Source organism: Halobellus limi (assembly GCF_004799685.1).
Lineage (GTDB): Archaea > Halobacteriota > Halobacteria > Halobacteriales > Haloferacaceae > Haloquadratum > Haloquadratum limi.
The window spans coordinates 1-57,266 of record NZ_CP031313.1; the positions used below are offsets into that span (position 1 = coordinate 1).

The following is a 57,266-nucleotide window of genomic DNA, read 5'->3' on the forward strand; positions in this document are numbered from 1 at the left end:
ATGACGTCACCTGACAATACGACCCAGATGAGTTCCCACCGGCACCGCTCTCGAACCGGGACCGACCCGGCTTCGAACCGACCGATGTCGCTCTCGGAGATCAAAGAATCGTACGCCGAGTACGCTGACTGGATCCACCGGTTCGACTGGCTGGCCCGCCTCGTCACTGGCCGCTATCGCCGCGCACAGTTCGGTGATGTTGACGGGAAAATCTTGGACGTTGCTTGTGGGACGGGAACGAACTTCGGATATCTTCCAGAGACGAGTGAACTCGTGGGCATCGATATTAGTCCGGAAATGTTAGCACGCGCTGAAGACCGCCTTGCAGAGCTAGCCATCGATGGCACGCTGTTACAGATGGATGCTCAGGACCTCGATTTTGCCGATGACAGTTTCGACGCTGTGATTTCGTCACTGTCGACGTGTACGTTCCCCGATCCCGTCGCCGCGCTCCGTGAGATGAACCGGGTGTGTAAGCCCGGAGGGACGATCCGCCTGGTCGAACACGGGCGAAGTGGACGTGGGACCGATCGCAAGCTATCAGAAGTGGCGGACCGACGCTCACTACAGCCAGACCGGCTGTCGCTGGATCAACAGCCCCGTGATATCGTTGCTGAAGCGGGGCTTACAGTCCACAATACTACTACTGGACTTCTTGGGATGATCACACTTTCGAGATCACCCCAGGCGGCGGTGATGAATAATGGCTGTGTTGCCTCCAAAACGGTAGAGTGGCTCGTCGCTGGTGGGCACCTGACCGTTCTTGGAGCACTGATCAGGTTCCGCGGATGGACGTTCCTACTTGCGGGCTACGACGAGACGTCGCGTGTCCCTGACGACGTGGCTCAGCAGGTGGCTGGCAACACGGTTCTCCGCGTCGGAATCGCCGTTTTCGCGTCGGTCTCTTCACCACTGTGACGAACCCACCGCGTTTCTCGGCTCCATACTAGGCAGTGTGATTCTGGTGGCCGTGTTGCGCTTGCTCTACCGACTCAACACGTGGGCACCGCACTCAACATAGCGCAAAACGGTGAGTTGCCCTCCGACACAGTGATTCTCGAAATCGTTTTTCATACTGGAGTAATGTAGTTCAACTGATGACTGATCTTCTGGTTCACGATGCGACCGTTGTGACGGTGAATCGAGAGAACCAGATCCTGCGGAACGGGTCCATTCGAGTGACGGACGGACGCATTACGTCAGTTGAGCCAACCGAATCCGGAGATCGAACCGCGACGGCGGATCGCGTAATCGACGCCAGCGGGGAAAGTCGTGATTCCGGGCCTCATCGACGCCCATCGACATACCGATTTTACGCTCGTTCAGGGACTATTCAGCGAACTGGACGGGAGTGAGTTGCTCAAAGAGGCTCTCGCGTTGTACCACACTGCTGAATCGGTACTGGGAGATTCCTTCTTTGAAGCCGCGTGGGACCTCGCCTGTCTGCGCCAGCTCACGCACGGCGTACGACAGTGAATGCGATGGACTTCACGCCGGAACTCGGTGCGGAAGCGATCGGCGAAGCCGGATTACGCGGTGTGATCGGACCGGAACTTGCGGATCTACTCAATCCTGTATCGGCGGACGAACAACTCCAAGCCGCTCGTCGATTCGTAGACTCGTATCACGGCAACTACGATGGCCGCGTCACGGCGAGTATCGCACCGGGCGGTGAGTCGGGTGTTCACGAGCCCTTTGGGAGGGGGTCGCAGTACTACGCGCCGAGTATCCCGAGTTGCGGCTCCACACGCATCTCTATGATTCTGCGGCGGCAGACACGATGGCGGCTGGAAGCGTGCCGACGATCCGCTTGACCTACTCGAACAGTACGGACTGCTTGATGAGCGAACGTTGCTCACGCATTTGCTCCACGTGATCGGGACGACGCGCGGCGCATCGCAGAGAGTGGCGCGCACGTGCTTCACTGCCCGACAGTGTACAGCTATTTCCAAGCCGGAGACCAGGCCTGGTTCCCCTGCCTGCTCTCCAAGAGTTCGGTGCGAACGTCGTGATCGGGTTAGACGATCCGTTCTGGTTCGACTCCTGGGATCTCATCCAGGAGGCCAAACACGCACGCTCCTGTCGAACTTCGAGTACGGCGCCCAGCAGTGGTCCTCGTATGAACTACTGCAAATGCTGACGATCGATGCTGCACGCGCGCTTGGTTTAGATGATCAAGTAGGAAGTCTCGAACCGGGGAAACAGGCTGACTTCGTCGTGATCGATGTCGACACGCCACGCCATCAACCGTACAGTAACCTCCCATCGGTGCTGATGAACTCAGTGACTGCGGGCGACATCGAGACAGTCGTCGTCGACGGCGACGTCCTGATGAGAAACAAGTCGGTCGAGTCACTGGATGTCGAGCGTGTACACGCAGCGGCGATGCGGGAACGGGAACGCCTCCAAGCGCAGACCGGTTGGAAAACGTCTCTCGCGGCAGTACACCCCCGACATATCGATACTCCGACGCATCTCTGCACGGCCCGTACTCCGAGCCGTGATCAGTACGGTCACGGCGTTGTTCACCGATATTCTGATCGTTGGAGCTGTACGTGTCTCTTCACCCTCGGCCCGACGAGTGATCAGATGTCTGATGAGCCGATTCGGAAAACCGGACAACTAGCTCTTCAGTCGTCACGGCATACACGGTCATTTCCTTTCCTTTTTCCGAGTACCACGTTCCAACCGGGGCGACGAGATCACGTCACGAAGCCGATCCAAATGATACGTGACGTTCTGGATCGACTGCCCGATGGCGGTTGCGATGTCGGACGCCGTCCCCGGTTCTCGCTTGAGCGTTGTCAGGATTTCTTGGGCTGTATCCGATGACAGGACTTGGAGGATATTAGAGTGGTTCTCTTCGCCGACAACGACGTCGGTCTGTTTCTTTGGGGCGTATTCGACTGACGGCTGGTGAGGAGGGCACTGGACATTGATTTTGGAGAGTCAGTTTTGTTTGTTCGGTTCACTCCGAACAAACGGATCAAACAATTTAACACTTATGGAGTCTTTGTAGTAGATATGACTCAAGAGGGGACTCATCACACCGGAACACGAGGGATATTGTATGAATGAAGGCGACCGTGACCTCGCACGGGAACGCGTTATCGAATCGCTGGAACAATCAGCCGAAGTGTATGGATTAAGCCGCAGCGCTGGACGAATCTACGGCGTCCTGTATTTTGCCACCGAACCCCTCTCGATCCCGGAACTCGTCGAAGAAACCGGCTATGCCAAATCAACTGTGAGTAACGTAACGCGGACACTCACACGCATCGGGTTGATCCATCGTCGCTCCTCTGAAGGCGGCGGACGACGAGTACACTTCACGGCAGAACGCGAAATCTGGTTTATCCTCCAGGACGTGTTCCAGCAATACATTCAACGCGAGATCCAGACGACCCTGCGAACGATCCGGCGAGCTGAGGATCAACTCTCGGACTCAGATACCAGCGAAGCCGAACGGATCCGTGATCTTCGAGCGACCTACGAAGACCTCGAAGAGATCACCCGACTCGCCACGAACCTCTCTACCGCAGAGCTTCGTGAGGCTCTCGAAGCCTACGAGGACTAAACCCTGGTCTGGTCACCAATACACGGTGTAGGTACAGCGATCGTCTCCGTTCCGTCGACAGGTAGATCCGGTTTCTTCGATGAATACGAACGAATCCATCGACGCGTAGTGTTTCGCAACGCCTCTGATCAGGCCACGATCGAACGGACACGGGTACGGGTTGTAACACGTGACTGTCCCGGCCCGGTCGTCGGTTTGCTCGAATCGATACCACCCAGCTCTCCACCCCGGTGGTTCCGTTGATACGCCTCGTCGATCGATTGGAGCCCCGCAGGTACTGTGTCAAATTCATCCGGCCACTCGGCGACATCCGGAATTTGTTCACCGAGTCGGTCTAGCACGTGTGGTTGGAGCTCTTCAGCAATCGCCTCAAAAGCATTCAACCACGCCTGTTGTGGATACCATTCGTCAGGCTCTGGATCAGTAATCCCCTCGTCCGCTAACGCGTTTAACGCCCGTTCTTGATAGGCCGCAGAAAATTTCCCCATCCCTTCGTTGACAATCGTAAGCACCGTCTGCCCGTTGATTTCAACATCCTGATCGAACGCCTCGTAAGAAACCATTATTCCGTGGTTCCGAGCCGTTCAACATAAATCCACGAGTCACGTGTCGGGACAGCCGCCGCTCCACTCAGTCCCTGCGTCCTCAAACGATGGTCGCGTAATGGTGGTCGGTGTGTTGTAGTCAGTAAACCGGAACGTGATCGTGGCAACGCCGGTTGCTCCGTCACCCGAACGTGGATTTCGCGTTGGACTTTCTGGATCAGGTGCGTCTCGGTGTCCGCCCAGACGCACTCATCGGTACTGAACTGGCGGAATACTACACGCCCGACTCCAGAGAGGAACTGATCGACGGTGATAGATACGAGCGATCTTTAGAGGTAACTTCACCAAAGAATCCCGTGAACTGGTCACTGCTGACGGTGATATTGTCGAGACGCTGTTGAGTACCGCAGTTCCGACGACGCGGGTGTCGCGTACGATCGACTCTTCCGGACGTGTCTGTGGCGGATCGAACCGTGGGACGAAACCGGAATCCGCGTCGAACGTGATCGAATCGACCGATGGCTCGACACGTCGACTGTCGTGATCGAGTGTCCCGACCGGGAACTACGACTCCCACATTTGTACGGCCCCGAACCGATCCTCGACGTGTTCGACCGTCGTGCCAGCGGCACCGAACGTATGGAAAGAATGTAGTACCATCCATCCGGCAGGGTATGAGTCAACGAGAACGATTCTCAGTGTGGTTCATATCAGGCCCAGTACTTCCAGAACGATATTGATGAGCCTGTCTAATCGACCCCGCTGTTCATCATCCTCGTCTGACGACGTAGTCTCGGTATCATCTGTCAAATCCTAATACACTCTTGAGTCCCACAAATAGCTTGGTAGTCCCGGATGACGGTCCTGTATGGTCGTCCCCACGTTGCTCGGAATTACAGACGCGACCCTCGGTGCGGGTTTAGGCGTCGCGTGGCTGGTCGTGCTCGGAATCGCTACGTATCGCTACGTGCGCGGCAGTCAATCTCGGGAACAATTCCAGGCAGTCGTGTCCGTGGGTGCTTTCTGGCTCGCGTACAGTCTGCTGCAGATTTCAACTGCAGTCTCGGGGGTACCCGAGATACTCGTCGTGGGGCTCGCAGCCGGATTTTTCCTAACCGGGATCGTTGCTGGGATCCGATGGTGGGACAGCCGCAGTACCGACACTGAGGAGCAAACGACCCCCTGAGGCTTTCACGGCGATTCTTCCAGTTTGGGTTCTCCAAATCAATCAATACAGGCCGTGTATCGATCTATAAGGCTGGTGAAAGAAACAGAGCCCAAAAAATTAGAATGTCCACAAACCTACTTCATCAAGTGTCCTCAAATCGCTCTCCTCCTCAGTGGACAAACCCAACATACGTCGCAACTGTCGTCGGAGTCATTGCGACTGGCGCTCTCGTGTTCTACAGCTCACTAACTCAGTCTGGCCCGACAGTCGATGAAGTCATCTTCGTAATCTTGGCCATCACTATCCCCGTTACCATCGCTTACGAAGTCGCTCGTCGCTTCGGATAATAGATACCCACGCTTGATTTAACTGGCCCTGCGTACCGCGGATTCTCCGTACTGAAACGATGGACTATCGGTCGTGGCTACATCTAATGACGGATGCGTTTCCCCACCAGTTTCGGATGAATTGAACGTCAGACTACGGCCAGTCGAGGTCGATACCGACCAGATCGGCGCTGAGTGTCCAGAGCCGCTGTCGGTTTTCCGGATCGGTCGCTTCCGTTGAGGGGGGCGTGATTCCTTCTCCGGTGACGTACGTACCGGTTCGTTCACCGCATTCTGGGGCCGTGACGAGGTGACAGAGTCGCCGTGCGCCTTCCTGTTGTGTGGTGCCGATACCGGGGATGATGGCTACCGCTCGGATCATCGCTCGTGTCCAGAGCGGGGCGTCGCGGAACAGGTTCGTAGACGGGACGAATCCGGGATGGAAACAGTTCGCCGTAATCTCGGTGTCTTCGAGTCGGTCGGCCAGTTCGAGTGTGAACGCAACGGTGGCGAGTTTCGAACGGGCATACGCTTGGAGTGAATCGTACTCGGTGGTGAACTGGAGATCGTCGAAATCGAACGTGGCGCGACGGTGAATGTCTGAAGCGGTGACGACGACCCTGGCCGGTGCCGAGGCTCGAAGTCGGTCAAGCAGGTCGTGAGTCAGCAGATACGGCGCGAGGTGATTGACGGCGAACGTGAGTTCGACGCGGTCTTCAGTTTCTGTTCGGTGGCGAGACGAGAGTCCAGCGTTGTGTACGAGGGCGTCGATCCGGTCATATGTATCGAGGAGTTCCGTCGCAAGGGAACGAACGGTTGCCTGCGTGGCGAGATCCGCCTGGTGAAATCGGATATCGCCGTCGAGCGGAGTCGCGTCAGCGACGAGTGTGTCACCGCGCGTCCGGTCGCGCCCGATGACGGCAACGGTCGCCCCCTGTGCAGCAAGGTCCGTTGCAGCGATGCGACCGATGCCACTCGTCCCACCAGTCAGCACCACGACGCGCTGTGTGTCCACACTGACTGTCACGTATCGTTGCAGGATTCAAACGGCAGATCGGTGTGAGTTTCGGTACTGAGTACGATCGGTTCAGGTCGGTGTACCACCGTAAGCGGTAATTACTTTTGCCAGGGTTCAACACGTCAGATTATGACATCTTCACAACAGTATGGACTGTCCGAGATCGACCTCTCCGGAAGCCAGTATACTGTCGAGCAGACTGGACGCGATAAGAACTTTCGCCCCGAGTACGAAGCGAGGGACGTTGCGGGTGACACGCTTTTTCGCACCACGTACCAGATGTACGAGGAAAGAGACGAGTTCCCGTTCGTCGACGCCGACGGAACTGAGATCTGTCGCGTGAAGGCTATTGACACGTGGGACATCGCCGGCGACTATCTCCTCACGGACAGCCAAACCGAGAAGGACCTCGTAATCTTCGATAACGACCTCTCGCTGTTGCAAGACACGTGGCGGATCCGCGACGCCGAGGATGAGTCGCTGCTGGCCGAGGTCAACTCCCGCGGTGCACTCGTCACTCTCGCGCGGAAACTCCTGCCGGTCGGTCAAGGCATCGCTCACAAGTACGAGATAACCGATTCAGAGGGCGGTTCGGTCGGTTCTATCGAGGGTGAGTTCGCTCTATTCGACTTCGACCAGTACGAGATCACGCTCACCGATACGAGTTCAGTCCCGACAGAACCGATCGTGATCGCCGCGATCGTTATCGATGCGATTCAGGGAAATTGACTTCCAAGCACGACTTCCGGATCACGAAACGACACCCTGGACGTAGATATGCGCGTACGCGCTGGCCCACACGATCGAGAGCAGTTCACCGATGCTTGATGAGATCACGTCCAAAGCGGGCGGCACCAGCGCCAGCCCCGTCCCAAGCTCGGGAAGAACTGTTGGCAAATAAAGGCTGAGTGCACTGCCAACTACGATTACGAGGATGAGCAGGAACTTTCCGCGGTAGTTCGTCGTGATGCGCCAGCTCACCCACAGTGATTCGATCGGGCCGTACTTCCCGATGACGCACGCTTCGGGTGCGAACCAGAACTTGAACAGAAGCAGGAGAAACGGGACGGCGAATACGATTCCACCGACCGCTGCAGCGACAGGAAAACCAACCATTTCTACGGGATTGCCCGGAATAACGCCGACCAGAACGAAGAGCGGAAGCGACAGGAAGAACGGGATCGTCATCACGGAGAACACCACGAGAAGGACGACGCCGACTAACGCTGGTGTCCGAGCGATGCTTCGACGCAGTCCCTCGCGTATCGTGACGGGGTCGCCAGTGAGTTCGCCGGCGACGATCGTTCCTACGTAGGCCCGAATCGAGATGATGAACGCGAACGCCGTCACAGCCTCGACCACGCCGACCGCAGGCGTCGGGAGCACGGTGACGGCATCCGTTTCGAGGAGTCGGTTGATGAGGATGATCACGCCGGCGAAGACGACGATTGACGGATAGGATCGAAACAGGCGCACGGACCAGACGAGTGCGTCGAGGACGGTCCGGTTGATGGTTGTCGTCTCGATGTTCCGGCATTCGAGACAACCGCAGCCATCGATGTCGTCTCGGGCTTTAATCGTCGGTGCCACGTCACACGTGGTTTGGTCGGCGGCAGTAGAAGCCCTTCGGACCGGTGCGTCGGTGTGTTCCCTCATTCCCCAGTGACGAAGTGTGAGATGGATTCTCCGGCGGCAAGCAGGATCGATGGCGGCCCGAGTAGCGAGGCGAAGGATTTGAACGCGCGCTTGAGGCTCGGCCGATCGTCCTCGGTGCCGAGGAAAAGCAGCGTCGGGTCTTCCGAGACGACGAAGACGTTCATCTCACGGCCCTTCTCCGAATAGCACGTGTCAGTGACCTCGATCACACCGGCCGATTCGAGATTCGACAGGTGATAGTGCACGTTCTGTACACTCTGGTCGAGTTGCTCGGCGATCCGTGCCGGCGTCGCCGGTGTCTCGTTGAGGAGCCGGAAGATCTCGTAGGCGGTCTCCGACGACAACGCTTCGATCACGTCTCGCGTCGCGTCGTCGTCGAGGCTCAGGACGGCGGGGTTGTCGCTTCGTTCGACGGCCGCGTCCGTCTGTGTCGGGAGGAGTCGTGGCATTGGTGTGTTGAATGGTGAGGGGAGTCGTCGGGATCTGTTCTGATCAGTGGCTTTCGAAACCGTCGTACGTAGTTGTTGGTGAGTGGTCATACTGATTCCGTGGTGATGGGTGAGATAGCGATTAATCGCAGGTAGTACGCCGTGTACACCGTATAGAAGTACGCGAAGCCAACCGCCGACAGCACGATTCCGATCGGAAGTAGGACAGCTATCGGAAGACCGAGGTCGATCGGTAATACGTCAGCTGGAGCAGCGTCTGTCAGTGTCAATTGGAGCAGGTACTCGGGGATGAGGAAGGCGTTCAACAGGACAAGCCAGGCCAGCGAGAATCCGACCACACTTTTGAGATTTGAGCGGACGAGTCCAACACTTCTGCGGAACGCATCCGTAACGCTTTGGTCTTCGATGACGATCGCCGCATCGTAAAACTGTACGAACAGTATGACGGCGAGGATGGCCACCAGCCAGAGGAGTAGGGAGACGACACCCGCGGTGAAAGCGGCCATCTCGTGTATCGCTGCGAGTGCCATTGACCCGATCCCGAGGACGAATCCGACGAGTCCGACCCCGATAGCGGTTCCGAAGACGAGAACCACGAACAATACAGTACCAAGGAGAAGTCGGAGGTAATGTGTCCGCGCGGCAGTGACAAAGTGAGAGACCGACGCGTCTGTCCCTTCGACCGCGGCACGGGCAGTTCCGAGGAAGCCACCGAGTACGAACGGGAAAAAGACCAGCCACGCAAGCGATGCGCCTGCCGAAACCAACGGTGGGTCAATCAGGTGCTCAACGTACTGAAGTTGGCTTCCACCCCCGACGAAGAGACCGGCGACGAGCAGGATCGGATTCGCTCGGAGGGCAGTGTATCCGTCTTTGAATGCGGAGACGAGGACCATCGTGTCTACGACTTACCGGTGCCACATATTAGATCGAATGGAGTATCAAAACCAGATTTAAGCAATATTAGGGCCTGTCTTGGCTGTTCTCTCCGAGGGGAGTGCTGTTATGCTCAGTCTTTAAGTACCGCTGTGAGTGCTCGGAGTTGTCCCCACCCGTTCGAACGGAGTGCCGCGGGCAACCGTCGGCGTGCGCCCTCGAGCGCGCGCTATGGTGCAATCGAGTGAGTGAAGACTTGCAAACGCTACTATAGAACAATTATCCGAGCCCGAATGCAACGACGACAATGTATCCCCAAATATTGTTGAGTTGATGCACGAACCAGGCACCACTCAGACTATCGAACCGCAGCCGGAGTGCCGTTGGCACAATCGCCCACGCACACATCGTGATTACGCCGGCGATGCCGAGCAATGAAACGTGAATGAGGCCGAACGTCATAATTGCCACTCCTCCAGCTACAACCGGATGAATACCTCGACCAAGCAAAGTCCCCAGTACGACACCACGAAACAAGACCTCTTCAGCAAGCGGCGAAACAAGTACCGCGCCGAACACGACTGCTCCGATCACAACCGGGTCAGATAGAGTATATTCGTAGCCACTCATCGTGAGTCCCGCCGCCTGTGTTGCTGCGGATGCACCGAGATACAACGCCGTTCCAATCGGGAACCCTAACAGTGCCCACGCCGCTTCATCCTTGCTCGGACGGTCAAACCGGAACGCAACTGCCCGCGCCGCCGGGCTGAATAAGACGTATACTCCGCTAATGACCAACAGGGATGAGAAGCCGTAGCTGACGTTTTTTCCAACAACGCCATATTCTGTGCCAGGAGCAACCGCTTGGTAGCCCAGCCCGAAGGCAATAGCTAATGGTACAGGGAGCACAGCAGCAATGAGACCGATAAGTACGTGGTTATCAAGAGCCGCTGCGTTACGTTGGAGCTGTCCCCCTGGAATTGTTCCAGGCATCATAGTTTGTTCACATTAGAGCGATGGAACCCATTTTAATCGTGGTTAATTAGCTGCACTTTCAGCCACATCGTCGGCTACCTTTCGGGAGATAACACTCTACGTTGAGCAGGGAGTTGGCGAACTCAATGTAGACGACGCTTGTACCGTTCCCGATTGAAGACGGACTTATTAATTGTCTGTATGGTTCTCGTCCCGCGACAGCTCAAGATCTGACTACACAGGACGGACGGACCCAGGTTTACCGTGCTAAACCTGCTTTATTGTACACTGCCTGAAATATATTTTCTGGCGGGTTGTGGCCATTCATATGGCTTCGACAGACACGGAGGACGGGCGACCAACGATAACTCAGTTCACCGACCCAATGTGCACGTGGTGCTGGGGCTCAGAACCCATCATTCGGCGTCTCCGAACCGCACTCGGCAACCAGGTAGAGTTCAGGTATATTATGGGCGGCCTGGTGGAGGACTTCGACGAATTCTACGATACAGCCAACGATATCGCAGCGCCCAGTGATGTTGCCCCACATTGGGAAGAAGCATCTCAATATCACGGGATGCCCGTCGATACGCAGATCTTCGAAACCGATCCAGCACAATCAACGTACCCCGCAAGCAAGGCATTCACCGCCGCACGCCAGCAGGATACCGAACTGGCACATCGGTATTTACGCCGCCTCCGTGAGGCCTACACCACACAAGTCCGTAATGTCAACCGTCGAGAAGAGCAGGTAAAAATCGCCGAGTCGGTCGGCCTCGACGTCGATGACTTCACTACGGCCCTGGATAATGGAACTGCTCAAGCAGCATTCGAGAAGGACCTTGCTCGAACCCGCCAAGCAGACGTTCGAGCGTTTCCGACGTATCACATCGACGGGCCAGCCGGTGAAACGAAGGTGTCGGGATTCCAGTCCTTCGAGGAGTTGGTGACCGCACTGAAGACTGTTGATCCTACCTTAGAACAGTCATCTCCCCCACCGATAACGCAATTTATCGCCGCATACGAGCCTGTTGCGACGCGGGAAGTCGCCGAAGTGTATGAACTCGACGAAGGAAAAGCGCGACAGGCACTGGAATCGTTCGTCGATGACGGATCTGTCCGCCGTGAAGCCCGTGGAAACGGCTTCTTCTGGTACTCGAAGAACGGAGGGGAGAGCTGATGGGGCTGCTCCACAACGGCGAGTGGGAATCCGATGCCACCCGCGACCAGTATGATCACGATACCTTCGACAACCGAATTGAGAATTCCCGAAATGCCACGTTCCCAGCGGAGGCAGGCCGTTACCATCTCTACATCTCGCGTGCCTGTCCGTGGGCGCACCGAGCAGCACTCACCCTGCGTCTCCTCGGGCTCGAAGACACCATCTCCGTTGGCGTCGTTGATCCCGTCCGCCGCGACCAGGGATGGGAGTTCTCTCCCGAGAAGGCAAACTGTACGACCGATTCGGTTCACGGCCACAAAACCCTCTACGAGGTCTTTCAAGAGGCTGATCCGGACTATACAGGCCGTGTGACGGTCCCTATTCTCTACGACCGAGAAGCTGAGACCATCGTCCACGAGGAATCAGCGGAAATCGCTCGGATGCTCGCCACCGAGTTTGACCACTACACGTCGGAACCGCTGGATCTCTACCCGTCGTCAATGCAGGACGATATCGACGAAGCCATCGAAGACATCCACTCCTCGATCAACACGGGCGTCTATCGTGCTGGATTCGCTGACTCACAGGAATCGTACGAGACGGCCGTGCAGGAACTCTTCGACGGTATGGAACGCTGGGACGAGATCCTGTCCACCCGTCGCTACGTCGTCGGTGATCAACTGACTCTCGCAGATGTGTTTCTCTTTCCAACGTTGTATCGGTTCGATGCCGTCTATCACACGCATTTCAAGTGTAACATCCGTCGCCTGATCGACTTCGATCACCTCTGGGACTACGCCCGAGACATCTACCAGACGGGAGGAGTCCCCGAAACCTGCAATATGGATCACGTCAAGGCCCACTACTACCGGAGCCACGATGACATCAATCCGACCGGTTTCGTGCCTGTTGGACCCGAACTCGATTGGACAGAGCCTCATAATCGGAACGAACTGCCCAGTGACGACGATAGTGTCAGAAAATAACTATGGCTAACACACTCAATTCAGATCTCGAAGGTATCACGGTCGCAGAGACCCGACTGAGTCAAATCAACGGTGAAAAGGGCGAACTCCTCATTCGGGGCCTTCCCATCGACGAACTCGCCAGTAATGCGAGCTACGAGGAGACGGTCTTTCTCCTGCTGAACGGACGGCTTCCGACATCCGAGGAAACTGACGAGTTCCGGGGTAAACTCGCATCCCACCGCCAGATCTGCGATGAGGTCCAGGCCGTTCTCCAGCGAGCAGCCCGAGAGGGGAAACCGGCAATGGATGCCCTCCGTATGGGCGTTGCAGCTGCAAACCTCGGAGTTGAAGAGCAAGACCTTAGAAAGGACATCCATCGGGTGATTGCTGTTTTTCCCACTATTGTGGCAACCTACTGGCGGTACCAGCAGGGGAAAGAACCGGTCGCACCCCGCGACGATTTGGGACACGCAACGAACTTTCTCTATATGTTGACGGGCGAGAGACCGTCCGAAGCCAGGGCCGCTGGTCTCGAAACCTATCTGAATACTGTCGTCGAGCACGGGCTGAACGCGTCCACATTTACCGCTCGCGTTGTCGTCTCGACAGAGTCGGATCTCATCTCCGCGGCGACGGCTGCTGTCGGAGCGCTCAAAGGGCCTCTCCACGGGGGTGCACCCGGTCCCGTGTTGGAGATGCTTCAAGAAGTGTATGAAACAGGGGATGCAGAAAAATATGTCCGCGAAACGTTGGACGCCGGCGAGCGGCTGATGGGATTCGGTCACCGCGTGTACCGCGCACGTGACCCGCGGGCTGCTGTCTTAGAATCGGCCGCTGAAAGCTTTCACACCGAAAAAGGAGACGGTGAATTCTTCGAGGCTGCTCAGGAGTTCGAGGATGTCGCTACCGACCTATTGGCAGAATATGTGCCGGACCGTCGGCTGGAAACGAACGTGGAATTCTACACTGCAATTCTGCTTGACGGTGTCGGTATTCCCAAAGACCTCTTTACGGCTACGTTCGCTATTTCCCGGGTTAGTGGCTGGATGGCTCACGCACTAGAACAACTCGACGATAATCGGTTGATCCGCCCCAGTTCTCACTACGTCGGTGAGACAAAACGGTCGTGGACGCCGGTTGAAGACCGATAGTAGGAAAATATGATAACTATTGAAATATGACTCAGATGGACAAAGACACGGCTGAGACATCGTTTGATGAAGAGGATGCGTCAGCCGAGATGGAAAGCGAAGTGCTTGAATTCTCCCGTGACGGGATCTGGTCTGGCTTCGTCACCTGCGCCCCCGTTGCCCTCGGAGTTGGTGCCTATGGCCTCGTATTTGGTGTTCTCGCGCGCGAAGCCGGCCTGAGCGTCATAACGGCCGTCACAATGAGTGCTACCGTGTTGGCAGGGGCAGCACAACTCATCGCTGTTGGGCTCTGGGACTGGCCGATTCCTGTCGTCGCTGTCGTCGGCACGACTCTGGTGGTAAACCTCCGGTATCTCCTGATGGGTGCCTCATTGCGTCCGTGGTTTACTCGGCTGTCGTCTCGACAAGCGTATACGAGCCTCTTCTTTATGGCCGACGAGAACTGGGCCCTCACGATCAAGGATCTCCGTGCCGGCAACGAACGCGGAGCGTTTCTTTTGGGGAGTGGGCTGGCGATCTGGGTGTTCTGGGTCGTCGCTACTGCTATCGGGGCAGTCGCTGGAGGTCGCATCGGTAACCCAGAGACCTATGGGTTGGATTTTGTCCTAACGGCCATCTTTCTCTCCCTCCTCGTTGGGTTCTGGGAAGGACGAACCTCCTTAGCTCCGTGGATCGCAGCTGCCGTCGTCGCAGTCGTCGTTGAAGCTGTCCTTCCCGGCCGTTGGTATATCCTGGCTGGGGGGCTTGCCGCAAGTTTAGCGGAGGTGACGCGCAATGTTCGATGAGGTGTCACTGACTGCGTTGGCAGTCGTGTGTGGGATGAGCCTCGTCACGTACTCGACCAAGGCCGGTGGGTTCTGGGCACTAGACCGAATCGAGCCTTCCGACTCAGTTCGAGAGGCGCTTGACGCCCTTCCAGGAGGAATCATCATCGCGATCCTTACCGTTCGGTTACTGAATGGTGGACCTATTGAGTGGGCTGCTGGAATCGTCGTCGTCCTCGTCGCTCACCGAACTGAGAACGTCTTGCTAGCAATGGCAGCTGGCATTGTCACGCTGCTAGTCATTCGCGGAACAGGTTCAGGGATCGTGTAGCGCCTCCAATCACGGAAACGTCACCTTGGCTGTGTGCCCCTCTATTTCTGGGGTGGTATAATACAGGAAACCAGGTATAGTATAATATTCCTGAAATATACTTACCAAAGGTCTGTACTCCTTCCTGCAACAATGCCAGCGTCGTATTGGAATTTCAACCGGGTGTCGCAGTCGTGGACGCCGAGTGAATAAGAGTCAAAGTATGCTTTCGATGTTTCACAAAAATACGGTCCTCTTTCTGGCGTATGGGCTCCTTGGTGCGGCCCCCTTTGTTGGGGCAGTTGCGGGATTATCCTTCTTTCCGCCGGTACTGTTCGCCGCATTCCGAATTGACGTCGGAGCTGTGTTACTCCTCCTGTTGGTAGCGGTTAGAGGCGACTATTGGCATCCGAAAACGACTGAAGATATTGCTGGAGTGCTCGTGACCGGAATTCTCACGCTGGGAGGAAATATCGCACTAGTATTCGCTGGTCAACAGTATATCACGAGTGCTACTGGATCGGTGATTTACAGTCTTGCACCTTTGCTCACCGCCGTATTCGCGTATATTTTATTGCCATCCGAACGACTCAGTCTTCTGGGTGGTGTTGGAATCGTTCTTGGGTTCGTCGGTGCAGGTATCGTTACGAATCCGGATCCGTCCAATTTAACGACCGTGACGAACCGCGGAGTCGGGCTAGTGTTCTTGAGTGTACTGTCTTTCGGATTAGGAAACGTGATTACACGACGCATAGATCCCGATCTGCCAAGTCTCACACTCACGACTTGGGGGTTAGTAGTCGCAGCCGTGTTCGTCCACAGTGTGAGCGTCCTGCGTGGTGAATCCGTTAGTCAGTCCGAATGGACGATACAAGCGGTGCTCTCGTTGATTGGAGTTGGGGTTATTGGGACTGCTGTACTGTACCGAGTCCATTTCGAGCTGCTTACTGAGATTGGAGCAACGAGAACGAACCTCGCATATTACGCCCATCCAGTTTCGACCGCCGTTGCAGGATATCTAATCCTCGACGAGCGGATCACGGTCTTCACAATTACTGGGTTAGTTGTGATCTTTGCAGGATTCGTGCTCATTGAGTGGGAAAGAATACAGTCTGTAATTCCACGGTCTTTTCACCGATATTTGTGACCTTCTGGGTAGCACGTAACAGCTGAGCAAGCATAGGAAATTCAACAATCCATTTTATATAATATTTTATATATTTATTGGATCCGGTCAAGGCCCTACAAACTCTATTATTCCCATATCTATGTCCAGGTTCGGTTTAGGAAACCTGGTATAGTATAATTTGCCTGAAATATAATTGTCGTAAGGCCATATCTCCTCGTGCAACGATGTCACCAAACGACATTCGATCTACGACGAGTGGAAGCGCACAGACCTACAGAAAGCTGCTTAGCCGCAGTTCATCGAGAGGTGACGCCTGATGGTGTTCGATTCGGCGCTGTCTGAGACGGCATTCCTGCTCAGTCGAGTGCTCTTTGCACTCGTCATCGGCTACCTCGCGCTGGGAAACCTGCTTGACCTCGAGTCGGCGGTGGGGTACGCCAAGAGTAAGGGTACGCCGCTGGCCTCGGTCACCGTTCCACTGGGAAGCCTCGGGCTGATCGCCGGCGCGCTCGCAGTACTCATAGGTGTCTACCCCGTCCTCGGTTCACTGGCAGTGGTCGTCTTCCTCGTTCCGATTACGGCCATTATGCACGACTTTTGGACTTTGGAAGGTCAGGATCGACAGAACGAACAGATCCATTTCCTGAAAAACATCGGCCTGATCGGGGCTGCACTAGGCTATCTAGCGCTGGCCTCTGTCACCTGGCCGCTGGCAGTCGGCATCGGGCTCTGATAACCGATGGGAGCAACCGAGACGTCGCCGAGTACTGAGCGATCAGTAGGTGTTCCCTGGCGTTCGCCAGTCTTGGTCGCCATCCTCGCGGCGACACTGATGGCGCCTATGGACGTGCCGCTAATCAGCGCGGTGCTTCCCGAAATCCAGTCGGTATTTGGAGTCACCGAGTCTCGCGCTGGCCTGTTCATCACACTATATGCGCTCCCAGGGATACTGCTCGCTCCGGTTATTGGCGCACTCGCCGACCGCCTCGGTCGGCGGTACGTCCTTTCAGTAGCCCTTGCCATCTTTGGGATCGCCGGTACTGCCATTGCGTTCACAGACGATTTCGCAGTGGCGCTCGGTCTGCGCGTTTTTCAAGGGTTCGCCGCCGGGAGTATCCTCGCAGCACTTGCGATGACCGCGGTCGGCGATCGATACTCTGGCCAGCAACACGACTCCGTCATGGGTGTTACGTCAGCTATGCTGTCGCTTGGGACCGCGGCCTACCCGGTGATCGGAGGGTATCTCGCAGCCCGCGCCTGGAATGCACCGTTCCTTATGTATGCGTTCACGCTGCCGGTTGCGGGACTGGTTCTGTTGGCGTTCGACGATATCGAGAGGGCACCTGATAGCAAGGGTAGTGGCTACATCCGTGAGGCACTCAACCTCATCCCAACCCGCCGAGCCATCACGCTGTACGGCATTATGTTCGTCTCCTTTACCCTCCTCTTCGGTGGATTATACACCGCTCTGCCGTTCTACCTCGCTGATGCGTTCGGCTTTACACCCAGTACAGTAGGACTCGTTACCAGCACTGTCTTACTAGCTACAGCTGTTGTCTCAACGCAGAACGGAACGCTGGCTGCAAGAGCTTCGACGACGATACTGCTCACCATCGGGTTTGCCCTGTACGCACTCGGCTTTCTCGGCGTCGCCCTCGCAAGTACTCCCCTGCTGCTAATCGCCGGACTGCTCGTATTCGGTGTTGGCAGTGGTCTCGTCACCCCCACGCTCTTCGCTAGGATTAGTGTCTTAGCTCCAGATGAGGTTCGTGGCGGCGTGATGAGTCTCCAGACAACGACGATCGGAATCAGTCAAGCTGTTGGTCCAGCAGTGTTCACGCTTCTTGGCGGCGCAATCGGCTACCAGGGCACGCTCCTTTCTGGAAGTGTTGGAGCAGCTCTGGCAGCTGTGCTACTGAGTATCCTCACATCCAGGTCTTGACAGTCAATATTTATACTGGACTGTGAGGATGCAACGCCTATGGCCAGTGAACAGTCTGACAGAACTCAGGTCGCAACCGACGCTGAATCAGCGTTTATGACCCTGAGCCACGATCTTCGATTAGAAATTCTGCTCGCACTCTGGGATGCACCAGGGTTTTCATTATCCTTCTCCGAGCTTCGGAAGGCAGTAGGGGAACGCGATTCAGGCAGCTTTACGTACCATCTCTCGGAGCTACAGGATCAATTCGTCGCGAAAACCGACGATGGCTACGAATTGCAGTACCCCGGGCACCGCGTTCTCGATGCAATTCAGAGTGGTGTCTTTCACGATCAGGTCACAGTCGGACCGGTCGGGTTAGACGATGATTGCCGAGAGTGCGGGGAGCAACTGACCTTCGAATACGATACCGATTACATCGCCCGGATTCGCTGTTCTGACTGTGGGAATCGGGCGCTAGAGTGGCCGTTCGATCCCGGTGGTATTGCCGAGCGCGATAGCGACGCCATCGTTGCGGCCTTTGACCGGCGGACGAAACTCATCTGGTCGTGCGCCCTCGATGGTATCTGCCCGTTCTGTGCTGGCCAAATCAACCGCGAGTTGACTAGCCGCGTCCACGAGCAGGGAGCCTGCATCGGTGTTATCGAACAACTCGACCGGTACGACGAGTACTTCGCCCGCGATCATCCTGCGGTCGTGGCAGTTGACTGCGAGCGATGTAGTTTCTACAGCTTCATTCCAGTCGGCGTCGTCTTACTGACGCGTCCGGCAGTCACTGGCAAACTTTATGACGTCGATATCGATTCTCGAGAGACGCCGCTGTGGGATCTCGGGTTTGTCGTTGACTCCGATTCAGTCACTGTCCTGCAAACAGACCCTATGTGTGTCGAGGTTTCTATTCCGGATGCGACGGAGTCGTTAGCAGTTACTATCGATGAGTCGTTCACCGTCACCGTCGAGGATTGACGATATATAATATTAATTACTGGAATGTATTCCACCGAGCGCTTAACAGGGTTTAGTGTGTGTGATTTGGCAAGGTATGGACGTGAACGGCACCAAACATATAGTCGCACTATGTGGAAGTCAGCGGGACGGAAGTCGTACTCGTCACGCACTCGAACAAGCTCTGGGAGCAGCCGAGACAAAGGGCGCCACGACCGATCTCGTGGACCTCAGCACATTAGACCTGCCAGTCTTCGATCCAGATCAGAGTGATACCGGGGATGCGAAAAAACTCCGCCAACTCGTGAGAAGTGCTGACGGCGTGTTACTGGGGTCTCCAGTGTACCACGGGTCGTACTCGTCAGTCCTGAAGACTGCAATCGATTACTGTGGGTTCGACGAGTTTGAGGAAACGACGGTCGGCCTCCTGGTCGTCGCCGGCGGAGGGTTCCCGACACCCGCGCTGGAGCATCTTCGATCGGTTGCCCGCTCACTCAACGCCTGGGTACTCCCCCACCAGGTCGCAATCCCAAATGCCCACAGCACCTTCGAGGCCGGAGAGTTAACCGACGAAGCGCTGGTTCAGCGAGTTGAGGCGCTTGGAACTGAGATCGTCGATTACGCAGGCGTCGAATCGTACCCCGAGAGCACTACTGCCTGTGCTGTCCCCACGGCCGATTAACTATGTCCGCTGAAACTGAATCCCGACAGAACGAGATCGAGAAACAGAACGCATCCGCCTGTCCAGTCATCCAAGCCATCGAACAGATCGGAACTCCCTGGCGGATGAACATCATCTACGCCCTCAGAGAGGGGGAGAAACGGTTCAACGAACTCAAGCGAGCGACCGGAGCACGCTCGAAGACCCTCTCCGACGCGCTCGACGAACTGGTGGACAACGACATCGTCGCTCGACGTATGGAGGAAGACGCCCCGGTCGCGGTCTACTACGGTCTCACAGCAAAAGGAGAGGATCTCCTTGACGTGTTAGCAGACCTGGATGAATGGGCCCAAGATTGGGGCGAAGAAGTCCCCGAAGGACCGAATCACCGTATCCACGAGGCCTGAAACAGATTATCAGAATGATACAAGAGCAACTATTTGGAGTTCATCACTACCTCAGCAGGGGCGGTCCGGACATATCGCTATCGGGAAGAGGAACGTTCCAATCGATTCGACCGATAGCACGACTTCACTTTGTTAAAACCGCTGTCAGAAACCGGGTTCTGACGCAGAACAGCCCCGAATCCTTGGTGGAGCGCTGTTACTCTCTATGACGATCATAACTGGCCGGCCGCTTGGTAACGACGGTAAACCGGCTGACGGCCCCGCATTAGAATTGGAGGCTGACGGCCCCGCGACACGATTACTTCGAGAGTCCCCGTATCCATTAGCGTCGAGTCCCGCTGCGGAACTTTGGTCCGTAATTACGCGATATCCCGAGCGAGATGGATCTTCAGATCCCGCGATGATCGTCTGGGCCAGTCCCGACAGCATGGAACTGCCGCCGCATGTTCACCTCTACGATTCTGAGTACTTCCGCACACTGCGCGGGGAAGTAACGCTAGTCGTAGACGATGAGCGCCACCATCTCAGTCCGGGTGAGGACATCACTATAGATCCCGGTCAACGACACTACTTCCGAAATAACACCGACGACTACGTCGCATTTTACACAGAAACACCTTGGATCCGTACAATCGAGGTGCAGTTCACTTTCTTCGGAATGGACCACGATGGCGTTTTTTCACGTGATGATTCGTATTCTGAGCCAGATCTCTTCCAGGGACTTCTGATGTCCGAATATCTCCACGAGAGAACACGAATTGCTTCGATTCCGTTCTCAGTTCAGCGATTTCTCTGGGGGACCTTTGGTCGCTTCGCCAAAATGACCGGACGAGAAGCAGTCGATACGGCATATCTTAGCGACGAATTCTGGAACGAGACCGTCGAACAACCAGCGTTCTAACATCCATAAAATGACTCCCCGAAGTACCAAATATGTCAAATAAGTTCAAATCACGCGGTATTACGATGGAGATAGGTGATTCATTCCAATGAAATTCCAACTTACCGAAGAGCAACAGCGACTCCGAGATGAAGTCCGCCAGTACGCACAGGACGAAATCAGACCGCAGGCGATTGAACTGGACCAAGCTGAGGAACATCCGACCGAGATCCTCAATGAGCTAAGTGACCGTGGATACACTGGGATCACCATCCCAGAAACGTACGGTGGAATGGGTGAAGGGATGGTTGAACTCGCGCTGATAATCGAGGAACTCGCTGCGGCACTAATGCCCGTCGCAGGTGCAGTGGCCTTACATCTCGGCGTGGCAGAGGCCATCCAGCGGTTTGGAACCGACGAACAACGTGATACGTACCTGCCGTCGATGGCTTCCTACGACACTGTCGGTGTCCTCGGAATGAGTGAGCAGAACGCCGGGAGTAACAAATTGGAAATGGAGACGACCGCCAAGCGGGAAGGCGACGAGTGGGTTCTGAACGGACACAAGCAGTGGCTCACCAACTTTCAAGGCGGCGATTACGTCCTCACGTATGCGAAGACCGGCCCAGAGAGTGAACGTCCACACAATATCACCGCGTTCCTCGTGTCCACCGATAGGTTCGACGTGGAGAAAGTCTGGGATACGCTTGGCTCTCAGACGGTAAAATCACCGAGAGGGGTCCTCAGGGATGTTCGCGTTCCGGATCGACAAAGGGTCGGAGAGGTGGGAGAGGCATACGTCCAGCGCGCGAAGCTCCAGACGGGAGTGAACGTGCCCGCTCGTGGCGTCGGCCTCGCACGCGCCGCACTCGATGACACCGTCGCGTACACCAGTCAACGAGAGCAGTTCGACCACCCCATCGGTGACTTCCAGGGCGTCAAGTGGAAAGTTGGCGAGATGGCTCAGCGGGTAGATACCGCACGACTGCTGACGTTGCGCGCAGCAGATCGTGCTGACCGGGGGTATGACACGACCCGAGAGTTCAGCATGGCGAAGGTGTCTGCGACACAGGCAGCCGTAGACAACGCCAACGAAGCCATGCAACTTCACGGCGGCATCGGCTACACAACGGAAACACACGTGGAACGGTATCTCCGAGACGCTCGCCTGCTGACGATTGCTGGCGGACCCAACGAAGGACACAAAGACACAGTCGCTGAGTCTGTGTACGCCGATCATCCAAGGTGGGACTCGAATTATGACCGAGACATTTGAATTCGCAACTGAGGCAGTTCATCGAGGTGAAACAGATGGTGAACAACAGTATCTCACGGGAGACGTAGTTTCACCGATTCACTTGGCTACACACCACGAAATGGAGGCACCTGGAGAGACAAAAAACGGATACAAGTATGCTCGATTCGGGAACCCGACCCGGGACGCACTGGAATCGCGGCTCGCTCGCCTCACAAGTGGATCAGAAGCTATCGCATTCAACTCCGGGACAGCAGCAATAACGACGGCCGCCCTCACGCTCTGTGATCCGGGTGATCACCTCGTAGCGTTCGATGGTGTGTATGGCGGCACGAGGCTGCTTCTTGAAGACTTATTCAGGGACGTATTAGGCGTCGAAGTGGAATACGTGGACGCTAGAAGCACTGAGACCGTCGAAGAACACGTCAGAGCAGATACCGCCCTCTTCTGGATGGAATCTCCGACGAATCCGCTGTTGAAGCTGTGTGATATCTCCGAACTGGCCGACGTGGCTGATGCGCATAACATCCCACTCTGTGTGGACAACACGTTTGCGACACCGTATTTGCAGCAACCACTAGACTTGGGTGCCGACGTCGTCATTCATAGCACAACAAAGTACCTGAACGGTCACAGTGACTCGACAGGTGGTGCTGTCGCCACGAACGATCCGGCGATAGCAGACAGGGTTTCGACGCTGCAAGAATACGTCTTCGGGAACGCATTATCGCCGTTCGACGCGTATCTCGTGCTACGAGGGACGAAGACGCTTCCACTCAGGATGGAGCAACACGAAACGAACGCTCAGGCAATCGCGGAGTTCCTCGTTGACCACCCCAAAGTCCAGGGGGTCCACTATCCGGGACTCGAATCGCATCCCCAACACGAGCTCGCCAGACAACAAATGGACGGATTCGGGGGAATCGTCTCGTTCGAATTAGACGCTTCGGAAGCTGAAACCAGAGCCTTCATCGAGGAATTAGAGGTATTCACTGTCGCTGTGAGTCTCGGCGGGGTGGAATCCCTCGTTGACCATCCGTGGACGATGTCTGCATCATTTATTTCACCGGAAGAACGGCGTGCTGCGGGGATTTCCGACTCGTTAGTTCGAATGCCGATAGGTATTGAGGATAGTCAGGATCTGATTCAAGATATCGAGCAAGCGCTTTCCCTGTTATAGCCTTGGATATCGTCTGCGTACAGACAAGATGGTTTCACCATCTCGAATATCGAACCGCCAGGCCAGGTGCGAAGGGGTTCGCTACCCAGTCGTAGACGGGCGCGTAGAGTCCGTATCGAATCCGGTTCCACCAGTTCGACGACTGCTCCTCGTCCGTTCGCTTATTTTCCTCTTCCCCGGAGGTTTCATACTGGATTATAATGTTGACTCCATTCGCACGCTTTTGGCTTGCGTTCCGATGTTGGCCATACAACGCGGAGATGTGTAGCCACAACGATGGCAGTACTGCCAGCGATAGTGGAGACCCCGATAAGGAGAGAAACAGTGGCGGTCTGTGGTCCCTATGGCAGCACGACGAATTCGGGTCATAAACCTGCCCACGTCACTGGGAGCAAGGACGAGGGTGAGTTCTCCCGTTGGTTCAGGTGCGATGTGTAACGCAAACACTGATTCGACGACAACCGACGCGGCCGATACCTGCTGCAGTAGCAACGCACAGAAGACGAACGGCGATCGAGTCAAGACCCACTGGCTCGATGGCCCCGACCTGCTGGACCAGCCACTTCCCGACGACCTGCAATCGGCGCTCGGACGACTCTTCGGTCGGGATTCCGTCGAGACGCTTGCCGAGTGGGCACGCGAGATTCGACAGCGTACGGGTGGTGGTTCGATCGATGTCGACCAGCTCTGTCATACCGACGACGAGACCGCCCACTGGGGCGACGTGGACGGCGAGCGCTTCCACTTCCAGTGTTTCTACGATGCGGTCATCCTGGCCGCGCTGGAAGATCGGGCGGTCGACATCCACACTGTCAGCCCACGGGGTGCGGTCGTCGAAGCCCGCGCCGTCGGGAGCGAGAAACTGTCGGTCACGCCGGAGACCGCCGTGTTCTCGCTGGGTATCGCGTCCGACGCTCATAAACAGTCCAGTGGGGACCCGACGCTGCAGGACAATTACGCTACCGTCTGTCCGTACGTCAAGGCCTTCCCAGACCGCGACGCATACAAGGCCTGGGCCGACGAAGTCCCTGCCGCGACTGTGGCTACGCCACTCGCCGGTGCAACGGCGTTCGCACGAGCACTGACTGACGAGCGGACACGAGACCAATAACAGAACCACGGACCGACGACGACGGCGCTCCACCAACGGCGACTGACGGTGCCGGCACGGACGAGTCACTACTCGCCGGCCACTCCCGCCACACCATCGCCGACGTTCGAGAGACCTACCGCGAACAGGCGGCGATGCTGGGTCGTATGGAGTGGCTCAACAGGCTGGTGACGCGACGCTATCGGCAGCCACACTTCCAGCAGGCCCGCGGGCGCGTCCTCGATGTGGCCTGTGGCACGGCGACCAACGCTCGGTACGTTCCAGACGCCACGGAGTACGTCGGCATCGACGTCAGCGTCGATATGCTCGAACAGGCTGCGGCGAACGTCGATTGGCTGACTCGCGGCGAAACCCTCCGGGAGATGGACGCACAGAATCTCGACTTCGAGGACGACAGTTTCGACACCGTCATCTCCTCGCTGTCGACGTGTACGTTCCCCGATCCCGTTGCGGCACTCTCGGAGATGGGGCGGGTCTGTGCCCCCGACGGCCAGATTCTGCTGTTAGAACACGGCCGCAGTAGCGTCGGTTCCATTGCCCGCTTTCAGGACTGGCGAGCCGACGCCCACTTCGAGAAGCACAGCTGTCGCTGGAACCAGGAACCCCTCGATGTCGTTGTCGAGTCGCCGCTGACAGTCGTCGAGTCATCCTCGGCCCTGCTGGGCATCATCACTGCCATCGAGGCGCGTCCAGAGTGAGCCGAGAGGGACTGCAGGCGATCACCTGATGCGCTTGACGACGACAGGAGCCGTCGGCGACTGCGCGTGGCCCGATACCTCGGCTGATACTGCCCAGTATACTGGGCACAAGGTTGTAGTCACTCGTCACTCGATGGAGACGTATGCGTGAAGCGAAAGTCAGCATCACGGACGGAGATCTCAGTGAGATGGGTATCGAGAAACTCTTCTCGCTGAGTCAGGAGGCAGGCCTCCGCAACTTCGAGGAACTGGCCTGTCGTGGGAGGGGAGCGGTCATCCAGGTCGAACTGGAGACGCGGTGTGACGAGACTGCGCTCGACGAGCTCGAGTACGTCAACAAGTGGAACCACGTGGCCGAACGCGATGACTCGCACGTCTACGTCATCTCCTTTACCGCGCCGGACCTGCCGGAGAGTCTCGAAGAGACGGCCGGGGATCTCGTGGGGACCTGTGACCCCGACGTAGACGAACGTGGAGCGACGATGTCCCTTGTCGGCCCGCATAAGGCGGTTTCTGGGCAACTCAACGAGTACGAAGATGCCGGAATCTCGCCGACCCTCCAGCGCATCGGGGGCTACGACGGTCCCGACTACCCGTTGGACGACCTGACCGCGCGCCAGCGCGAGGTTATCCAGACGGCCTGGGAGATGGGCTACTACGAAGTCCCCAAGGCGGTCTCTGCCAAGGAGATTGCGACCGAGCTGGAGCTCGATTCTTCAACGGTCAACGAACACCTCCAGCGTGCCGAGCGGAATCTGCTAGGACAGCTGCTTTGAGTTTCCAATGTCGCTTTTCGCTGAGTGGGTCGCCACCGCGGAGCGAGAGTGCTCCTCATAGTAGGTCTTAATCGTCTGTGATCGCCCAGTACGGACGCTTGTGGCATCAAACGCTTTTCGGCCCACTGTACAGAATTTTTAACCAACACTTCCCTGGAAGAATCGCAGTGTTGGTTAGAATCAAGTCAGAACAGACGAGAACCACGCTCTGTAAACAAACCCAAGGCCTCGCCCGCGAATACACGAATAATGACAGCCACAAATCCCACACCAACCATCCGCCGAGCCTCGGAGATCACCTACGACACCGTCGAGTTGGCCGAAGGTCTCCAGAAAGGCGTCTTGCTGGGTGATGAGGATGGGACGCCGAATTTCAATATGCGACGGTTCATCCTCGAGCCAGGGGCACGCGTCCCCCGACACACCAACGAGGTCGAACACGAACAGTTCGTCATCGAGGGCGAATACCAGATCGGAATCGACGAGGAGATCCACACCGTTTCGGCAGGTGATTCACTTCTGATCCCAGCGGGTGTCGAACACTGGTATCGAAACGACAGCGACGACCGCGGGTCGTTTCTCTGTGTCGTGCCGAAGGGAGCCGATCAGATCACCATCCGTGAGTAAGTCCCAGCACTGACTGTCCGAGTGAAAGTATCAGCTCGTACTCTCAGTCGAAGTCGCGGTCGAGGATGACTCAGATACGACGGTGACGGTCACACTTGATTTCTCCGTCGGCGTCCGGACGCCATACTCCAGTTCCTGTCCCGGATCCGCGTCGTCACTACTCGCCGAAACTGTGGCGTCGCCGGATTCGCCAAGATCGAGCACGATGTCGAACCCCTTCGGCCGGTACAGCGGATACGAGAAGTTCACCGCGCCACGGAACGTTCCGGGGCCGTCGCCGACGTTCTCGGCAGACACCGTAATGTCGAAGGTCTCGTTGGGCGCGACCGTCTCGGGGGCGCTCACAGTCCACTCCCACGCGGGCGGCGGTGCCGTTGCCTTCTCGGTGTTGAGCTCCCATTCCCACGAGTCAGTATCGCGTTCTAGCCGCAGTGATGGGGCTGTGTCGAGGTGCGCCGGCACATCGAACAGTACCCATCCCTGTGGGTCGCCATCCTGTTGGTCGGGGCGATACGGTTCTCCAGAGACATCGAGGCCGACCGGGTAGTTGTGCTCGATCGCGACCGGGTCGAAGGTTTCGCCAGTAGTGACGAGTGTGAATGTATCCCGCCCGGGGGTCGGGTCCGCGTCGCGGGCGTCCACAGTGACGAACACGAACTGCCCATCTGCGGTTCGGATCGCGTTCCAATCCACGTTCTGGATATGCCGATAGGCGTACTGGACGGTCGCCGCCTCGATGGTCACCGCAGGACGTGAGGTCGTACTGGATGCTGTTGTCCCCGTTTCGGTTGTCGACGCAGTCGTCGAGTCGGGCGAGTGACCGAGACAGCCAGCGAGCCCGGTGGCCGCGAGTGTCGTAATATACGCTCGCCTGGAGGGCATCACACAGGCATTCACCCATTCGTGTAAATGCTTTCTGCCGTCAAACCAGGACGTACCCTGTCTGTACGTGTAGTTGCTGTCGTCCTCGAGATCAAACTGCGAGGCTGCTCGCACCTGTCGTTCGCTGATGATCTCCAGCAGAATAGAGAGACACACCTCTATCGATGTGTTCAGCGACAGTTAGTGCAACCCCCTTTGATCGCGAAGGCCATCGGATACGAGCGGGACGGCAGGTATCTTGAACGGACAGACACCCCTCTATCGATGTGTTCAGAGGAAACGAGAACCCTATGAATAAATGCATAAAGGAGGCTCAGGCGGAGGAGTCAGGAAAGTCGAAAATACGGTGAGAAATAATGGTTTAGTGTGAGAGGAGCCGATTCCACATAGACGAATACGCTGCGGTGTTGGGGCATAACGGATATCGACTGAACACATCGAACACATCGATAGAGGTGTGTGTGTGTGTGTTTGTATATAGAAAGAGAAGAATAAGAAGAAAAGATCCCGAATTACCCCATAGACGGTTGTATCCGCGTGATTCTTAATTATCGTATCGTCGGCTAGAACGCGTGTATTTCACCTCGATCGAGGATCCGTTATAATCCGAAAGCAACCCCCCTTGGGTATCCATCGAACACATCGATAGAGGGGTGTGTCTCTTGCTGCACCCTGCTCAGCAGTGAACACTTCGTTGTCCGTTTCAGAAAATCAGATCAAATGTCTCTCTTTACTACTGAAAGACCCGATTTAACCACCTGTACCAACAAAATACACTTCGATAAGGGTGGGGGAACATTTTTGTCCTCCGGTTGTATGGTCGTCACTATGAGGACTCACGATTCTGATGGCTCCACGCCAGACTCGGACCCATCGGAAAATGAGACCACGACGGACGCGGATCTCGTATCTAACTCCTCAGAAACTGTGCCTTCGCAATCGACAGAGCAATCGTCATCTCGCCAATCTGCCGATTTTGACCAGACGACGGAGTCACAATCCATCGAGGAGATGCTTCTTGAGTTCGACGAGCAGGATGGCCTCATCCGTGATCGGTCACTCCTCGACCCAAACTACATCGTTTCGGAGGACCGCATTGTCGGTCGCGACGAACAACTTCAGGAAGTCACGAAAATGCTTCGCGTTGCACTCGGCGACAACCGTCCCCCAAACCTGTTTCTGTACGGTCCCTCCGGGACGGGGAAGTCGCTCATTACGAAAGCCGTCTGCAAAAACATTAGTCGCATCTGTGACTCACGAGATATCAAGTTTGGTACGATCGAAGTCAACTGCCAGGATCTCGATACGCTCGGCGTCGCGGTCTATGAACTCGCACAGCAAGCCGCAGACGAAGCCGGGGTCGACGTCGAAGTTCCGAAACACGGGGTCGCAACGAAAGAGAAGTGGGACGAACTCTACCGCATCGTCAACGAGAACTTCGATTCCGTCGTGTTCGTCCTTGACGAACTGGATATGCTCGTTGGCCGCCGGGACAAACAGGAGCCTGCGTTCTCCCGGCTGCTCTACCAGCTCTCCCGAGCCGGTGCCGCTGACGACCTGACTGCGTATCTCTCTGTGGTTGCGATTTCGAACGACACAAAGATGATGGAGTCCGTCGGCAGTCGTGCACTAAGCTCGTTCACGCCTGAAGATGTCCATTTCGATGACTACGATGCGAACCAACTTCAGGCCATCCTCCGCCGCCGCCAGGATGCCTTCCACGACGGTGTCGTCGAAGATGACGTCATCCCGCTGGCAGCGGCGTTCGCTGCACAAACCCACGGTGACGCACGGAAAGCGATCGACTTGATGCGTGTCGCCGGTGAACTCGCTGAGCGGGAAGGCGACGATCGTGTTCGCGAAGAACACGTCCGACAGGCCCAAGATAAAGTCGAAAAGAACCGCGTTCTCGAGGTTGTCCGTGGGATTAGCACACAAAAGAAACTCTGTTTGTACGCGACGGCGGCTGTTGCGTCCGAAACGAAAGACGGCACTGCGCGGAGCACGTCCGGATATCGAGTATATCAGTATCTGACCGACTCGATCGATGCAGACCAGTACCAACAGGAGTCGTACGTCAACAAGATGAAAGAGCTGACGACGTACTCCTTGGTCGATTTCGAGCGCCGGAGCCACGGGCCGAGCTCGGGGATGTTCCTCGAGTTCCAGTTCGGTGAACGTCCGGAGACGATTTTGGACACGCTACGTGAGGATTCCCGGCTCAAAATGGTCTCCGACGACGAAGTGACGTCGGTTGTGAGAGCACAACTGCGAAACGAAACCTGACTGGGATTCACACTTTTTGATGGTGGACTTGTCGTGCCCTCCCCTCTATCGATGTGTATCCGGGAGAGATCCACATACACTCTGATAAGGGTCTCTCCTTCCTGAATTGTGATTGAGGCGATGATTTCAGGTCAGCTAACTCCACACACCTCTATCGATCTGTATTTTGCCGGGATAGACGCTGAAATAGCTGAAAATCACAGAGGTCTCATATCTCTATCTCTGATTTTTCTGTAGTGTCTGCACGCGTGACTTGTTGTTTAAGCTGATCTACAGGTATATACTGATCACACACCTCTATCGATGTGTTTCCTCCACTGCATCGACGATACACACCTTTATTGATGTGTTACAGGGGCTACTCGTCTGGGTTGACCGGCCCTTTATATTTTGACGTCACTGTGTCGCCTTCCCGCCACTGCCAGTAGTAGTAGCGGTTGTCGTTAATCTCCTTGATCGTGATCGTGGCCTTCGCCGGGACGTCGTCCGGGAGGTCATCGGGGCGCTCCTCCACGTCGGCGTCATCCACCTCCTCCTCGAGACGAGCTTCCCGATCTTCGTGTTCGGCCAACGCCTCGGCGTAGCTGGCAACGTCCCGAAGATGCTCCGGTGTGGCTTCATTGAGCGCGTTGACTATCTCTGTCGGGAGGTTCGCCGGTGGGATCGGGGGTTCGTAGGACATCAGCTGCTTTCGTGTTAACCAACATAATCCGCTAATCCTTAGCCTTGTTGGTTAAGACGATGGAGACGACTTCCGTGCCTGCTGTCTGTAACCCTACTCGAAACTTCTCTATATACAAGTTTCGTACTATGTTACACCGTGCTCCGGGGTATCGTATTCGGGGTCCTCGCCACGGTCGACCGCGGCGACACGATCTCCGAGCTCGCGACGAAACTCGATCACAGCGAGAGCTACCTCTACCGTGCCATCGCTGACCTCGTCGAGAAGGGGCTCGTGTACACGGAACGTGACGGCCGCCGAAAACGAGTCGTCCCGTCGGATGCTCGCGCCGTCGAATTTTACCAGGATCTCGTCCGCCAGCACTCCCACATTGACTTCCCCGAGCTGCTGACCGGCAAGGCACTCGAGGTACTGTACTACCTCGACCAGCCGCGAACCATCTCCGAGATCGCCGACCGGAGCGACAACTACCGCAATACGGTCAACCGCGTCCTCAAGCGTTTTCGCGACCGTGGGCTCGTCGGGACGGACGACGGCCACTACAAGTTCAACGCCGACTTCGACCGCTTCCAAGCGTTCGCCCGTGAACTCGCACACCATCTTCATCGCCACCGCCTTGAAGCCGTTGCCCCCGAAGGGCACGATTCTCTGGGAGGACTACGACGAATTCCTCGCGCAGGCCGAGACGGAGATCGACGCCAGGAATTCCACGAAACCGGCCTCGCGCTGTTCGCGGCCTTCGACCTCCAGTTCCTGCTTACCGGACACTGTTACTACTTCTACTCTGAGGAACTTGACGCACTCTCGCCGGCGGTGTTCTGCTGTCACACGCTGCTCATCGACGACGGCAGCCGCCACCGCTCGTACTGTCTCCTCCTGCTCAGCCACGTCGACGTCGACGAGGCGGATCTCCGTGAGCGAGCGGGGAAGTATGGCCTCGAAGCCGAAATCGACGCCTTGCTCCGCTACCTCGAGACGCACGGAGATGTCGGCGACGACCGGCTCCCGGAGTGGGACGAGTTTCAGGAGCTGGCGGCTGGCTACGAGGTACGACTATCCTGAGACCGAACGTCGTCGCCAGCCGTTGTCCGCCAGCGTCAGTTCGGGTCATAGGGATTCGTCGCTGTATCGAGCCGATAGACATCCTCGACGGCGTCAAAATCGTCGTCAAACGCATACAGGTAGCCGAGCCCCTCGGTTTGCATATACGCGACAATGCAGGCATCGACGAAGGAGAGGGGTTCGTGTTGGCGAAAGAGGGCCTTTCCTGTCGCGAGGGCGTCAGTGGTGAGTGAGTCGATGTGGAAGCGGGCGTTTTCCTCGATGCGATCGAGGAGATCGACGGCTGCGTCGTGGCCGGCGTGGGTCGTGAGGTCGTTGAGCGTTTCTGCGAGCACGTAGTTGAGGACGACTGCCTCCGGGAGCGTTCCATTGTCGATGCCCTGGAGCACGGGAAGCGCGGCATCGTGGGATCCATCCCGCCGGTATGCGGCGGCAAAAAGGGCTGTCGTATCGATGAGTGCACGAGGCATTTACTCGATGTCGACGCCCCAGGCGTCGTGATCGCTCGTCACATCGGTTGTCTCCTCACCAGCGTAGCCGTCAAAATCGGCGAACGTGCCCGTTTGCTGTTGGATGACGTGGACCCGAATGCTCCCGTCGTCTTCGAGATGCCAACGGAGTTGATCACCATCGTCGATATCGAGTTCCCGCCGAATCCGGGCGGGAATATTCGCTTGGTTTCCAGACACCTTGCTTTCGGCGTCAATTCTGTCGCTGCTCATACCTCCCGGTATGTGGCCGACCGTGAAAAGCCTAGTGTGCCGCCACACTACTTTCAGTATATACGCTTATTCTGTATCCGGACGTGGGGCGTTCTCGTACTTGACCATCTTCTCGGGCTTGTCGGAAATGGTATCGTAGATCTGCTGGAGCGTCTCCTCAGCAGCGAGTAGGTTGTGCCCTTCCAGAAACTCTCGCCCCTCCTCGGTGAGCCCGTAGAACTTCCAGGGATAGCCCTGCCGTCGCTGGTCGTCGTCCAGAGCGACCCCCTTGACGATCCCGGCGTCGATGAGCTTCTGGATGTGTTTGTAGACAGTAGCATCGCTGACACTGGGATTGAGCTCCTCGAGCTCGTACATCGAGGACAACTGCTCGGGATGCTGGAGAAGTACGAGGGAAAGGTAGCGGGATGCGAGCGAAGAGCGGCCACCGGAGAATTAATTTCGAACGGAACCACGCGGACGAAGGCCCTAGACGATCTGTTTGACTGTTCCAACGACGACCTATTTCCGTATTCAAACATATCTTTTAAAGTCACTTATTGAGGTACGGGCACTACCTCAAACTGTAATGAGCGACACAACCAGTTCCGCGTCCTCATAAGAATAATACAGAAATGCGACGATTAGCCCCAGTAGGCACTGTCTAGTTAGCACAGTTTGAGGAACGAGCAGGTCGTTGAGGATCTAGTCCAGAGATGCTCGCAGACCTGCTCAACAAGGATTTAGACGGTGAATTAGATGAATGTTGGGAGCGTGAGCGGACGGCGACGCCCGTCAGGGCGTTCGCTGTCCAGTTTCACGCGACCGGATGTTCAATCAGAGAGACAACAACGATTCTTGCTGAATTAGGCGTTGAACGCTCACATCAAGCGGTTTGGCAGTGGGTACATCGGCTGGTTGACAGCGCTTTTGACCCGCCGTCGTTCCCGAGAGCAAAGCTCTCGTGAGCCAACCAGAACGCACAGCGTTCTAGTGACGGCGAAGCCGACGCGGATCGCTGTCGACGAGACCGCTGTCTGAGTCAACGGCAAGTTGTCTTGGGTATACGATGCAATAGACCTCGACTCAAAATTACTGCTTGACGTTGATCTCTTCGAACGGCGAGGAACTGATCCAGCAACTGAGTTTCTTGAGCACCTTATCGAGAAACACGATCTATCGGACACTGAGTCCCTAGTTGATGGCTACGGCTACCTGACTATCCTCTTTCGTGTCGGGTTGAGCGATCACCTGGACTACGTCGACCGAAACCTCGTCGACAAATGGTTTCATACTCTCAAAATGAGAATCGACCGCTTTCATCACTCGTGGGTCGGCAGTCGGTCTGCCGTCGCCCAGTGGCTTGCACAGTTTGCGTACTACTATATTTTTCAAAGACCGCATCAGACGCTAGATAATCGAACGCCAGCTGAAGCTGTTAACTAGACAGTGCTACCCCGGTAGTATTGGTGCCTATGACGGAAGACTTGGGAGTGGAATAAATATGATGAGAAGAACAGCCACTAGTGCAGCTATCGGTCCTAATCCAATCATATTGATGAGTGTCTTCCACAGTTGAAGCGTGTCTTCGGTCGCTGTTTAGTCATTATCGCCGCCTTATATGAGCCTTCTGCGCGGTTCGGTAGTCACACCCCGATAGTCGCTCGATGATGCGAGGGCCTTGTCGAGGTTGTGAACCAGACAGACGAGGGTCATCTCACGACACCGCTTCCAACACTTCCGTGAGCAGATGAACGCCCCGTACTTTCGTTTGAGGCCGGAGTTTACCGTCTCGTTTTGACTACGTTGACCGTAGAGGTCGGCGTCTAGCCGAGCATTCCACGCCTTGTGGAGTGACGAGAACTCTCGATGCTTGATAAATGGACTGCCCCCTCTTCACGGGCTAGCGTAAGTAGACTGTAAATTGATCTATGATACCGAGTGTTTCCACAGATTGTAACGTAGTTGTCTCATATGACGACGGAGTTAGGAATATGTCAAGTTGACCTCAATGGCGTTCGCACTTTGGAGTACTTGTTCAGGAATCTCTTCGGTGAATTTGTCGCCTTTCATCCGTCGTTTGAGCCCTGAAATGCTAACCGCTGCCATCGCTCGCCCCGCTTCATTCGTAATCGGGACTGCGATACAGCGCATTCCTTCGACTCGTTCCTCGTCATCGGTCGCGAATCCCCGTTCCCGTATCGCTTGGAATTCCTCAAATAGTCGTTCACGGCCTGTGATAGTGTTCTCGGTGACTTTGGTAAGACCTCGACAGTCGATGATCTCCTCTACTTCATCTCGGGGAAGATAGGCCATAATTGCTTTTCCAAGCGCCGTCGTGTGTAACGGGACACGCATCCCGGCGTGCGTATCTAGGCGGACTGCTTCTGGTCCCTGGGCCGTGTATATGAATACCCCGATGTTGTGTTCTTCGATCATCAGGTTTGCGTGCCCGCCAGTTTTCTGGGCTAGCTTGTCAATTTCCGGCTGAGCGATCGTGAACAACTTGCGCCGCGAACGGGCATAATCGCCTAATTGGAGAAACCGAGCCCCAATATAGTACTGGTTATTTTCTTTTATCAGATATTCCTCTTGCGTGAGTGTCTGGAGATGATCATAAACCGTACTGGTGGGCATAGACACGTGTTGCGCCACCTCGGAGACTCCAGCTCCGTTGAGTTCCCTGAGTGCTTCAACGATCTTCATCGAGTTTTTGGCCGCCTTCACGGGGATTGTCGATGACATCCTACTAAATATATATTACAATATGTATATAAGCATTTCCGCTACTACCGGAAGGGGTGTCAACCTTAGCGTTCTAATTTAGGTCGTGTTTAGTTTGGAGGTGTTGAGCGCTATCGAGCATAAAAACGGTGGATTCGGCGTTGTGTTTCTGGCGAGGTTCTCAGAGAAACGTCTTGGTTACTGCGGTCATTGTTGTGGAAAACAGCCGCAATGAAGCAACTCGTTTGTCTCGGGATCGGCGGCAGCGTACAGCCAGAATTGCTGATTATTGGCCTTGTTGAAACCCTCAATCGGTGATAGGTTTCAGCGGTAATGCTGCATAACGAGGGTGTATCTATCACTAACTCCCGGGGTCAATTGACCACTCTCACTCTTCCTCAACGGTCGAGACGTCCTGCCACGACGACTCACCGAAGAACGTCTGTAGCGCCCCGAGGACCCCTAAGTACGTCCCAAAAAGGACGATAACGAACGGGACTATAAGTGCCAGCACTAAACTACCGAGTGGGTTGATTCCGAACATTTGGAGGGGAGTCATATCCGGTGGTAGGCTCCACTTTTTCATAATATTGTCGATATTGAGCACAACTAATTCACATCTGTGACTTCTGGAAGTGGCCGATATGCGCCCTGTATGCAGCACGCCGTTTGTATCAACAGCTGAGGGTTTCAACAGAGCCAAAGAAGCAGTTCGACAGCCGTGCGAGATACAACGCGCATATCTCAAAGCGTCGTTAGTCGGGCCTGTTTGTTCGGCTCAACATAGCTTGGAGAAGAGATGGCGAGATCAATACGGACACCAGTACGAGCGCTACGAAGGCCGAGAACAGCCGTCCTGAGATGAATCCCGCTGCGAGAGCGGTGCTGATGATCGCCAGTCCGACTCCCGTCTTCGGAGTCATACCGACGCCGATCGCGGCGGACTCGCGGATATCTCCGCCCGCAATCAGGTTGCCGACGAACCCGCCGACAAACTTCGCTGTTAGACCGAATGTAACGACGGCGATGACGAATGCGTCAAGAGTGGTCAGGACACGGAGATCGATTTGTGCTCCCACGCCTGCGAAAAAAGCGGAATAAACATCCCGTACGCGATACCGGCGATACCCTCACGAACTTCCAACCGCGAGAGACGCTCATCTTCACCCACAAGCAGCCCAATAATGAGCGCTCCGAGAGTAACATCGAGACCGACCGCCTCCGCGCTGAAACTAACGAGGAAGATCACACTAAAGAGGGCCAGTATGTCTGCTTCTATCTGTCGTGAGCGCGCCAGCAGTGACGAGAGTTGTTGGATAACGGTGAACCGAGCGATCACCGCCAGGGCAAAGAACCCAATCACTTGTCCAAGAGTCGCCACGGCCTCGATGGTACCGTCCCCGGAGACTGCGAGCAAGAGCAGTGCAAACGCGAGAAGGCCTACGACGTCGTCCACGATCGCGGCCCCGACAACACGACGCCCGACACGCGAATCGAGCTGGTGTAGGTCAAGTAACGTTCGAGCGGTTACGGCGATAGAAGTCACCGAGAGCGCGAGTGCCAGAAAAGCACTCTCGGCGACGCTATAGTCGAACGCGAGGCCGAGTACGAGGCCGGTGCCTGCGGGTATTATCATTCCAAATAGCGCGATACTGATGGCGGCAGAACCAACTGACAGGAGTTCTGTGAGGTCGAGGTGTTCGTAGCCGATATCGAAAAAAAAAGCATTGCGCCGATCATCCCGAACACGGCGAATGTCTCATCGTAGTCAATGAGACCAATGATAGACGGCCCGAGAACCAGTCCTGCGATGATCTCACCGACGAGAGCAGGTTCACCCACCCGTTCGAGGGCCTCGCCGAAGACAAACGCGACCAACAACGTCACGCCGACCACTAGCAGTATATCCACCATCAGCAACGAGATGCGCTCGAATATGCTTGTTTCTTGCTCCCAAGGTGAGAACTTTGACTAACAAAACGCACGAGTGTAGCGACTGTTCCGCCGTTCCATACACGCTCTGAATCGAACGATCCCAGCCTCAGCGAAATTGGGGTACTCACGCGCGAGATACGCGCTGTACATCCAGCAGGACGCCGAGAACATATTACCAATTGAGGATTTCAACAGAGCCTGATTATTGGTTCGAATCACGGTTTCGTCAACCGCAATGTGATTCGGAGTTCGACTTTCTGGGGGCTGTAGGTCAGCCTTCTGCACCCAATCGTAGATTGCTTTTCGAGATCGTTCGACACCAAGTTCTTCGAGGATACCGAACTTCATCGCACGCTCGGGCATCCGCTGTCGCTCCACAAAATCCAAATCAATCCAGTCCGTACATCCGGTGAGGCGGGCGATTTCTGGCATAGAGTACCACAAAAGCACACCGCCTCACTCTTCATCCGTAACTAACCACGACCCTAATTTACGGTAAAATTACTGTAACTCTACATTCTACCTCTCGCTGTATCGCGATTTAGGCTCATCTCGAAGATTACCGTAAATTCACTGTACACTAACTTTGACACCCTTGTCATCGAGAGTTTTAGTATTTAACACGAATAATTCCCAGAACTCGATGAATACAAAAGTGGGTTCCGAGATTACAAGTACGGACTATTGACCGTTTAGCCGCATTCGTTACGCTCAGGCCCCGAACTGGAATATGGGCTTGCAGGACTCAGAATTGAGGAACGCCTCGAACGCTCGGGTCGGCTCATCCGTACTGAAAGAAGTGTCGAGGATTGTATCGACCGCAATCTCGCCACGTTCCATTAGTCGGAGTGCCTGTTCGAAGTTCGACCAAGTCGATCCGTACGAGGTGTTAATATCAATCTCGCCACGAACACCAGACGTGAGCGTGATCTCGCTCTCCTCGTTAGGAATGCCTACGACGACAATCTGCCCTCCTTTTCGAACCTTTTCGAGCGCTATGCCAGCACCGGAGTGGTGTCCTGTCGCGTCAAATACGATGTCGAACCCGATTCCATCGGTCAGTTCGTCGGTTCGCTCCTCAAGACTCTCGGCCGCCATATTCACTGTCTCGATACCTAGGTCGTTCAACAGCGGCAGTCGGTAGGCAGCGTCCTGTTCAAGTCCCGAAACGACGACATTGGCACCAAGCGAGTTGACGACGGCCGCGATGAGGGTTCCGATCGGACCCGGACCTTCTACGAGAACGTGGTCTCCTGGTGTGGTGACGGACTGCTCGAAGACCGCCCGTGTTGCGATGCTCGTCGGTTCGGTGATAGCAGCATGTTGCAGCGAGACGCTGTCGGGAACGGCGTGGAGGTGTTCTGGAGTGACGGCGACGTATTCTGCGTATGCACCATCCCGATGGAGGCCAGTTATTGAAAAATTCTGACAGACATTCTCTTGATCATTTTTACACTGGAAGCACCGCCCACACTCGTGAATCGGTTCCTCAACTATTTTATCCCCTTCGATGAATCCATTAACGTCGTCCCCCACAGTAACTATTTCACCTGAATACTCGTGGCCCATAATTCGCGGGATAGGGATCCACTCGTATCCGTCATCGTATTTGTATGCGTGGGCGTCACTCCCACAAAGACCGGCGGTGTGGACCTTTACAAGCACTTCGTTGGATTCGATTGAGGGAATTTTTTGTTCTCGTGTCTCAACGGAGCGCGGTCCGGTTTGAATAATTGCTTTCATTTTTTATCAAGGAGAACCTACGGCTCCCCAAGTAATCAAGGATACACGGTTATCAATAAAAAGGTTTTGTTTAGATATTTCGTCGTGTTTGCTCTATTGAACCCGAAGACGGCGGCAGGAGAGCGTCGCTCGCTCAAAAGCGCTGTGCCGCCAGCCCCACGGCGGTGGTGAGTGACCCGGCTGGCCACGGATTTGCCGACTGGAAGCACCTGACGCTGCATTTTCTTCGCGTTCATATGGACGCGAGCTACGCGGAAATCGTCGATTGGGCCAGCGAGATGAACCGAGTACGCGCCGTCTTGCAGTTGGCCAGGACCGAATTTCCGGGACTCGCGACGCTGTGGCGGGCGCTCCAGCGGGTACCCACCCGCATCTGGCGCCAACTGCTCCACCGGTCAGCGACCACCTGCGATCCTGGGGAGCAGAGCGCCCTGGATGACACCTTCTTTGACCGTCAAGCGGCATCCAGCCATTACCGAGATCGCTCGAATCGCCACATACGCCCGCTGAAAACGACGGCGTTAGTCGATGCGGGGTCGTGTGTCGTTTTGGATTGACACTGTTCGGCATACTGGCGTCACGACAACCGGAGTGGCCGTCGAGTCGCACTTAACAATTTCGAGGGAATCGAAAGTTTCGCGGCTGACAAGGGCTACGGTGACCAGTCGTTGAGGGATGCTCTCCGCTCGGAGAGCGTCCGACCACTCATCAAACACCGGCTGTTCCCCCACTTACGATCACGCGCATAACGGACGGTTGGTCAGCGAACTCTAGGGACAACGCTGGACGCTCGAAAATGCCGTCTCGGTCATTCAGCGCCGATTTGGCTCCGCTGTCAGGCCGAGCGCGTTTTACGGTGAATTTAGAGAACTCGTTCTCACCACCACAGTCTACAACCTCGAACAAGCACTCAAACAGTGATCCCTACGCTGTCCGCTGATTCAATGGATTATACAAAACATTTATTTGCTTGGTAAATCGTTTCCGAACGATGTCCGATAGCCTACAAGCACGTCTTGAGTCCGTCGACAGTACTGTCGATATGTTACGTGACGCTGATTTAGAGTTCAATCAGTACGTATTCCCCGATGAACACACGAACTGGATTGAGGAACAGCGTTCCGTTCGAGAGTCGTGTGCTATTGTTGATCAGTCGTATCATATGGAGCCGTGTTTTGTCAAGGGGCCGGAAGCAATCGACTTCTTGGAGAACATCGGTGTAAACAGTTTTTCGAAGATACGCAGTCAGGACCCGCCACAGGCGATTAACTTACTGATGTGCAATCCAAATGGATACATCATTGGCGACCAGATCCTGTTTTATTTAGGAGAGAACGAGTTCTCTTCAGTAGGCTCGGTCTGGGCGAACAACTGGATCCGGTACACTTCTGAGACGCTGGATTACGATGTCGAAACGGAGACCCCATACAGCCCGTATATGGAAAATGCGATGCCCCCACGGTACCGGTTCCAGATCCAGGGGCCGAACGCTCTTGACGTAATGGAAGATATCGTCGACGGCTCGCTACCGGAAATTTCGCTCTTCGAGATGGACGTTATCGAAATCTGCAACCACGATGTATACGCTCTAGGCCACGGAATGGCAGCTACAGCAGGATTGGAGATATTCGGGCCGTATGAGTACCACGGTGAGGTACTCGATGCAATCCTCGCCGCAGGTGAAGCGTACGACATTCGTCAGCTTGGATCGAAGGCGTACAAGACTGGGAAAATCGGCTCTGGATGGCTTGTCGGCCCCGTTCCAGCGATTTACGAGAATGAGGAAATGAAAGGCTACCGGGAGTGGCTTGACGCTGAGGGTACGGAGGCAACCTTTTCTATCGGTGGCAGCTTTGTCTCTGACGACATCAGAGACTATTATATGACGCCAATGGAGCGCGGTCAGGGTCACCTTGTGAATTTTGACCACGACTTCGTCGGGCGAGAGGCGCTTGAGGAGATGGTCAACGAGCCGCAGCGACAGCGGGTCACATTCGTCTGGAACGAGGAGGACGTCATCGACGTATTCGCCTCTCTGTTCCGGGACGGAAAGACGAGCAAGTTCATCGATATGCCCGACACAGCGAATACATGGTCGAAGAGTCACTACGACAAAGTCAAGAAGGATGGAGAGATAGTTGGCCTCTCGAAGTACCCCGGATATCTGTTCTACGAACGTGAGATGTTGTCCTTAGGGACGATCGATCGCGCCTATAGCGATCCAGGGACGGAAGTGACGTTTGAGTGGGGCGACCAGTCCAATAAGCAGCGTGTCGAACAGCACAAGCCCGTGGAAATCCGGGCGACAGTCGCACCAGCTCCTTATGTTACCGGCGGTCGGGAGTCGATGTAAAGCCCGGCCAGCAAGAAAGTGTGAATACACTGGCTGAAAACGGCCTCACGGAACGATTGTTTTGTGGTTTAATTCAAGCGCAGATCTGTACTTGTCGAGAATCTCAATGGGTGGTTTCTACCAGTGGCTACCCTTTGTACCTATGTGATATCTGGCTATATACTTACTATAAGGAAATGGTCCACTCAACATCGCTTTTTCACATAAATTTCTGGTCGTGTTTAGTTAACCCTGTAAGTAATTATTTTGTGTAGCACCTGATTTGTGAGGTTTTGAGTATTCTCACACGTCTGCGTTCCGTTCAGAGTTTGACGTTGATTACGTTACTAATTGTAATCGTAAACTCAGTTTGCCTGGTAAATTATCGACGTTGTAGCTCTTCCACGTCGAATATTACTCTGGTGCTTAACTAAACACGACCCATAGGGACCACCACCAAGCATCCAAATCAAATCGGTATATGATTCAATTCACAAAATATAAACGAATCAGGCCATCGCACACGAACCTGAAATCAGTGAGTCAAGCGTCGAGATCGACTTAACAGCTGGATCGGATTTATACGATATTTAGGATGACTCTTTATTTTCGCGGGAGAAGCTTTGAATCGCTGTACTCACTTGACTGTCCGAGACATCGACTTTGATCGAACCCTGTTATCGGGAATAGTAGTCGGATCTGCCTCTCGTACACTACTTATTCAATAGTGAATTGTATTTAGATTTGCTTAGCGGGACACGTCGCACGTTGGGGTGAATCCTGACTAACATCGAACCTGATTCCGAACGACATCCGGCATTGCCGGATAAACTTATCTAAGCGACAGGGCTCCTACTTTTTGAGAATTTCCGAGACCGACCTCTTTCGATAACAGGTGTACCCTTGTTACTACAACGGTCAGTTTCTCAGTCTCTGCGATGGTTCTATCGAATTAATCAGAACTATTCCCATCGACTATATTAATCAAATCAGCATCGAAATTTTCCGGCTATGCCGGATAATTTTTTATGCTGATATCGGTCTCGCAGAAACGTCCCGACAAAGACTTCGTCCGCTTTGCTCCCGTTGCACATCACTATTGAAATTATGCGTAGGCGACAATAACTGATTCTTTAGTCTTGGGCGAATGCCGTTATGGCTAGAAAGGTTCGATTGAACGGCTTGACTCTTGTTATCTTGACGGAAGACGGCGCCGATGCTCCAGACTGTCCCGGCGTCGTAAAGGGTGCAGCCTAAAGGATCAGTCGCGGGTTCGCATCGTGCGCTACAGAAGCAAGTCCAAATTTTATCATCTTTGATGTGATACAGACACGCCACCGAGACCGGATCACCCGTGGAGGACAAGAGGTGTATTGGCAGGTAAGAAAAGTGGACGTGAGTACTCTAAAATTTTGCACCTGTCATTCCGAGATGCGACGCTGCGGAACGACGCCATCCGAACAGCATCCCCGTCCCTCATAGTATTCGTCCAATGCCGTGTCGAACTCAGGAAGTTCGTACGGTAGTCTATCGTCTTCCCTATCGAAACCACGCTGGTTGTTGAAATGTCGCTCCAGCGTGACGATCCGTGCTCTGACAGCCAGTAGTCGCGAGAAATCCGCATCGAAGAGCACCTCGTCCCGTTCTGTTGTCGTAAAGTTTCGCGAGAACTTGCAGACGACGCCGCTGTCATTCAACGCCATCGAGTTCTCGCGCTTGATGAGCCGATCCACTTTCCCGACCGTTCCCTCGGGGGTGACCGCCTCCTCCTGCGGAACGAGCGGATACTCGACCGAGTAAAACGTTGCGTACATATGATCTGCGCCCCGATTCGCAACCGCGTACGATCTTCGACCGCGAAAATGCCAGTAAGCACTACTGCCGCCGGACGAATTATCGCGTTCATACTAACGAGAATTCCGTGACCCTGTCTTGAAATGTGTCGTTTACAACATCAAACGAGCAGTGAAATCATAAAATCAAGCGCGGTAAGGTGATTCACCAGAGCCAAATATGTAATTTATATGATTAATGTCTGTAAATTCTGAGGAAGTGTACTAAAATTTAAATTTAATCCAAATTCTAGAGTATAAACTATAATAAATACAGTTTGAATCAAAACTAACGGTTTTCCACCTATAGAGTTGATTTAATTTTAGAATTACAACAGTAGCATTGTAATATTATGCTCGAATTGATAGTTCAGATTGTCCATTTGAGCGGAGCGTCACAAAGTTGATCGCACCTGCGATCTTCTCAGACAAGCACTTGTCTGAGGAGTTCGAAACGCTGTTGCTACAACTGCGAGATCTCGCAAAACACCCGTTAGGAGCTTGTTGCAGGTGAGGCTCTTCTGATCAAAAATTATGTTGCTTTGCAAAATGGATATATTGTATGAGAAAATTATGCAGGAATGGCGGAGTAGACAGGTATGGCTCCTACCGGGGGTAAAGTAACATAGCGATTGACCGTATGGAAGGTCGTTGTAGAGAGACGGGCCGATCTCGTCGGCGATTTCGTGGATAGCCCGGTGAGGAGCGGACGTTACCCTACCCATTCTCCCCGGCGAATTCAATCAGGGGCTTGATCGTCTCGCCGTGCATAGCCGCCTTAAACAGCCCCTCCTCGTCGGCCAGTGTGAATCCGTCGTCAAGGAGCGGGTCGACATTGACCGCACCAGATCGAAGAAGTTCCGTCGCCCGACCAAAGTCAGGCCACGTGGCGGCGTAAGAACACTGGAGGTCGATTTCGCCACGGATGAAGGGGGTGAAATCGAGCGATACGTGTCCGCTTTGGCCAACAACGACTACTTGACCTCCCTTCCGGACGGCGTCGGCGGCGCCGACCAAGCCGGACTCGTGACCCGTGGCGTCGAAGACGACATCGAACCCGCGGCCTCCGGTGTACTCCCCCCGGACCGTCTCGATATCCCGTTCGGCGACGTTCTCGGTGTCGAAGCCGAGTTCGCGTGCAGTCGGAAGCCGGACTCGCTCGTCTTGGTCGACACCGGTGACGACGACGTCGCCACCTTGTCGACGGGCGATCATCGCCGTCAGGAGGCCGATCGGACCGGGGCCCTCAACGAGGACCCGGTCACCCGCCGTCGTTCGGGAGTTCCGGCAGACGGTACGAGCGGCGACAGCGGTGGGTTCAGTCGCGGCCGCCGCCCTGAGCGACAGGTCGTCTGGAATCGAAAAGAGGAACCGCTCCGGGACGGCGACGTAGTCGGTGAAAGCGCCGTCGTGGTGGACGCCGGTGATGGTGAAGTCCTGACAGAGGTTCGGTGTCCCACTCTTGCACCGGAAACACTCGCCACAGCCGTGGTTTGGTGCTTCTACGACGCGGTCACCGATAGACACCCGCGTCACGTCGTCACTAACTTCCACGACCGTTCCGGCATACTCGTGGCCGAGGATCCGTGGGAAGTCCATAAAGTCGTAGGCGTTTTCGAACTCATAGATACCAACGTCGCTCCCACATAGCCCCGCGTAGGCCACCTCCACGAGTGCCTCACCGGATTGGATCTCCGGTCGGTCCACGTTGATCACGTCGATACACCCCGCTTTGCCGGCGGTCTTTGCTAATCCGCGCATATCAAGTATGGAAACCAATGGATATTAGGCGTTCCCATTAGTGAACTGACGGTTCTGTGCCTGATGGACTTAGGAGTAGACGATATTAAGTTCAATCACCTCTACGTGGCGCTGGAGGATGTCTGGTAACTTCTCACGGAACCGGGGGCCATTGATGCGGTTACTTGGCCCGGCAACGGCGAGAACACCCAGCGTCTCACCGGTCGTCCGTTTGGTTACCGGAACTCCGATGCCTCGTGACCCATCGATCCGCTCGTTATCTTCGAGAGAGTATCCGCGCTCTTTGGTGTCTGCCAGCTCTGCGCGTAGTTCATCAGGGTTAGTGATCGTCTGGTCAGTAAACGCTGTGAGGCCCACCTCCTCGATGTAGGTGTCGACCTGCTCTGGCTCCATAGCGGCCATCATTGCTTTCCCGGTCGCCGTCGCGTGGAGCTGGAATTGCGACCCAAGGTACGTGTCCATCGATAGCGCTCCCTTCCCTTCGATCCGATACACGTGCATCGATCGGAACTGATGCTCGGCGGCGAGCGTGACGTACTCGCCCGTGGCATCGGCTACCTCCTCGACTACCGATCGGCCGTGTTTGACCAATTCTATATTGTCCCGGCAGTAGCCGCCAAGAGTAACGAGTCCCAGTCCAAGTTTGTAATGGTCGTCGTGCTTCTCGACGTACCCGCGTCGCCTGAGCGTCTCGAGGTGCTGGTATATCGTACTCTTCGATGGCTCCAGAACGGCTTCGAGCTCCGAGACCGTTCCAGCGTCAGTTTGAACCAGCGCTTCGAGGATGTCAAGAGACGTTTCAAGTGACTGAATGGAATGATCACGACTTGTTCCCATATCTCGCTAATATTTAGCCAGGGAACAAATATGTTTTGCTCTCCAAAACAACCGCCAATCCCTCAGCCTCATTTATTATAATCCCGGGAAAAGTTCAGCTGGTCAAGAACTGTGTTGCTTTGCAAAATGAGTATATTGTATGGAAAAATTATGCAGGAGTCGCGGCGTAGACGGGTATTGCCTCCTACCGGGAGAAAAAGTAAAATAGCGGTTGACCGTATGGAAGGTCGTTGTATGGAACGAAACAGGTACTACGAGGAGATTGACGTTGGCGAGGAAGGCGTCTCCCAAGCACGTACGATCACGGAAGCTGATGTCGTCAACTACGCCGGCGTGTCTGGCGATTTCCACCCGTACCACACTAACGAGGAGTTTGCAAGTAAGTCCGACTTCGGTGGCCGAATTGCTCATGGGTTACTGGTTCTCAGCATCGCCGCTGCGCTTGAAGCCCCCGAGAACGAGCACGCGTTCCTCTACGGCTTCGAGTCGATGCGGTTCGTGAAACCTACGATGCTCGGAGATACGATTCACGTCAAATCAGAGGTAACGGACAAGTCAGAACGGTCCGAAGAGTATGGCATCGTCACGACCAAGATCGACGTCAAGAACCAGCGCGAAGAGACAGTTCTTGCCTGCGAAAGACAGCTGATGATCGAACGGAAATCCGAAACCTAAATTGAGAGTATCGACCGCGTCTCAATCGGCGCGAATGTATTTTTTAGTGTACTGACACCCTCGAACTCGAATTCAACGACATCGCCGTCGCTCAACCTGCCGATGTCCGACGTCGTCTCGGTACGGTGACGAGAACACCCTCTATTGGGCATCCTCACTCGCGGTCTATCGCGAAATACTGATCAGTAATCGCCTCAATCGAATGCCGCGGCTGCAAGCAGGTCGGTGGTGGCCGGATCCGATTCTACCACGAGACGGTGGGATTCAGAACACCGTCTAACAAACTTTCAGCGAGGGATGACGATGAATGACCCCCGCTCTCACTGTTTTCAACCACATTCACGCAATTACCCCGGAATCAATTATTCGGCTTCGCGCGAAATTAGCTGATCAGACTACTTGGGGCAAACGTCTACCTGGGTTTTAATACGTATAAACAAAAGTTACAGATGCAAGTATGGCTGAGAATCTCGAGAACTTCCTGCAATCAATCCAGAATCCTGTCGAAACGTTCCGGAACAACGATCTCGGCGGACTCGATCAGTACGTCTTCCCCGACGAGTACACCAACTGGATCGAAGAACAGCGCGCTGTCCGCGAATCGGCCGGGATCGTCGACCAGTCCTTCCATATGGAGACGCTTCGTATCGAGGGGCCCGAGGCCGTCGACTTACTGGCTCATCTCGGAATCAACAACTTCACTCGAATCCGGACCGAGGATCCGCCGCAGGCAATCAATTTGGTCGTGTGCAATCACGAAGGATATGTGATCGGTGACGTCATCCTCTTCTACTTGGGGGAGGAGACGTTCGATGCAGTCGGCGAAAACTACGTTAACAACTGGATCAAGTATAACGCCGGGATCAGCGACCTAGACGTGACGACTCGCTCGCTCTACGATCCATACGTCGAAGGTGGGTCTCCTCCAGACTTCAGATTCCAGATTCAGGGACCGCACGCGATCGACATTATGGAAGAAGTCGTCGACGGGTCACTGCCAGAGATTCCGTTCTTCCAGATGGATACGATCGAGATTGATGGCGTCCAAACCTACGCGCTGGGCCACGGGATGGCGGCAATGCCCGGCTTGGAAATTTTCGGTCCCTACGAGGCGCACGACGACGTCCTCGAGAAGATCCTCGCCGCAGGTGAGCAGTACGGCATCCGGCGACTGGGCTCGAAGGCCTACAAGACCGGTAAGATTGGCTCGGGATGGTTCGTAATGTCTGTGCCTGCAATCTACGAGAACGACGAAATGAAAGGGTACAGGGAGTGGCTGGACATCGACACCATTGAAGCACAGTTATCAATTGGGGGAAGCTACGTCTCCGACGACATCACCGACTACTATATGGACCCGCTGGAGCGGGGCTGGGGGCCGCTCATCGACTTTGACCACGATTTTATCGGGAAAGAAGCCCTCCAAGAGATGGACCAGGAGCGCGAGCGGGTGACGTTCGTCTGGAACCAGGAGGACGTCGTCGACGTCTACGCGTCGCTGTTCCGCGAGGGAGAGACAAAAAAATATATCGACTTGCCTGACACGGCGAATACATGGTCGAAAACGCACTACGACACAGTTCTCAAGGACGGAGAACACGTCGGATTCTCGAAGTACCCGGGATACCTCTACTACAAGCGTGAAATGCTTTCCCTGGGAACCATCGACGTCGAATACAGCGATCCGGGGACTGAAGTGACGTTCATCTGGGGGGACGATTCGAAGAAACGAGGCGTCGAGCGCCACCAGCAGACCGAGATTAGGGCGACTGTCGCGGCCTCGCCGTACGTCCGCGGCGGTCGTAAGGATATGTAATCTCCTCTGCATATCTTCTAATTAATACGCGTTCTGCGGTACCTGCCTACTAACCGAGGAAACCTCCGAGCGCGTGAATTACATATCGAGACATCGCCATACGTCTCAACGGAACCATCATCGACGTCACTATACTGTCGTTTCCGATCGGGGCGTAGGTAGATGGAAGCAGTAACGACAAGGCGAATCATAGGACCGTCATCATTGAGGGCCGACTCCAATGTGACTGGTCGCACGTTCTCGGGGAGATCTCGGGGATATAGACGAGGAAAAGAGGAGACGGTAGTCGAATTAATCCGGGGAGGAAACTCCGCTCGAAACTCCTCGGTGAGCAACTACCCCTATACTGGCATTGGTCAGATTAGCTAATTGCAGCAGACGATGAGTGCTTGCAACCACGTTTCTGCGACCGGTATATGAAGACCGTTCAGTGGGACGAGTGTTTAGCGGTTCAATTCGACGCCAAACCCAGGATCGTCAGGAATCTCCAATTACATCTGCCGCCGACCGCCCCGGACGTACGGTGCCTCGGCGACGGTCGCGCCGATCTCGACGGGGTCGTGGCGTTCGACCCGGCGCTTGTCTGTCTGGTCGCCCCAGACGAACGTCACCTCGGTCCCGGGGTCGCTGTACTCAAGGTCGACTGTCGCCAGCGAGAGGAATTTCCGCTCGTAGACGAGATAGCCGGGGTACTTCGAGAGTCCCACGACCTCGCCGTCTTTCAGTATCTTGTCGTAGTGGATGGACGACCACTGGTTCGCGACGTCGGGCATATCGATGAACTTGTTGGTGGGACCGTCTCCGAACAGCGAGGCATAGACGTTGACAACATCCTCGGCGTCCCACAGGAGTGTCACCCGCTCGCGTTCCTGGTCCATCTCTTCGAGGGCCTCCCGGCCGACGAACTCGTGGTCGAAGTCCACCATATGGTCCTGTCCCCGTTCCATCGGCGTCATATAGTAGTCGGTGATGTCGTCCGAGTCGAAGCTCCCCCCCAGCGACAGGCTCGCCTCCCTGCTGTCGGCGCCGAGCCACTCTCTGTACCCGTCCAGTTCGTCGTGGTCGTAGATGGCCGGTACCGATGCGACGAACCAGCCCGAACCGATCTTGCCGGTCTTGTAGGCTTTCGAGCCCAGCTGCCGGATGCCGTACTGGTCGCCCGCGTTGAAGATCGCGTCGAGAACCTCGTCGTGGTATTCGTGTGGACCGAAAATCTCCAGTCCGGGCATCGCCGCCATCCCGTGGCTGAGCGCGTAGGTCTCAACGCCATCAATCTCGATCGTATCCATCTGGAAGAACGGAATCTCTGGCAATGACCCGTCGACGACTTCTTCCATAACTTCCAGCGCGTTCGGTCCCTGGACCTGGAACCTGAAGTTCTCCGGATCCTGCTGACCGTACATATCGGGATGATAGGTGACCTCCGTCTGAACGTCGTAGTCACCGGCCTCGGCGTTGTACCGGATCCAGTTGTGGGGCCACTCTGCACCGACGGACTTGAACTCGTTTTCGCCCAGGTGGAAGACGATGTTGTCGCTGATCACGTACCCGTCGGGGTTGCACGCCACGTAGTTGATCGCCTGGGGTGGCTCCCCGGTCCTGGCCTTTTCGAAGTTGTTCACACAGACGTACTCGAGCAGGTCGATCGCGTCGGGTCCTTTGATGTCCAGAACCTCCATATGGACCGACTGGTCGACGACTGCGACCGACTCGTGGACCGCCCGCTGTTCCTCGATCCAGTTCGTGTACTCGTCCGGGAATACATACGGTTGCCAGTTTATGTCGGTGTTCCGGAACGTGTCTGCGATATTGTCCGTCGACTCCAGCACCTGTTTCAGGGTTTCCGGCGCCATAGTTCTGAACTCGATTGTAAAAGGATAAACTTTTGCCTTGGTTTTTCGGTCGTGTTTAGTTAATACTGAGAGTAATTATTTTGTGTAGCAGCTGATTCGTGAGGTTTCGAGTAGTCTCAGACGTCTGCGTTCCGTTCACAGTTTGGTATTGATTACGTTACTAACCGTAACCGGAATCGCAGCTTGCCTAGTAATTATCGACGTTGCAGCTCTTCTACGTTGAATATTACTCTGACATTTAACTAAACACGACCGTTTTGCCGGTCGTGGAGTGTCAGAGAGTACGCGGACGAGTTCGACATCGCCTTCGAGGCCGCGAGTCGAAGAGACACCCACAGCAAGTCCTGATGTACGAGGAACTGGGGCGGTTCGCCATTGACCTGACGCCAGCGGTGGTCAGACGTCCGATGTCGACCCCCGCGAGGCCTTCGTCGAACGCGGCGAGGTGGCGGTTGTCGGCGATCAGGAGGACCTCATCACTGGCGTCGCCGCACGACTGTCCAAGGGCGGGAAGGTATGCACCGAGTCTGATGACTGACGGTTCCCGCGGTCGAATCGCAACGATCTGAACGTTACACGCCTATTTTTTACTGTCTTGGTTCGAGCCTGCGGACCGCGTCATCGGTCGTTCCAGTAACAATAATGTTTATGTATGAGAGTTTGGAATGCTTTCCTATGGCAATGGAAGCTGATTCCTCATCCACAAAAGACGACATCGGTGACTCTGTCGACGCCGGGAAGGGAACCATCCGGATGGAGAACATCCGGAAGACGTTCGACAACGGGGAGATCGTCGCCTGCGCGGACATTAACCTCGAGATCAACCCGACCGACTTCGTTGTACTGCTGGGACCTTCCGGATGTGGCAAGACGACGACGCTCCGGTGTCTGTCGGGCCTCGACGTCCCGGATTCGGGTCACATCTACATCGGTGACGAGGAGATGACCTACGAGAAGCCCAAAGACCGGGACTTGGCGTTTGTCTTCCAGAGCATCGCGCTGTTCCCCCATATGTCTGTTAGAAAGAACATTGCGTTCGGCCTTGACATGACCACGGATATGAGCAAGGACGAGAAGAACGAGCGAGTTCGGGAGGTTGCCGAAATGCTCGGCATCGAGTCGATGCTCGACCGGAGCCCCGACGAGCTCTCGGGTGGCCAGCAACAACGGGTCAGCCTCGGCCGAGCGATGGTGATGGAACCGGCCGCGTTCCTGCTTGACGAACCGTTCTCGGCACTCGATGCGAAGCTCCGCGACCAGATGCGCGTCGAGGTCAAGCAACTCCAGCGCGAACTCGAGACGGCGATGATCTTCGTCACCCACGACCAGGAGGAGGCGATGACCCTGGGAGACAAGATCGTCGTGATGGACGACGCCCGGATCCAGCAGATCGGTTCCCCATACGAGATCTACAACGAGCCGACCAACCAGTTCGTCGCGTCGTTCATCGGATCGCCCTCGACGAATATGCTACCTGTCGAGGTTGTCTCCACTGGCGAGGGTTACGATGTCGTTGGCGACTTCTTCCGCTTCCCGCTGTCGGACGAGCAGGTCGACCGATACCAGGGCGGCGAGCAGGGGAACGTTCAGTTGGGCGTTCGACCCGAGTATCTCCAGTTGGACGCCGACGAAAAGCTATTCGATGCCGACGTGTCAGTCATCGAACCCCACGGCGCGCGCGACGCCGTCCACCTGACGGCCGACGACTACGACCTCACGGCGGTCACTCCCCAGGAGAAGATCCCGGGAGGTACAGAGTCCGTGTCCGTGGACTTCGAGATAGACCAAATCTGGCTGTTCGACGGGGACGGCCAACGACTGCTTTAGACACTCGTCGCGTGGGAATTTTTATATAACCGTTCGTCCAATCAACAGACGATGCAGTACGAGCATCTCATCCAGGAGACGGACGGACACGTATCGCGTATCACTCTTGACCGGCCGGACAAGCTGAACTGCCTCGCTGAGCAGACGTGGGACGAACTCGAACACGCGCTCGAAGCGGCGGACGGGGACAAGGACGTCCGCGTCATCGTGCTCTCGGGGAATGGGAAGGCGTTCTCCTCGGGCGACGACATCAGCGATCTCGACTTCCAGGACGCCTCTGACGCACGTGATTACGCGCGGTTCGTGATGGATCGGGCTGTAGCCCTCGAACGAATCGAGACGCCGGTCTTGGCGAAGGTGGACGGTATCGCTCACGGCGGCGGCTGTGAATTGGCCGCCTCTGCGGACGTGACGATCGCAACGGAGTCCTCAACCTTCAGGCAGCCCGAAGCTTTGCTCAACGCGGCTCCCGGCATCGCGCTCGTCCGCTACGCGGAGATGATCGGGATCAGTCACGCGCGCGAACTCTGTCTGACGACGCGGAAACTCGACGCGAAGGAAGCACAGGTCGTTGGGCTGGTAAACGAGGTCGCGCCAGCCGACGAGTTCGAAGACGTCGTCGCCGAGCGCGTCGATCAGCTGACGACCATCTCGCCGACGTCCGCTCGCGTGATCAAGAACGCGTTCAACAGCCAGCTCGGGATGGAAGAGGAGGCTGTCGACTCGCTCTCGTATCTCTTCTCGATGGACGATATGGAGGAGGGAATGGAGGCGTTCTTCGGGAAGCGCGACCCCGAGTGGAAGCTTCAATGAGCGCTCTCTCGAGAGCGCCGTCGACTGTCTGAATCTCGTCTCGAGTCAGGAATCGAGGCGTTTGGAGAGTTGTTGTTTGTCAAACTTCTCGGTCGACGTTCGTGGGAGTGCGTCGACGAACTCATACTCGTCTGGAAGCCACCACTTCGGGAACCGCTCGCGGAGGTGTGCGTTCAAGGTTTCCGCGTCGACGGTCCGGTCGCGCTCGGTGACGACGAAGGCAAACGGGCGTTCCTGCCAGATGTCGTGGTCCACCGCTATGACGGCGGCCTCTGCGACAGCGTCGTTGCGCATAAGTTCGGACTCTAGTTCCAGCGAGGAGATCCACTCGCCTCCGCTCTTGATGATGTCCTTCTTGCGGTCGACAACGTCGACGAAGCCGCGCTTGTCCCACGTCGCGACGTCGCCGGTCCTCAGCCAGCCATCGCAGGTAAACCCGTCCGCGTCCGCGTCTGGGCGTTCGTAGTACGAATCGATGACCCACTCGCCGCGGACCTGGAGTTCCCCGACGGTTTCTCCGTCGCGGGGCGCGGATTCTCCGTCCTCGTCGCGAACGCGCACCGAGATTCCGGGGACGGGTCGGCCCGCCTTCGCCCGAGACGCGTACAGATCGATCTCTCCGCAATCAGCTTCGAGCCCGGAGGGGGCTCTGCTGATAGTCGCGAACGGCGCCGTCTCGGTCATTCCCCACGCCTGAATCATTTCGACGTCGAACGCGTCGTCGTACCGCCGGATGAGCGATTCGGGAACCGCGCTCCCGCCGGATTGGATCCGTTCGAGGCCGGCAATGGATTTCCCGCTTTCGTCGAGGTAAGCGGCGACGTCGAGCCATATCGTAGGCACAGCGCTGGCGATGGTCACGCCCTCGCGCTCGATGACGCTCGTGAGCGCCTCTGGCGACGTGTGTGAGTCGGCGAGGACAAGTTTGCTGCCAGCGATCGTCGCCACGTAGGGATACGCCCAGGCGTAGCCGTGAAACATTGGCACGATCGGGAAGACGACGTCTGACCCACTGACCGCGACTGTGTCCGTCTGAAGCATCATATTACACGCCCGGACGAGCATCCCGTGCGTGTGCTGGACGCCCTTCGGAATCCCAGTGGTCCCGGACGTGTGACACAGGCCACACTCGGTCTCCGGGTCGAGGGACGGCCACTCGTACTCGGTGGGCCGTCCTTCGAGCAGTGATTCGTAGTCCGTGACAGGTTCGAGGGCGGTGTCAGGCACCTCGTCGTCGAGAACGACGAACGCCGAGACGTCCTCGAAGGCGTCGCGATGGCACTCGACGCGCTCGATGAACTGTGGATCAACGAAGAGGACGGCATCCTCGGCGTCTTCGACGACGTACTCGAAGTGTTCGTCGGGGAGCCGGTGGTTGATGGTGTGGAGGCTCCGCCCGCTCCCGGGGACGGCGAAGTACAGTTCGTAGTGCCGGTCGTGGTTCGCCGCCACCGTCCCGACCCGTTTCCCGGCCCCGATTCCAAGTTCGTCGAGAGCGTGTGCCAGCTGGCAGACGCGTTCGTACGCGTCCTGGTAGGTGTATTGGTGCCACTCGCCATCCTCTCGCTTGGTCGCTATCTCGCCGTCCGGCGCCAGCGACGTCGCTCGGAGGAGCACGTCGGAGAGCGTCCACTGCGATCTTGTCATACGATGATTGTAAGCCCGATAGCGACAATAATGAAGTTACTGCTCACGCCCCGGATCGGTTGTCGAGCGAAAACAGACTAAATCCCCGGAACCGATGGGTACTTATGCCGTTACTATCTGGAGATTATCTATGCAACAGATACTGGACGATATCGTCATCGCAGACTTTACGCAACTTATGCAGGGGGGCTGGGCCGCCCAGAAACTCGGCGATATGGGCGCGGACGTGATCAAGATCGAACCGCCACACGGTGAACCGGAGCGACAGGTCGCGTTCGCCGGCGAATTCTTCGACGGCGTCGCTCCCGGCTTCCTGGCCAAGGACCGAAACAAGCGTAGCGTCGCGCTCGACCTCAAGAGCGACGAGGGTCGCCAGGCCGCCCTCGACATCATCGCCGAAGCCGACGTCCTGATGGAAAACTTTCGTCCCGACGTGATGGAGCGACTGGAACTGAGCTACGAGGACGTTCGGGAGGTCAATGAGGATATCATATACGTATCTGCGTCCGCCTACGGCTCCTCCGGGCCGTACGTCGAACGCCCAGGGCAGGACCTGCTGTACCAAGCGATGACCGGGCTGACCGCGCTGACCGGTCGGGCGGACGATCCACCGACGCCGGGCGGCACGGTGTTCGTCGACGAACACTCCGCGACGCTGATCGCGTACTACACCGTCTCGGCACTGTTCCACAGGGAACGGACCGGAGAGGGGCAGAAGCTGGAGGCGAGCCTCCTCGATTCCGCCGTGGACTTTATGTGCCAGGAGATCACGTTCGCGCTGAACTCCGAAAACGAGCCGAAACGGGGCGAAAAGATGCACGGTCACCATATGCTCAACCCGCCCTACGGCATCTACGAGACGGCCGACAGCTACCTGGCACTAGGGTACTCCCCGCTCCCGCTGGTCGCAGAGACGCTCGACCTTGAGGACGAACTCGATACGTACGAGTCGCAAGCAGAGTTGTACGAATACCGGGACCAAATCCACGACGTCATCGAGGCCGAGACCCGACAGTGGCAGATCGACGAACTCGTCGACCACCTCTCGGCAGCGGACATCCAGGCCGTGGAAGTCGCCAAGCCAGGGGAGGTGGCAGACGACCCACAGATCCAGCACAACGAGATGATCATCGAAGTCGAACACCCCAACGGTGGGACCTTCCAGACGACCGGATTCCCGGTAGATATGTCTGAGACCGAGGAGGCTGTCACTCAGCGCCCGCCGGAATTGGGCGAACACACGGCCGAGGTCCTCGCAGAACTCGGGTACGACGACGACAAGATCGCCGCGATCACCGGCGTAAACGACACCTGACCCGCAGGCGGCGAGCCTTGATCGGCTGACAGTGGTTTTTTTGTGTCAGTGGCGCTATCGTCTATCCGTATGCGACAGCCACTAACCGGTATCACGATCGCCGACTTCACGCAGTTGATGCAGGGGGGCTGGGCCGCCCAGAAACTCGGCGATATGGGTGCGGACGTGATCAAGATCGAACCGCCACGAGGCGAACCCTCCCGTCACTATAGCGCCGCGGGGAAGTTCCACGAGGGGGTCAGCCCTTATTTTCTGACGATGAACCGAAACAAACGAAGCCTCCCTATCGACCTCAAATCCGACGAGGGACGCGAGGTCGCCCTCGACGTCATCGCTGAGGCGGACGTCCTAATGCAGAACTTCAGACCGGGTGTCATGGAGCGGCTAGGACTGAGTTACGAGGACGTCCAGCAGGTCAACGACGACATCATTTACGTTTCGGCCTCAGGCTACGGGTCCACCGGTCCGTATTCGGACCGGCCCGGCCAGGACCTGTTGTATCAGGCAATGACTGGGCTGACCTCGTACACGGGTCGGTCCGACGACCCGCCGACGCCGGCTGGCACCGTCGTAATCGACGAACACTCCGCGACCTCGATCGCACTCAACGTGATGTTCGCGCTCTTCCATCGCGATCGAACTGGCCAGGGGCAGAAACTCGATGCCAGCCTACTCAACTCCGCGGTGGATCTGCAGTGCCAGGAGGCGACGATCGCGCTCAATATGGATGTCGACGTCGAGCGCGGCCGGAAGACCCACGGCCATCCGACGCTGTGGCCCCCCTACGGCGTCTATGAGGCGACTGACGGATACGTCGCGATCGGGATGGCCGACCTGCACCACGTGGCAGACACGCTCGACGTTGACGGCCTCGAACAGTACGACTCGGAGCGAGAGCAGTTCGAACACCGCGATGAGATCCACGACGCCATCGAGGCGGCAACCAGCGAGATGCCCGCAGAACGTGTCGTCGAGGACCTCGTGGACGTCGACGTTCAGGCCGTCGAGATGTCGGGGATTGAGGACCTGCCCGACGACCCGCAGGTCCAGCACAACGAAATGCTCATCGAAGTCGAGCATCCCAACGGCGGGACCTACACCACTACCGGGTCGCCGGTCGAACTCTCCGAGACGCCGATGGAGGTCCGACAACGCCCGCCACGGCGCGGCGAACACTCGGTGGCAGTCCTGCAAGAAATCGGATACGAGGACTCGGAGATCGACCGGCTCGTGGACGGGGGCATCGTCCTGGTAGAAGAAGACGAGGAGTGACTGCTCAAAACTCGCCAAACTCGTCGTAGGCGTTTATCGGCAACGTGCCGTCGCGGACGGCCTCGCGAACCTCGTTTTCGGTGTCGACGAGTTCTTCGGCCTCAAGCAAAATCTCCTCGCGAACCGCCTCGGGGACCACGACGACGCCGTCGACGTCGCCGACGACGACGTCGCCCGGTGAGACTTCGATACCGCCGACCACGGCATCGACGCCCCAGTCGAGAATCTCCCATCGAGGGACGGCGTCGGCCGGCGTGTTGTAACGGGCGAACACCGGGAAGTCCCGTTCGAGGATGTAGGCGACGTCCCGCGCGCCGCCGTCGACGACCGCACCGCGACAACCCCTCGCCTTGAGCGACGTGACGGAGAGCTCGCCGATGTGGGCCGCCCGGTCGTCATTCGTGTCGTACATCAGCACCGAGTCCTCGGGTGCGTCGCCGAACATCTCGAGGATGTTTCGGATGTTCTCCTCGTCGTCGACCGCGCGGTTGGGCCGGCCGACGACGGGATAGGCGACGCCAGCGGTCCGCATATCCTGGGTGAGTGGCGCGATGTCGGGGTGGAGGGTCTGGTCGACGATGTCGTGGTCGTCGAGGACGTCGGTCAGCGCGCCCGTGTACAGCCGTTCGTATCGCTCGCAGAGTTCCGGCGTCTCGATATCGCTTGTCATAACGTGTCTACGGTAACAGCGCAGAACTACATAAAACAGGGTGCC

The 57,266-nt window shown here is 56.1% G+C and carries 49 protein-coding genes and 12 pseudogenes; 35 read left to right on the forward strand and 26 right to left on the reverse strand.

Features of this window, described 5'->3' with window-relative positions; genetic code table 11:
- Window positions 1-27: 27 nt before the first annotated feature.
- Window positions 28-918: a class I SAM-dependent methyltransferase gene (locus tag DV707_RS16350; RefSeq protein ID WP_240728566.1), complete on the forward strand. Its 891-nt coding sequence runs from the start codon at window positions 28-30 to the stop codon at window positions 916-918.
- A gap of 945 nt (window positions 919-1,863) precedes the next feature.
- Window positions 1,864-2,832, forward strand: a complete 969-nt coding sequence (locus DV707_RS19060; protein ID WP_394348352.1) for an amidohydrolase family protein — start codon at window positions 1,864-1,866, stop codon at window positions 2,830-2,832.
- Here the strand turns inward: DV707_RS19060 and DV707_RS19280 are convergent.
- Window positions 2,767-2,940, reverse strand: a pseudogene (locus tag DV707_RS19280) (hypothetical protein); the annotation flags it as partial. The gene DV707_RS19060 and the pseudogene DV707_RS19280 sit on opposite strands and share 66 nt — an antisense overlap.
- A 130-nt stretch (window positions 2,941-3,070) precedes the next feature.
- On the opposite strand from DV707_RS19280, the gene DV707_RS16365 reads away from it, so the two are divergent.
- Window positions 3,071-3,577: a GbsR/MarR family transcriptional regulator gene (locus tag DV707_RS16365; RefSeq protein WP_103992649.1), complete on the forward strand. Its 507-nt coding sequence runs from the start codon at window positions 3,071-3,073 to the stop codon at window positions 3,575-3,577.
- Between the two features lie 128 nt (window positions 3,578-3,705).
- On the opposite strand, the gene DV707_RS16370 is transcribed toward DV707_RS16365, so the two are convergent.
- Complete coding sequence (locus DV707_RS16370) at window positions 3,706-4,140, reverse strand: hypothetical protein (RefSeq protein ID WP_240728568.1); 435 nt, start codon at window positions 4,138-4,140, stop codon at window positions 3,706-3,708.
- Between the two features lie 378 nt (window positions 4,141-4,518).
- On the opposite strand from DV707_RS16370, the pseudogene DV707_RS19065 reads away from it, so the two are divergent.
- Window positions 4,519-4,776 (forward strand): annotated as a pseudogene (locus DV707_RS19065) (DUF6498-containing protein); the annotation flags it as partial.
- Window positions 4,777-5,770: 994 nt separating this feature from the next.
- On the opposite strand, the gene DV707_RS16380 reads toward DV707_RS19065, so the two are convergent.
- A complete protein-coding gene (locus tag DV707_RS16380; RefSeq protein WP_235010832.1) occupies window positions 5,771-6,631 on the reverse strand; it encodes an SDR family NAD(P)-dependent oxidoreductase in 861 nt (286 codons plus the stop codon).
- Window positions 6,632-6,763: 132 nt separating this feature from the next.
- Between DV707_RS16380 and DV707_RS16385 the strand changes: the two genes are divergently transcribed.
- A complete protein-coding gene (locus DV707_RS16385) occupies window positions 6,764-7,363 on the forward strand; it encodes an LURP-one-related/scramblase family protein (protein WP_103992645.1) in 600 nt (199 codons plus the stop codon).
- A gap of 21 nt (window positions 7,364-7,384) precedes the next feature.
- Here DV707_RS16385 and DV707_RS16390 read toward each other — a convergent pair whose 3' ends face one another.
- The 4 genes from DV707_RS16390 to DV707_RS16405 all read right to left on the reverse strand — a co-directional run bounded on the left by DV707_RS16390 (window position 7,385) and on the right by DV707_RS16405 (window position 10,611).
- Window positions 7,385-8,290, reverse strand: a complete 906-nt coding sequence (locus DV707_RS16390) for a hypothetical protein (RefSeq protein WP_235010830.1) — start codon at window positions 8,288-8,290, stop codon at window positions 7,385-7,387.
- The gene (locus DV707_RS16395; RefSeq protein WP_103992644.1) at window positions 8,287-8,739 is read right to left on the reverse strand and encodes an ArsR/SmtB family transcription factor; all 453 of its coding nucleotides are present in this window, start codon (window positions 8,737-8,739) and stop codon (window positions 8,287-8,289) included. Before DV707_RS16395 ends, DV707_RS16390 begins: the two co-directional genes overlap by 4 nt.
- Before the next feature lie 86 nt (window positions 8,740-8,825).
- Window positions 8,826-9,635 (reverse strand): DUF7847 domain-containing protein, encoded by an 810-nt coding sequence (locus tag DV707_RS16400; RefSeq protein WP_103992643.1) that lies wholly within the window; start codon window positions 9,633-9,635, stop codon window positions 8,826-8,828.
- Window positions 9,636-9,894: 259 nt separating this feature from the next.
- A complete protein-coding gene (locus tag DV707_RS16405; protein ID WP_103992642.1) occupies window positions 9,895-10,611 on the reverse strand; it encodes a CPBP family intramembrane glutamic endopeptidase in 717 nt (238 codons plus the stop codon).
- Between the two features lie 307 nt (window positions 10,612-10,918).
- Between DV707_RS16405 and DV707_RS16410 the strand changes: the two genes are divergently transcribed.
- From DV707_RS16410 to DV707_RS16495, 18 genes are all read left to right on the forward strand, one after another.
- On the forward strand, window positions 10,919-11,770 hold the full coding sequence (locus tag DV707_RS16410; RefSeq protein WP_103992641.1) for a DsbA family oxidoreductase: 852 nt from the start codon (window positions 10,919-10,921) through the stop codon (window positions 11,768-11,770).
- Window positions 11,770-12,738 (forward strand): glutathione S-transferase family protein, encoded by a 969-nt coding sequence (locus DV707_RS16415; RefSeq protein ID WP_103992640.1) that lies wholly within the window; start codon window positions 11,770-11,772, stop codon window positions 12,736-12,738. Before DV707_RS16410 ends, DV707_RS16415 begins: the two co-directional genes overlap by 1 nt.
- Before the next feature lie 2 nt (window positions 12,739-12,740).
- Entirely contained in the window at window positions 12,741-13,871 is a 1,131-nt protein-coding gene (locus DV707_RS16420) for a citrate synthase/methylcitrate synthase (protein WP_103992639.1), read from the forward strand.
- 26 nt (window positions 13,872-13,897) lie between these two features.
- The gene (locus DV707_RS16425) at window positions 13,898-14,656 is read left to right on the forward strand and encodes an AzlC family ABC transporter permease (protein ID WP_394337413.1); all 759 of its coding nucleotides are present in this window, start codon (window positions 13,898-13,900) and stop codon (window positions 14,654-14,656) included.
- Entirely contained in the window at window positions 14,646-14,966 is a 321-nt protein-coding gene (locus DV707_RS16430; RefSeq protein WP_103992638.1) for an AzlD family protein, read from the forward strand. The genes DV707_RS16425 and DV707_RS16430 overlap by 11 nt, the downstream gene beginning before the upstream one ends.
- A gap of 202 nt (window positions 14,967-15,168) precedes the next feature.
- Window positions 15,169-16,092: a DMT family transporter gene (locus DV707_RS16435; protein WP_103992637.1), complete on the forward strand. Its 924-nt coding sequence runs from the start codon at window positions 15,169-15,171 to the stop codon at window positions 16,090-16,092.
- Window positions 16,093-16,390: 298 nt separating this feature from the next.
- The gene (locus tag DV707_RS16440) at window positions 16,391-16,807 is read left to right on the forward strand and encodes a DoxX family protein (protein ID WP_103992636.1); all 417 of its coding nucleotides are present in this window, start codon (window positions 16,391-16,393) and stop codon (window positions 16,805-16,807) included.
- Between the two features lie 6 nt (window positions 16,808-16,813).
- Complete coding sequence (locus DV707_RS16445) at window positions 16,814-18,016, forward strand: MFS transporter (protein WP_103992635.1); 1,203 nt, start codon at window positions 16,814-16,816, stop codon at window positions 18,014-18,016.
- Window positions 18,017-18,055: 39 nt separating this feature from the next.
- Window positions 18,056-18,982 carry a winged helix-turn-helix domain-containing protein gene (locus DV707_RS16450; RefSeq protein ID WP_136361914.1) on the forward strand — a complete coding sequence of 309 codons (927 nt, stop codon included), beginning with the start codon at window positions 18,056-18,058 and terminating at the stop codon, window positions 18,980-18,982.
- Between the two features lie 76 nt (window positions 18,983-19,058).
- The gene (locus DV707_RS16455) at window positions 19,059-19,643 is read left to right on the forward strand and encodes an NADPH-dependent FMN reductase (RefSeq protein WP_103992729.1); all 585 of its coding nucleotides are present in this window, start codon (window positions 19,059-19,061) and stop codon (window positions 19,641-19,643) included.
- A gap of 2 nt (window positions 19,644-19,645) precedes the next feature.
- On the forward strand, window positions 19,646-20,029 hold the full coding sequence (locus tag DV707_RS16460) for a winged helix-turn-helix transcriptional regulator (RefSeq protein WP_103992633.1): 384 nt from the start codon (window positions 19,646-19,648) through the stop codon (window positions 20,027-20,029).
- 400 nt (window positions 20,030-20,429) lie between these two features.
- Entirely contained in the window at window positions 20,430-20,930 is a 501-nt protein-coding gene (locus DV707_RS16465; protein ID WP_235010829.1) for a cupin domain-containing protein, read from the forward strand.
- 88 nt (window positions 20,931-21,018) lie between these two features.
- Window positions 21,019-22,185, forward strand: a complete 1,167-nt coding sequence (locus tag DV707_RS16470; RefSeq protein ID WP_103992631.1) for an acyl-CoA dehydrogenase family protein — start codon at window positions 21,019-21,021, stop codon at window positions 22,183-22,185.
- Entirely contained in the window at window positions 22,169-23,344 is a 1,176-nt protein-coding gene (locus tag DV707_RS16475) for a trans-sulfuration enzyme family protein (RefSeq protein ID WP_103992630.1), read from the forward strand. Before DV707_RS16470 ends, DV707_RS16475 begins: the two co-directional genes overlap by 17 nt.
- A 343-nt stretch (window positions 23,345-23,687) precedes the next feature.
- Complete coding sequence (gene merB / locus DV707_RS16480; RefSeq protein WP_200820935.1) at window positions 23,688-24,455, forward strand: organomercurial lyase; 768 nt, start codon at window positions 23,688-23,690, stop codon at window positions 24,453-24,455.
- Between the two features lie 134 nt (window positions 24,456-24,589).
- Window positions 24,590-25,153, forward strand: a complete 564-nt coding sequence (locus tag DV707_RS16485; RefSeq protein ID WP_103992628.1) for a class I SAM-dependent methyltransferase — start codon at window positions 24,590-24,592, stop codon at window positions 25,151-25,153.
- 143 nt (window positions 25,154-25,296) lie between these two features.
- Complete coding sequence (locus DV707_RS16490; protein ID WP_103992627.1) at window positions 25,297-25,929, forward strand: helix-turn-helix domain-containing protein; 633 nt, start codon at window positions 25,297-25,299, stop codon at window positions 25,927-25,929.
- A 249-nt stretch (window positions 25,930-26,178) separates the two neighbouring features.
- The gene (locus DV707_RS16495; RefSeq protein ID WP_103992626.1) at window positions 26,179-26,556 is read left to right on the forward strand and encodes a cupin domain-containing protein; all 378 of its coding nucleotides are present in this window, start codon (window positions 26,179-26,181) and stop codon (window positions 26,554-26,556) included.
- 30 nt (window positions 26,557-26,586) lie between these two features.
- On the opposite strand, the gene DV707_RS16500 is transcribed toward DV707_RS16495, so the two are convergent.
- Complete coding sequence (locus DV707_RS16500) at window positions 26,587-27,438, reverse strand: hypothetical protein (RefSeq protein WP_136361915.1); 852 nt, start codon at window positions 27,436-27,438, stop codon at window positions 26,587-26,589.
- An 828-nt stretch (window positions 27,439-28,266) separates the two neighbouring features.
- Here DV707_RS16500 and DV707_RS16505 point away from each other — a divergent pair.
- Window positions 28,267-29,724: an orc1/cdc6 family replication initiation protein gene (locus DV707_RS16505; RefSeq protein WP_103992728.1), complete on the forward strand. Its 1,458-nt coding sequence runs from the start codon at window positions 28,267-28,269 to the stop codon at window positions 29,722-29,724.
- A 358-nt stretch (window positions 29,725-30,082) separates the two neighbouring features.
- Here DV707_RS16505 and DV707_RS16510 read toward each other — a convergent pair whose 3' ends face one another.
- On the reverse strand, window positions 30,083-30,406 hold the full coding sequence (locus DV707_RS16510) for a hypothetical protein (RefSeq protein ID WP_103992624.1): 324 nt from the start codon (window positions 30,404-30,406) through the stop codon (window positions 30,083-30,085).
- A 138-nt stretch (window positions 30,407-30,544) separates the two neighbouring features.
- Between DV707_RS16510 and DV707_RS16515 the strand changes: the two are divergent.
- Window positions 30,545-31,468: pseudogene (locus tag DV707_RS16515) on the forward strand (transcriptional regulator TrmB).
- Window positions 31,469-31,503: 35 nt separating this feature from the next.
- Here DV707_RS16515 and DV707_RS16520 read toward each other — a convergent pair.
- The 3 genes and pseudogenes from DV707_RS16520 to DV707_RS16530 all read right to left on the reverse strand — a co-directional run.
- The gene (locus DV707_RS16520; protein WP_103992623.1) at window positions 31,504-31,938 is read right to left on the reverse strand and encodes a PIN domain-containing protein; all 435 of its coding nucleotides are present in this window, start codon (window positions 31,936-31,938) and stop codon (window positions 31,504-31,506) included.
- A complete protein-coding gene (locus DV707_RS16525; RefSeq protein ID WP_103992622.1) occupies window positions 31,939-32,190 on the reverse strand; it encodes an AbrB/MazE/SpoVT family DNA-binding domain-containing protein in 252 nt (83 codons plus the stop codon). It abuts the gene before it with no gap.
- 66 nt (window positions 32,191-32,256) lie between these two features.
- Window positions 32,257-32,577: pseudogene (locus tag DV707_RS16530) on the reverse strand (PadR family transcriptional regulator); the annotation flags it as partial.
- 308 nt (window positions 32,578-32,885) lie between these two features.
- On the opposite strand from DV707_RS16530, the pseudogene DV707_RS16535 reads away from it, so the two are divergent.
- Window positions 32,886-33,615, forward strand: a pseudogene (locus DV707_RS16535) (IS6 family transposase).
- A gap of 171 nt (window positions 33,616-33,786) precedes the next feature.
- Here DV707_RS16535 and DV707_RS16540 read toward each other — a convergent pair.
- From DV707_RS16540 to DV707_RS16565, 8 genes and pseudogenes are all read right to left on the reverse strand, one after another.
- Window positions 33,787-34,053 (reverse strand): annotated as a pseudogene (locus DV707_RS16540) (hypothetical protein); the annotation flags it as partial.
- A 102-nt stretch (window positions 34,054-34,155) separates the two neighbouring features.
- Entirely contained in the window at window positions 34,156-34,914 is a 759-nt protein-coding gene (locus DV707_RS16545) for an IclR family transcriptional regulator (RefSeq protein ID WP_103992621.1), read from the reverse strand.
- 91 nt (window positions 34,915-35,005) lie between these two features.
- Window positions 35,006-35,190: pseudogene (locus DV707_RS19070) on the reverse strand (IS6 family transposase); the annotation flags it as partial.
- A gap of 91 nt (window positions 35,191-35,281) precedes the next feature.
- Complete coding sequence (locus tag DV707_RS18520; RefSeq protein ID WP_160113956.1) at window positions 35,282-35,452, reverse strand: hypothetical protein; 171 nt, start codon at window positions 35,450-35,452, stop codon at window positions 35,282-35,284.
- Window positions 35,453-35,648: 196 nt separating this feature from the next.
- Window positions 35,649-36,604 (reverse strand): annotated as a pseudogene (locus DV707_RS16555) (cation:proton antiporter).
- On the reverse strand, window positions 36,526-36,807 hold the full coding sequence (locus tag DV707_RS19075; protein ID WP_235010826.1) for a hypothetical protein: 282 nt from the start codon (window positions 36,805-36,807) through the stop codon (window positions 36,526-36,528). Before DV707_RS19075 ends, DV707_RS16555 begins: the two are co-directional and overlap by 79 nt.
- A gap of 219 nt (window positions 36,808-37,026) precedes the next feature.
- Window positions 37,027-37,260 (reverse strand): annotated as a pseudogene (locus DV707_RS16560) (IS6 family transposase); the annotation flags it as partial.
- A gap of 279 nt (window positions 37,261-37,539) precedes the next feature.
- Window positions 37,540-38,571: a zinc-dependent alcohol dehydrogenase gene (locus DV707_RS16565; protein ID WP_103992619.1), complete on the reverse strand. Its 1,032-nt coding sequence runs from the start codon at window positions 38,569-38,571 to the stop codon at window positions 37,540-37,542.
- 74 nt (window positions 38,572-38,645) lie between these two features.
- Between DV707_RS16565 and DV707_RS16570 the strand changes: the two are divergent.
- Together DV707_RS16570 and DV707_RS16575 are read left to right on the forward strand one after the other, a co-directional pair.
- Window positions 38,646-39,492: pseudogene (locus DV707_RS16570) on the forward strand (transposase).
- Between the two features lie 70 nt (window positions 39,493-39,562).
- The gene (locus tag DV707_RS16575) at window positions 39,563-40,924 is read left to right on the forward strand and encodes an aminomethyltransferase family protein (RefSeq protein WP_103992618.1); all 1,362 of its coding nucleotides are present in this window, start codon (window positions 39,563-39,565) and stop codon (window positions 40,922-40,924) included.
- A 1,400-nt stretch (window positions 40,925-42,324) separates the two neighbouring features.
- Here DV707_RS16575 and DV707_RS16580 read toward each other — a convergent pair.
- From DV707_RS16580 to DV707_RS16590, 3 genes and pseudogenes are all read right to left on the reverse strand, one after another.
- Window positions 42,325-42,750, reverse strand: a pseudogene (locus DV707_RS16580) (aldehyde ferredoxin oxidoreductase C-terminal domain-containing protein); the annotation flags it as partial.
- 702 nt (window positions 42,751-43,452) lie between these two features.
- On the reverse strand, window positions 43,453-44,496 hold the full coding sequence (locus DV707_RS16585) for a zinc-dependent alcohol dehydrogenase (RefSeq protein WP_103992616.1): 1,044 nt from the start codon (window positions 44,494-44,496) through the stop codon (window positions 43,453-43,455).
- A 69-nt stretch (window positions 44,497-44,565) separates the two neighbouring features.
- Entirely contained in the window at window positions 44,566-45,333 is a 768-nt protein-coding gene (locus DV707_RS16590; protein WP_103992615.1) for an IclR family transcriptional regulator, read from the reverse strand.
- Window positions 45,334-45,552: 219 nt separating this feature from the next.
- Here DV707_RS16590 and DV707_RS16595 point away from each other — a divergent pair, with 219 nt between their 5' ends.
- On the forward strand, window positions 45,553-46,008 hold the full coding sequence (locus tag DV707_RS16595; protein WP_338072205.1) for a MaoC/PaaZ C-terminal domain-containing protein: 456 nt from the start codon (window positions 45,553-45,555) through the stop codon (window positions 46,006-46,008).
- Between the two features lie 457 nt (window positions 46,009-46,465).
- Window positions 46,466-47,824: an aminomethyltransferase family protein gene (locus tag DV707_RS16600; protein ID WP_103992613.1), complete on the forward strand. Its 1,359-nt coding sequence runs from the start codon at window positions 46,466-46,468 to the stop codon at window positions 47,822-47,824.
- A 491-nt stretch (window positions 47,825-48,315) separates the two neighbouring features.
- On the opposite strand, the gene DV707_RS16605 is transcribed toward DV707_RS16600, so the two are convergent.
- On the reverse strand, window positions 48,316-49,677 hold the full coding sequence (locus DV707_RS16605) for an aminomethyltransferase family protein (RefSeq protein ID WP_103992612.1): 1,362 nt from the start codon (window positions 49,675-49,677) through the stop codon (window positions 48,316-48,318).
- Window positions 49,678-50,086: 409 nt separating this feature from the next.
- Between DV707_RS16605 and DV707_RS16610 the strand changes: the two are divergent.
- From DV707_RS16610 to DV707_RS16620, 3 genes and pseudogenes are all read left to right on the forward strand, one after another.
- Window positions 50,087-50,215 (forward strand): annotated as a pseudogene (locus DV707_RS16610) (4-hydroxy-2-oxovalerate aldolase); the annotation flags it as partial.
- Between the two features lie 137 nt (window positions 50,216-50,352).
- A complete protein-coding gene (locus DV707_RS16615; protein ID WP_200820933.1) occupies window positions 50,353-51,504 on the forward strand; it encodes an ABC transporter ATP-binding protein in 1,152 nt (383 codons plus the stop codon).
- Window positions 51,505-51,555: 51 nt separating this feature from the next.
- Window positions 51,556-52,317 (forward strand): enoyl-CoA hydratase/isomerase family protein, encoded by a 762-nt coding sequence (locus DV707_RS16620; RefSeq protein ID WP_103992610.1) that lies wholly within the window; start codon window positions 51,556-51,558, stop codon window positions 52,315-52,317.
- A gap of 45 nt (window positions 52,318-52,362) precedes the next feature.
- Here the strand turns inward: DV707_RS16620 and DV707_RS16625 are convergent, their stop codons facing one another.
- Window positions 52,363-53,964: a long-chain-fatty-acid--CoA ligase gene (locus DV707_RS16625; RefSeq protein ID WP_103992609.1), complete on the reverse strand. Its 1,602-nt coding sequence runs from the start codon at window positions 53,962-53,964 to the stop codon at window positions 52,363-52,365.
- A gap of 130 nt (window positions 53,965-54,094) precedes the next feature.
- On the opposite strand from DV707_RS16625, the gene DV707_RS16630 reads away from it, so the two are divergent.
- Both DV707_RS16630 and DV707_RS16635 read left to right on the forward strand, forming a co-directional pair.
- Window positions 54,095-55,279, forward strand: coding sequence for a CaiB/BaiF CoA transferase family protein (locus DV707_RS16630; RefSeq protein WP_160113955.1), 1,185 nt, complete (start codon window positions 54,095-54,097; stop codon window positions 55,277-55,279).
- 69 nt (window positions 55,280-55,348) lie between these two features.
- Window positions 55,349-56,551: a CaiB/BaiF CoA transferase family protein gene (locus tag DV707_RS16635; RefSeq protein ID WP_103992607.1), complete on the forward strand. Its 1,203-nt coding sequence runs from the start codon at window positions 55,349-55,351 to the stop codon at window positions 56,549-56,551.
- Between the two features lie 4 nt (window positions 56,552-56,555).
- Here the strand turns inward: DV707_RS16635 and DV707_RS16640 are convergent, their stop codons facing one another.
- The gene (locus DV707_RS16640) at window positions 56,556-57,221 is read right to left on the reverse strand and encodes an RraA family protein (RefSeq protein WP_103992606.1); all 666 of its coding nucleotides are present in this window, start codon (window positions 57,219-57,221) and stop codon (window positions 56,556-56,558) included.
- Window positions 57,222-57,266: the final 45 nt, after the last annotated feature.

What these genes read in the sequence shown, in the direction of transcription:
- DV707_RS16425 (WP_394337413.1), top strand. Translation starts at nt 13,898, where the DNA reads ATGACTCAGATGGACAAAGACACGGCTGAGACATCGTTTGATGAAGAG.
- DV707_RS16460 (WP_103992633.1), top strand. Translation starts at nt 19,646, where the DNA reads ATGTCCGCTGAAACTGAATCCCGACAGAACGAGATCGAGAAACAGAAC.
- DV707_RS16625 (WP_103992609.1), bottom strand. Translation starts at nt 53,964, where the DNA reads ATGACAAGATCGCAGTGGACGCTCTCCGACGTGCTCCTCCGAGCGACG.
- DV707_RS16405 (WP_103992642.1), bottom strand. Translation starts at nt 10,611, where the DNA reads ATGATGCCTGGAACAATTCCAGGGGGACAGCTCCAACGTAACGCAGCG.
- DV707_RS16445 (WP_103992635.1), top strand. Translation starts at nt 16,814, where the DNA reads ATGGGAGCAACCGAGACGTCGCCGAGTACTGAGCGATCAGTAGGTGTT.
- DV707_RS16485 (WP_103992628.1), top strand. Translation starts at nt 24,590, where the DNA reads ATGCTGGGTCGTATGGAGTGGCTCAACAGGCTGGTGACGCGACGCTAT.
- DV707_RS16455 (WP_103992729.1), top strand. Translation starts at nt 19,059, where the DNA reads ATGGACGTGAACGGCACCAAACATATAGTCGCACTATGTGGAAGTCAG.
- DV707_RS16510 (WP_103992624.1), bottom strand. Translation starts at nt 30,406, where the DNA reads ATGTCCTACGAACCCCCGATCCCACCGGCGAACCTCCCGACAGAGATA.
- DV707_RS16420 (WP_103992639.1), top strand. Translation starts at nt 12,741, where the DNA reads ATGGCTAACACACTCAATTCAGATCTCGAAGGTATCACGGTCGCAGAG.
- DV707_RS16365 (WP_103992649.1), top strand. Translation starts at nt 3,071, where the DNA reads ATGAATGAAGGCGACCGTGACCTCGCACGGGAACGCGTTATCGAATCG.
- DV707_RS16595 (WP_338072205.1), top strand. Translation starts at nt 45,553, where the DNA reads ATGGAAGGTCGTTGTATGGAACGAAACAGGTACTACGAGGAGATTGAC.
- DV707_RS16415 (WP_103992640.1), top strand. Translation starts at nt 11,770, where the DNA reads ATGGGGCTGCTCCACAACGGCGAGTGGGAATCCGATGCCACCCGCGAC.
- DV707_RS16575 (WP_103992618.1), top strand. Translation starts at nt 39,563, where the DNA reads ATGTCCGATAGCCTACAAGCACGTCTTGAGTCCGTCGACAGTACTGTC.
- DV707_RS16370 (WP_240728568.1), bottom strand. Translation starts at nt 4,140, where the DNA reads ATGGTTTCTTACGAGGCGTTCGATCAGGATGTTGAAATCAACGGGCAG.
- DV707_RS16490 (WP_103992627.1), top strand. Translation starts at nt 25,297, where the DNA reads ATGCGTGAAGCGAAAGTCAGCATCACGGACGGAGATCTCAGTGAGATG.
- DV707_RS16500 (WP_136361915.1), bottom strand. Translation starts at nt 27,438, where the DNA reads ATGCCCTCCAGGCGAGCGTATATTACGACACTCGCGGCCACCGGGCTC.
- DV707_RS16475 (WP_103992630.1), top strand. Translation starts at nt 22,169, where the DNA reads ATGACCGAGACATTTGAATTCGCAACTGAGGCAGTTCATCGAGGTGAA.
- DV707_RS16390 (WP_235010830.1), bottom strand. Translation starts at nt 8,290, where the DNA reads ATGAGGGAACACACCGACGCACCGGTCCGAAGGGCTTCTACTGCCGCC.
- DV707_RS18520 (WP_160113956.1), bottom strand. Translation starts at nt 35,452, where the DNA reads ATGACTCCCCTCCAAATGTTCGGAATCAACCCACTCGGTAGTTTAGTG.
- DV707_RS16410 (WP_103992641.1), top strand. Translation starts at nt 10,919, where the DNA reads ATGGCTTCGACAGACACGGAGGACGGGCGACCAACGATAACTCAGTTC.
- DV707_RS16440 (WP_103992636.1), top strand. Translation starts at nt 16,391, where the DNA reads ATGGTGTTCGATTCGGCGCTGTCTGAGACGGCATTCCTGCTCAGTCGA.
- DV707_RS16525 (WP_103992622.1), bottom strand. Translation starts at nt 32,190, where the DNA reads ATGAGCAGCGACAGAATTGACGCCGAAAGCAAGGTGTCTGGAAACCAA.
- DV707_RS16585 (WP_103992616.1), bottom strand. Translation starts at nt 44,496, where the DNA reads ATGCGCGGATTAGCAAAGACCGCCGGCAAAGCGGGGTGTATCGACGTG.
- DV707_RS16470 (WP_103992631.1), top strand. Translation starts at nt 21,019, where the DNA reads ATGAAATTCCAACTTACCGAAGAGCAACAGCGACTCCGAGATGAAGTC.
- DV707_RS16430 (WP_103992638.1), top strand. Translation starts at nt 14,646, where the DNA reads ATGTTCGATGAGGTGTCACTGACTGCGTTGGCAGTCGTGTGTGGGATG.
- DV707_RS16465 (WP_235010829.1), top strand. Translation starts at nt 20,430, where the DNA reads ATGATCGTCTGGGCCAGTCCCGACAGCATGGAACTGCCGCCGCATGTT.
- DV707_RS16600 (WP_103992613.1), top strand. Translation starts at nt 46,466, where the DNA reads ATGGCTGAGAATCTCGAGAACTTCCTGCAATCAATCCAGAATCCTGTC.
- DV707_RS16605 (WP_103992612.1), bottom strand. Translation starts at nt 49,677, where the DNA reads ATGGCGCCGGAAACCCTGAAACAGGTGCTGGAGTCGACGGACAATATC.
- DV707_RS16450 (WP_136361914.1), top strand. Translation starts at nt 18,056, where the DNA reads ATGGCCAGTGAACAGTCTGACAGAACTCAGGTCGCAACCGACGCTGAA.
- DV707_RS16590 (WP_103992615.1), bottom strand. Translation starts at nt 45,333, where the DNA reads ATGGGAACAAGTCGTGATCATTCCATTCAGTCACTTGAAACGTCTCTT.
- DV707_RS16630 (WP_160113955.1), top strand. Translation starts at nt 54,095, where the DNA reads ATGCAACAGATACTGGACGATATCGTCATCGCAGACTTTACGCAACTT.
- DV707_RS16435 (WP_103992637.1), top strand. Translation starts at nt 15,169, where the DNA reads ATGCTTTCGATGTTTCACAAAAATACGGTCCTCTTTCTGGCGTATGGG.
- DV707_RS16635 (WP_103992607.1), top strand. Translation starts at nt 55,349, where the DNA reads ATGCGACAGCCACTAACCGGTATCACGATCGCCGACTTCACGCAGTTG.
- DV707_RS16520 (WP_103992623.1), bottom strand. Translation starts at nt 31,938, where the DNA reads ATGCCTCGTGCACTCATCGATACGACAGCCCTTTTTGCCGCCGCATAC.
- DV707_RS16395 (WP_103992644.1), bottom strand. Translation starts at nt 8,739, where the DNA reads ATGCCACGACTCCTCCCGACACAGACGGACGCGGCCGTCGAACGAAGC.
- DV707_RS16385 (WP_103992645.1), top strand. Translation starts at nt 6,764, where the DNA reads ATGACATCTTCACAACAGTATGGACTGTCCGAGATCGACCTCTCCGGA.
- DV707_RS16400 (WP_103992643.1), bottom strand. Translation starts at nt 9,635, where the DNA reads ATGGTCCTCGTCTCCGCATTCAAAGACGGATACACTGCCCTCCGAGCG.
- DV707_RS16495 (WP_103992626.1), top strand. Translation starts at nt 26,179, where the DNA reads ATGACAGCCACAAATCCCACACCAACCATCCGCCGAGCCTCGGAGATC.
- DV707_RS16565 (WP_103992619.1), bottom strand. Translation starts at nt 38,571, where the DNA reads ATGAAAGCAATTATTCAAACCGGACCGCGCTCCGTTGAGACACGAGAA.
- DV707_RS16620 (WP_103992610.1), top strand. Translation starts at nt 51,556, where the DNA reads ATGCAGTACGAGCATCTCATCCAGGAGACGGACGGACACGTATCGCGT.
- DV707_RS16505 (WP_103992728.1), top strand. Translation starts at nt 28,267, where the DNA reads ATGAGGACTCACGATTCTGATGGCTCCACGCCAGACTCGGACCCATCG.
- DV707_RS16640 (WP_103992606.1), bottom strand. Translation starts at nt 57,221, where the DNA reads ATGACAAGCGATATCGAGACGCCGGAACTCTGCGAGCGATACGAACGG.
- DV707_RS16350 (WP_240728566.1), top strand. Translation starts at nt 28, where the DNA reads ATGAGTTCCCACCGGCACCGCTCTCGAACCGGGACCGACCCGGCTTCG.
- DV707_RS16615 (WP_200820933.1), top strand. Translation starts at nt 50,353, where the DNA reads ATGGCAATGGAAGCTGATTCCTCATCCACAAAAGACGACATCGGTGAC.
- merB (WP_200820935.1), top strand. Translation starts at nt 23,688, where the DNA reads ATGGCAGCACGACGAATTCGGGTCATAAACCTGCCCACGTCACTGGGA.
- DV707_RS16545 (WP_103992621.1), bottom strand. Translation starts at nt 34,914, where the DNA reads ATGTCATCGACAATCCCCGTGAAGGCGGCCAAAAACTCGATGAAGATC.
- DV707_RS19075 (WP_235010826.1), bottom strand. Translation starts at nt 36,807, where the DNA reads ATGGTGGATATACTGCTAGTGGTCGGCGTGACGTTGTTGGTCGCGTTT.